We start from the raw sequence: 57,671 nt of genomic DNA, 5'->3' as shown, positions 1-57,671 counted from the left end.
TCTCGTTGAGGTGCTGCGTGGTGAGGTAGCCACGCTTCATGCGGGCGATGAGGTTACTGCGCAGGTAAACGGCCAGGAGCCACTCCAAGCCGAAGATGATGAAGATGGCGGCTACGGCCCAGTGGACCATAAAGCCCAAGATGACGCACAGCAGCTGCACCCACACGATGACGGTTAGCGCCCACTTCTTATTCATGAACGCGATCATCACTAGGTGAAAGACAATGGCGGCAAGGACAAAGCAATAGTTAAAAGGCGTCCACAGGGTGCCGTCATACAGCTTGTACAGCATCGGCAGTGCGAAGGATAGGGCGAGCGCCTCCATGGTCAGGGAGCTGGCAATGACCATCCCGTTGAAGCTTTTAAGTGGGTCCTTGACTGGGGCTTGGCCCATGCCTAGGGGTCCGATCTCGCTTTCAGGGATATGTTCCTCGCGGCCGCGGGCACGGCTGCTGCGGGGCGGGCGGGGTTGGCGCTCTCCGCCTGGGTGGTGATTGTCGCGGCTCATGCAGGTTCCTTTCCAAACATCGCGCGGGCGTCACCGGCAGTGACGACCGAGCCGGTGATGATAATGCCGGAGCCGGATTGCACCTCCGCGTCTTCAGCAAGTTCAACGGCTTGGGCATAAGCGCCGGGAAGATCCTCGGCAACGTGGACGCGTTCCTCGCCGTAAATATCGCGAGCAGTCTCGGCCAATTCATAAGCGTCGAGAGCCCGCGGCGAGGAGTTTTGGGTAATGACTACCTCGGTCAGATACGGCTCCAACGCGGTGAGAATGCCAGTTGCGTCCTTATCCGCAAAGATGGACAACACACCGATGAGGCGGGCGAAGTCGAAATCGCGGTCCAACGCTGCGCCTAAAGCCTTGGCACCGTGGGGGTTATGCGCGGCATCAATAAACGTCGTGGGGGAGGTACGTACGCGCTCGAGGCGGCCGGGCGAAATCGCCTGGGCGAAGCCATTGCGCACGGTAGCAACGTCCAATGGGTGGCCGGCCGAAGCCCCAAAGAAGGCCTCCACCGCTGCAAGGGCCACGGCAGCATTCTTGGCTTGGTGCTCGCCATGGAGGGGAAGGAAAATGTCCTCATACAGGCCGCCGAGGCCTTGGATATTCACCTGCTGGCCGCCAACGGCAATGCGGGATTCGAGGGCCGCAAATTCGGAACCGGAGCGGGCCACGCCCGCCTCGACATCGACGGCCTGCTGCAAGATGACGCGCATGGCTTCTGGGTCCTGCTCCGCGATAACCACAATATTTTCATTCGGGGTCAACGGATCATCGGCATCCTCGCGCGGCTTAATAATGCCAGCTTTTTCACCTGCGATTTCGGTGATCGTATCGCCCAAATAATCCGTATGGTCCATGCCCACTGGGGTGATGACGGAGACGTCTGCAGTGACCACATTGGTGGCGTCCCAACGTCCGCCGAGTCCGACTTCGACGACAGCGACATCTACGGGGGCGTCGGCAAACGCAGCATAGGACAGGCCGACAAGGACCTCGAACTTAGACATAGGCACGTCCGATTGGGCATCGACCATTTCCACAAACGGCTTGATCTCGTGCCAAATACGCACATAATCGCGCGGGTGAATGGGCTGGCCATCGATGCCGATGCGCTCAGTAACGCGCTGCAGGTGTGGGCTAGTTACCAAGCCCACTCGGCGGTGGAAGGCACGCAGGAGCGAATCAACCATGCGTGCGGTAGAGGACTTACCATTGGTGCCAGCGATGTGGATGACATCAAAAGAACGCTCCGGGTGACCGAGCAGATCCATAAGCAGCTCGATGCGATCGAGGGAAGGCTCAATCTTGGTTTCGGGCCACCGCTCATTGAGTTCTTCTTCAACCTCCGCGAGGGCGCGTAGCTCCGCGGCGGAAACCTCCTGTGGGGCGGCCTCGTTGTACTCATCCTCGCCGCCCATGCCCAGATTGAGCGTCAGGCCGGACTCGGTGATTTCCACCGGACCGCCGTCGGTTCCTTCTTTGAGGGCATCGACGATCTCAAAATCCTCTGTGCCCTTGTCCTTTTCCGCCACTACTTCAGGCCTTCCAAACGGCTGGTAATGCGTTCAACCTCTTCGCGAGCGATCTGCTGGCGCTGCTTAATTTTATTAACCACTTCTTCCGGCGCCTTGGACAGGAAGTTCTCATTGCCAAGCTTCTTGCCGGTTTGCTCCAATTCCTTATTGGCTTTGGCCAAGTCCTTCTCTAAGCGCTTGCGCTCAGCCTCCACGTCTACAGCGCCGTGGGTATCTAGGGTGACCTCCACGGTGGCCTGGGAAAGGCGTACCTCAATGGAGGCGGAAGGATCGAAGTCTTCGGCTGGAGCGGTGGTATTAGCCAGGTTGCGCACCAGCTCTTCCTGGTTCGACAAGTCAGCAGCGGCAAAGTCGAGGCGGCCCGGGACCTTCTGAGAAGGCTTGACACCCTGGTCAGAGCGGAAGCGGCGCAGCTCGGTAATGAGCTTATCCGCGTCTGCAATGCGACGGGCGGCCACCTCATCCTTGGTAGCGCCACCATTGGTATCGGCAACGGTGGGCCACGGTGCCACGACGATAGACTCGCCGCCGGTCAAAGCCTTCCAAAGCACCTCGGTCACGAAAGGCATGGTTGGGTGCAGCAGGCGCAGGACAACGTCTAGGACGCGTCCCAGGACAATCTGGGTATTGCGGCCCTGTTCACTGACACCATCCCGCGGGATCTGGGTCTTTGCAATCTCCAGGTACCAGTCACACAGCTCGTCCCAAGTGAAGTGGTAGAGCAGCTCGTTTGCTTTAGCGAACTGGTAATCATCCAGGTATGCATCCACCTTGGCGCGGACCTCTTCGGCGCGGTCGAGGATCCACCGGTCGGCGTCGCTAAGCTCGTCGCGGTTGGGCAACGTTGCTACGCCGGCGCCATTCATGAGGGCAAACTTGGTGGCGTTGAAAAGCTTGGTGGCGAAGTTACGGGCGGCCGCTGCAGCATCAGAGCCCAAAGGCAGGTCCACACCCGGGTTGGCACCGCGAGCAAGGGTAAAGCGCAGGGCGTCTGCGCCGTAGTCACGCACCCAATCCATCGGGTCAATGCCGTTGCCCAAAGACTTAGACATCTTGCGGCCCTGCTCATCGCGAACCAAGCCGTGCAGGTAAAGATCCTTAAATGGAACCTGCGGTCGACCATCGGTGCCCTCCCCCAAAAGCTCTGGGGTATGAGCGCCAGCGAAAGTACCGAACATCATCATGCGGGCTACCCAGAAGAACAAAATGTCATAGGCGGTGACCAGCACGTTGGTAGGATAGAACTTCTCCAGATCCGGGGTCTTTTCCGGCCAGCCGAGGGTGGAAAATGGCCACAGCGCGGAGGAGAACCACGTATCCAGCACATCAGGATCCTGCTCGTAGCCTGCTGGGGGCTCTTCATCGGGGCCGACGCAGACGATGTCTCGCTGGCCATCTTCGCCTTCCGGCCCGTACCAAATAGGAATGCGGTGACCCCACCACAGCTGCCGAGAGATGCACCAATCGTGCATATCATCGACCCACTCAAAGTAGCGCGGCTCCAGCGACTGCGGATGTAAGGTGGTATCTCCCTCGCGCACAGCAGCACCAGAGTCCTTGGCCATCTTTGATACGTCTACGAACCACTGCAGGGACAGGCGCGGCTCGATGGGTTCCCCAGAGCGCTCGGAGTGTCCCACGGAGTGAACATAAGGACGGATTTCCTTGACAATACGGCCCTGCTCACGCAGCGCCTCGCGGATTTCCACACGGGCTTCTTCGCGGGTCAGGCCGTCGAAGCGGGTGCCAGTATTGGCAATGTGGCCAGTGGTATCCATGACGGTAGGCATGTCCAAGTTGTGGCGGGTGCCCATCGCGTAGTCATTCGGGTCGTGTGCCGGGGTGATCTTCACCGCACCGGTACCAAACTCCATGTCTACGTAGTCATCGGCGATGATCTTGAGCGTCAGGTCATCGCGGAACGGGTGCGGCAGCTCCTTGCCCACCAAGTCGGCGTAGCGCTCATCGTCTGGGTGGACGGCAATGGCAACGTCACCCAGCATCGTCTCCACGCGGGTGGTGGCCACGATAAGGTGCGGTTCATCGTCATTGAGCGAGCCATAGCGGATAGACACCAGCTCGCCCTCGACGTCCTTGTACACCACCTCGATATCGGACACTGCGGTCTCTAGCACCGGCGACCAATTGACCAGACGGTTAGCCTGGTAAATCATGCCCTCATCATAAAGGTTCTTAAAAATGGTCTGCACAGCGCGCGAGAGACCATCGTCCAAGGTGAAACGCTCGCGAGACCAATCTACGGAGTCACCAATGGCACGCATCTGGTTCTGGATGGTGCCACCGTACTGTTCTTTCCACTCCCAGACCTTGTCAATGAACTCTTCGCGCTCGTAGTCCCAGCGCTTCTTGCCCTCGGTCTCCTTGAGCTTGGCCTCGACCTTGGTCTGGGTAGCAATGCCGGCGTGATCGGCACCCGGCAGCCACAGGGTGGCATAGCCCTGCATACGCTTGCGGCGGATAATGGAATCAATCAGCGTGTGGTCCAAAGCGTGGCCCATATGCAGCTGACCGGTCACATTCGGCGGCGGCAGCACGATGGAATAAGGCTCGGCCTCCGAATGTGCATCCGGGGTGAAGTAGCCCTTTTCTACCCAGCCCTCATAGAGGTCCTTTTCTACGGCCTGCGGCTCCCAAGACTTAGGCAGCGCATCAGCGCGGTTGGTACCAACTAATTGCTCATTATTTTGCTCAGTCACCTGGCCGATTCTACCTTGCACGTCAACCGGCTCATCTAGGCAGGGTGCACACCGAGTATGTGGTGCGCACCTAGTGGGTTTTAGAGCAGGTCTGCTACGGCTTCGCGCTCCTCACGCAGCTCGGCCACAGATGCTGCAATGCGCTCCTTTTGGAACTCGCTAAGCTCCAGTCCTTGCACGATTTCCCACTTTCCATCACGGCAGATGGTGGGGAATCCACAGATAAGGCCCTTGTCGACGCCGTAGGAACCATCCGAGGGCACCGCCGCGGTGCGCCAATCCTCGGTGCCATGAATCCAGTCATGCATGTGGTCCACGGCTGCCGACGCTGCCGATGCGGCCGAGGAGCTGCCACGCACCTCAATAATCTCGGCACCGCGTTTCGCTACCTTGGGGATCATCTCTTCGCGGTACCAATCCTGGTCCACCTCGGCATTGGAAAAGGTGATGTCCGGGAACTGGCTTGCGGAGTGATTGCCCCAGACTGCCACCTTGGTGAAATCATTGGTGGACTTGCTGCTTTTCAGCGCTAGCTGGCTCAAGGTGCGGTTGTGGTCCAAGCGCATCAGAGCATTGAACTGAGAATCGTCCACATCCGGGGCATTTTTCGCAGCGATGAGAGCATTGGTATTTGCTGGGTTGCCCACCACAAGCACGCGGACATCGCGCGCGGCATAGTCATTGATGGCCTTGCCTTGCTTGGTGAAGATGGCACCATTGGCTTCCAGCAGATCCGCACGCTCCATACCCTTGCTGCGCGGGCGCGCGCCTACGAGGAAGGCAGCAGAGGTGTTTTCAAAGGCCTCCTTTAGGTCATCAGTTACCGTAATCGAGTTGACCAACGGCAGGGCGGAGTCATTGAGCTCCATGGCCACGCCCTGGGCCTTGCCCACCGCGGCGGGGATTTCCAGCAGCGCCAGATCTACCGGGGTGTCCTTGCCATAAACATCGCCGGCAGCGATGCGCCACAGCAGCGAATAAGCGATATTGCCAGCGGCACCGGTGACAGTGATTTTGACGGGCTGAGTCATGGTTAAAAGCCTCCTCAATGGCTGCGTCAAGGGCGGCACACGCGAGCCAGGCTGCTCGCACCGCCACGGAATGTACCCATCCCCGAGCTTAGCCCCACCGCCGCCTCTCGCGCTGTGAATCTGGCCCCCTCTTTTGGAGGGGATATTCGCTGAGGTTGCGCTAAATTACCCCCATTTACCTCCAAATTAACGCCCCCAATGGGTAAGAAGCTCCCGCAACGGGTGTCTAATCGGGCATGATGGGAAAAGGAAAAGCGGGGCTCTCCCCCACGCCACGCACACAGATTGCATGGGGCCTATCTACTCCCGCACTATTAGATATCAGTTGACCGCGCCACCGCTGCGCCGCAAGGATTAAGGACTTACGCCATGAGCACTGAGAATACTGATGCACTGCCGGATGCAGGCCAGGCGGATTCTCCTCACGCTGCCCACGCGGAATCCGTCAGCATTGACTCCGTGGTGGACGTAGCGATCAAGCACTTTTCCCGCAGTGGTTTCGCAGAAACCAAGCTGGAGACCATCGCCCAAGAATCGGGCATGTCCAAGCGCATGATTCACTACCACTTTGGCGATAAAAAGGGCTTGTACCTACGTGCACTCAGCACGGCCGCGCAGCGCCTTAATCCGCCGCAGGACGCTCTGGAAATCGATACCGCGGTTCCGGTCGAGGGCGTGCGCAAGTTGGTGGATTGGCTCTTCCGCGAACGCGTGGCCAACCCGGATGCTATTCGCATGCTGGTATGGGAGAGCAATCAGCAGATTGTGGATCCAGCTCAGCAAGCTATTGCCGACGTCGCCGGAGTCGCCCTCCACCTCGACCGCCTGCTGCTCTTGGGCCAAGACGCCGGTGCTTTCCGCCCAGGTATTTCCGCCAATGACATTTTCACCCTGATTTCCTCGTTGACCGTCTACCGCGTAACCAACCAGGTGATGGTGGAAAACATGCTGGGCGTGAACTTCAATACCCAAGAAAATATCGATGGTATGCATAGGCTTACCGTCGATGCTGTGCTGGCGTTTTTGACCGCCAATATTCCGGACTCGGGCCACGAGTCCTACCTCACCTCATCCTCGTTCGATACGAAAGAGGGAGACGAGGCCTCACCACAGGATATCTACAGCGAGGAGTAGTCGCGCCGGCAGGCGCTTAGGCAGATTCCTTCGCCTCGTCCTTATAGCTAAACTGCGGCTCCGCGCCCTCTGTCACGCACTCTGGGGTGATATGTACCGCGGCGATATCCTCGCGGTCCGGCAGATCATACATAACTGGCACCAGCAGCTCTTCCATGATGGCGCGCAGGCCACGTGCACCTGTCTTACGCTCCAAGGCAAGCTCTGCGATGGCATCCAACGCCGCCGGCTCGAATTCCAATTCGCAGTCATCCATCTCAAATAGGCGACTGTACTGCTTGACCAAGGAGTTCTTTGGCTCGGTAAGCACTTTGACCAAGGATTCACGGTCCAAGTTATCCACCGTGGCCACGACGGGCAGGCGCCCGATGAATTCTGGAATCAGGCCAAACTTCACAAGGTCCTCAGGGCGTACCTGGGAAAAGAGGTCGACCTTTTCGCGCTCATCCTTGGTATCCAAGTTGGCGCCAAAGCCCACGCCCTTTTTGCCCACTCGATCCGCAATAACCTGGTCGAGCCCAGCGAATGCGCCGGCAACGATGAACAAGATATTCGAGGTGTCTAGCTGGATGAACTCCTGATTCGGGTGCTTGCGCCCACCCTGCGGTGGAATGGCCGCCACGGTACCTTCCAGGATCTTCAGCAAGGCCTGCTGAACACCCTCACCGGAGACATCGCGGGTGATGGACGGATTCTCGGACTTGCGGGAAATCTTGTCCACTTCGTCGACGTAAATGATGCCGCGCTGGGCACGCTCCACATCAAAGTCTGCGGCTTGCAGCAGCTTTAACAGGATATTTTCCACGTCTTCACCCACGTAGCCGGCCTCGGTGAGGCTAGTGGCATCGGCGATGGCAAAGGGGACGTCGAGAAGCCGGGCCAAGGTCTGTGCCAAGTAGGTCTTTCCGGAACCAGTAGGTCCCAACATCAAGATATTGGACTTAGAGATCTCCACCTCATCGCCCTCGGCCTTTTTGCGCCGTGCTTCCAACGCGGCAGACTCTTCCGCCTTGATGCGCTTGTAGTGGTTGTAGACCGCCACAGATAGCACGCGCTTGGCTTTGTCTTGGCCAATGACGTATTTATCCAGGAAGGCAGAAATCTGCGAGGGCCGAGGCAGGCGCACCTCCGCGTCGGAGGATTCCTGCGCCTGTTCTTGGCCCAGTTCCTCTTCGATGATTTCATTGCATAGCTCGATGCACTCGTCACAGATGTAGACACCGCCGCCGGCGATGAGTTTTTTCACCTGTTTCTGACTCTTGCCACAAAAGGAGCACTTGAGCAGGTCAGCGCTTTCTTGCATACGTGCCATTAAGTTCTTTCACACTCGCTTTTCGTACCGCTATCCACAAATGGAAGGATGATTCTACCCTTCCGAGCGGCTTAATCTTCATCTATTTCTACCTTAGTAAATCAACCCGACAGGCCCTTCATTCATTCCCTTCCGCGTGGCGAATTTCCCCGACTTTCCTTGCTCCTGCGACCTAAGCTAAAAGGTGAAACGACCTTCATTCCGCCCCGTTAGGAACAGGAGAATTATGTTCGATCTCACAGACCACGTAGCCATTGTCACCGGCGGTGCTTCCGGCATTGGCCGCGGCATTGCCGCTTCACTTAGCGAGGCCGGCGCCTCTGTCATCATTGCTGATGTCAACCTTGAGCACGCCACCGCTACCACAAAAGAGCTAGGTGCCAGTGCGATTCATGTGGATGTCACCGACCGTACTTCCGTACAGGAAATGTACCGTCACGTTGTTGCCACGCATGGCGGGTTCGACATCGTCTGTTCCAATGCCGGCGTATTTCCCAATTGCCCATTAGCAGAAATGACCGATGAGCAGTGGGAGGCCATGTTTGCCATCAATACCCACGGCACCTTTAAGGTGATCCAGGAAGCACTCCCCTACCTCCAGGAACGCCGCTATGGACGCATCGTAATTACCACGTCCATCACCGGCTCGCACACGGGCTTTCCTGGCTGGGCCCACTACGGCGCCTCCAAATCCGCCCAACAAGGATTTATGCGCTCAGCTGCGCTCGAAGTCGCTCGCGATGGCATCACCATCAACAGTGTTCTTCCCGGCAATATCCTCACTGAGGGCCTCAAGGCCCAAGGCCAAGAGTATCTCGATCAGATGACGCGATCGGTGCCACTGCATCGTCTCGGCACTCCACGCGATATCGGCAATGCGGCGGCTTTCCTTGCCTCAGAAGAGGCAGGCTTTATTACCGGCCAGACCCTAATTATTGATGGCGGCCAACTCCTGCCCGAAACCCCGGAGGCCATCTTGCCGCCGCGCGATTAGCCGCGCTTACCGAAGTCCAACGAGTCCGGCAAAGCACGAGGCCCCTTGCTGCACAGTATGCGGCAAGGGGCCTCGTGGGGATTTCATTCAGTAGCTGCTTACTGCAGCCAGTCGAAGTCGAGCAGGAAGAGTTCTGCGTCGAGCATCTCAACTTCATCCGGTGCATGACCGGTGACGGCTTCTAGCGCTTCTGCTACGTCTTTAGTCGTAGCAGGAGTCTTATCAGCGTCAAGCAGGGTTTCTGCCACCAAAGCACGGACCGGAGCTTCCGAAATGGTGTCCAGGCCGGTACCAGTGGTGGAGCCCTTGAACGCATCAGCGATGCCGTCCATCAAAGAACGCATCTTGTTCATTTCTCACACCTCCATGTGGCTTTCTCTCTGTCTGATACAGAAGAATATACGTGACACAGCCCCGTTAGGCAACCCATAGGTCGATTAAAGTTAACCTTTTGTTAACTTTCGGAGAATGTGCCACGCATCACTTGGAAGGTTGACTTCCCCCTCAGGAAGGGAGAGATAACTTAGAGGTCGCCGAACGGCGCGAAGCCGAAGTAATGGTCCAGCGTATCGCGAGCAATCCACATGATGGCCACGAGGATAACTACGGCTAGCACTGCGTAAACGGTCCAACCAAGCACCTTCATCTGAGTGCTTGCCGGAGTATCCCCTACGACAACACCGTTGCCATCACGAATGGGGTCACCGGTCATACAACGCATACCCAGGGAGAAAAGGAGCGGAATGCCAGCGCCAAATACCAATGCCAGGCCGGCAACATGGAGAAGAGACTGGAAGATTTCTGCAGCAGTCATGGTTTAGCGCTCCTCTTGAGCAGTAGACGGCGCGGAGGTGTCCTCCGCCTGGGTTGCAGCAACTGGGGCGGCGCCGGCAGCAACCGGCTCCTGACGGCTGGACTCAGCTCCCATGGAGGAATCCACGGACTCGGAGTTTGGATCCCAATCGTTGTTCACGTTGGAGGCATCCACTGGGTTCATGCGGGAGCGAATGACGATAAGTCCGGCCATGGCCAGCAGCAAGACAAAGTCAACGATGGCGCCAGTTGCCACGTTAGTAAAGGAGGAGACACCGTGTGCCAACCACCACGTAGCAAAGCCAACAAACGCAGCGCAGGGCAGGGTGATAAGCCATGCGGAAACCATACGCATCGCAACACCCCAGCGAACCTCGGCACCGCGACGGCCCAGGCCGGTACCCAAGATGGAACCGGTGGACACGTGAGTGGTGGACAGCGCCATACCACCGGTAGCGGAGGTCAAAATGATTGCCGCGGAGGTAGCTTCAGCGGCCATACCTTGCGGGGACTCAATCTCCACCAGTCCCTTACCCAGAGTGCGGATAACTCGCCAGCCACCGGACATGGTGCCGGCTGCGATTGCTACGGCACAGCAGACGATGACCCAGGTGGGGATGCGGGAGTCAGCAACCGCATGCCCGGAGGCAACCAGCGCTAGGAAGATAACGCCCATGGTCTTCTGCGCATCGCCAGCACCGTGTGCCAGCGACACCAAGCAAGCGGTGACAATCTGGCCATGGCGGAAGTGCTCATTCTTAGCCTTATTCGGAATGGTGTTGGTAACCCAGTAGACAAGGAAAGTGGCACACGCGGAAACTAGCGCCGCAATAATCGGCGAGGCAACGGCCGGGATAACGATCTTGCCAGCGATAGAGGACCACTCAACGCCGGACGTACCCATCGCCGCGAAAGCAGCGCCGATAAGGCCACCGAACAGCGCGTGGGAGGAACTCGACGGCATACCCAGCAACCAAGTGAAAAGATTCCAAATAATGCCGCCGATAAGACCGGTAAAAACCACCATCAGCAGTGCTTGGCTGTCAGTGTCTGCTGCGGCGCCGGACAAATCATATGAATCGAGGTTAACAATGCCTTTCGCTACGGTCGCAGCAACATTGACCGAAAGGAAGGCACCAACCAGGTTAAGGACTGCGGAGATTGCCACCGCAGTAAATGGCTTCAAAGCACCGGTGGCAATGGACGTAGCCATCGCGTTGGCAGTGTCATGAAATCCGTTCGTAAAGTCAAAGGCAAGGGCGGTAACCACCACAATGCCGAGGATGATCAGAGTCGCTGTCACAGCGTTGGCCCCTTGGAAAGAAAAAGATGAACACGGTACGTATCTACGGCGCCTTCACGCGTCGCGGACGAAATGCAGAATACTCCAGCCCCGAACCATAGACAATTGCTTTTCTTTAACGTTTTCTTTGGTTAACCTTTAGTTAACCTACCGCAGCATAGAACCGTGCCTTTTGGGGTTTGCACCGGCTTAGAAATGCCCTGCTTAGAATACTTATATTCTTTTACCCCCACCGCTTAGCTTGAGTGATAAAAACCACTAAGGGAGGTATGTCGCATTTGAATCGACACACCTCCCATTTCGGGCTCTTTTAACACCCTTTAGCGGAAGCTAGAAAACTTCCTTACTACCCAGCGGCTAAGGACAAGCAATATACCGCCCAACACGATAGATACAACGCCAAGGGAGATAAAGAAGGTATTCTCCGCGCCTGCATCATCTGGGTTGTAGAAGCTAGCCAAAGAGCCAGCCAGGGACGTGCCCATTGCCACGGCCATCATCCATACCGCCATCATGCGGGATGGGAATGCCTCTGGCGCCACCTTGGTAGCTAGAGAATTGCCCACCGGCGAAAGGAGGAGTTCCGCCATGGTGAAAAGGAAGAGAATGAAAATGATGACATACATCGGGGTGGAGTTCGCTTCCGCCCCCGAGAAAGGAAGGAAGAAAAACAAGGAGATGCCGATGACGATATTGGCAGCGCCAAACTTTACTGGGGTGGACCACTGCCTATCCCCTAGCTTTGTCCACATCGTTGCAAAGACCGCGGAGAAAATAACAATGAAGACTGGATTAATGGACTGGACGAGTGATGGAGGAATTTCCCAACCAAATACGTGGCGGTCCAAGCGCACATCCGAGTAAATCGTCATAACGGTGAACTGCTGCTGGAAGATACCAAAGAACAAAACACCGGAAATGAACATCGGAATAAAGCCCAGCAGGCGGTTCTTTTCTTCGCGGGTTACCAACTTCGAGGTATACATCTGAACCCACAGATAAACTGCAGCCAGAAGTGCCACCGCGGTAACAATATTGGAAAGCCAATCAACCTGAATAGCGCCGGTTGCCAGTGCCACAACCATAACCACAATGATGGCCGCTACTGCCAACACACCCATAAGCAATTGCTTGAAGCTCGCTGGGTTTGGAACCTCATGCCCCGCGTCTTTGATAGTGGTCTTGCGCATGAGCGAATATTGAATCAGGCCGAGCGCCATGCCGATTGCTGCGATACCAAAGCCCCAGTGGAAACCCTGCCAGCCCCACAGGGCAGTGGTGAGCAGTGGACCAACGAGAGCGCCGATATTAACGCCCATATAGAAGATGGAGAAGCCACCATCGCGGCGCGGATCATCGCGACTGTACATGGCACCAAGCACAACCTGCGCGGTGGTCTTAACACCGCCGGAGCCGATGGCGATAAGAACGAGGCCAATGGCCAAACCAGTTATTGCGGGAATAAACGCCAAAGCAATGTGGCCAAGCATCACCATGCTAGCCGAGTAAAACAGTGTGCGTTCTGCGCCTAAGACACGGTCAGCAACAAGAGAAGCCAACAAGCAGGCCATGTAGACCAAGCCGCCGTAGGCACCCACGATAGACGTCGCGTCCGCTCGGTCCAGGCCAAGGCCACCATCGGTAGTGGCGTAATACATGTACAGCAAGACAAGGGCTTGCATGCCATAGAAGCTAAAGCGCTCCCACATTTCCACGCCGAAGAGGTTGGCCAATCCCCAAGGGTGCCCAAAGAATGTGCGTTCGCCGCTCTGCGGCGTGGGCGCAGCGGCCTGAGCTGCCGCGTCGGATGTGTGTTTCTCCATAAAAAATATATGACCACTTAGAGGTCTAAATCACAAATCGACCATTATAGGTTTAGTGTCGCACGATAGAAATTCACCTAACGACCTGCAGATATTGCGCAGAGAGACTTACCCCATTCGGGTGCAGCAAGAATTACCGGGCATTGCCCCTTCCCTGCCCCACAATGCTGAAAGCCCCTGCCTCACAACCGGAACTCGGTTGAGCGGCAGGGGCTACCTAGAATGAGTTATTCCAAATTAAGCGTTGAGCTTGCGGTAATCAAAGACCGTATCGATGATGCCGTATTCAACGGCTTCCTGAGCGGTCAGAATCTTATCGCGATCCGTATCAATGCGGATCTGCTCAGCGGTACGACCGGTGTGCTCAGACAGGGTGGTTTCCATCAGCTTGCGCATGCGCTCAATCTCGGCGGCCTGGATCTCTAGATCAGAAACCTGACCCTGAGTACCCTGAGTTGCCGGCTGGTGAATGAGCACGCGGGAGTTCGGCAAAGCTGCACGCTTGCCCGGCGCACCGGCGGCAAGCAGCACAGCTGCCGCCGAAGCGGCCTGGCCCAAGCACACGGTCTGCACGTCCGGGCGGACGTAGCGCATGGTGTCATAGATGGCCATCAGCGCGGTAAAGGAGCCGCCCGGGGAGTTGATGTACATCGTGATATCGCGGTCTGGGTCCTGGGACTCCAGGACCAGCAGCTGCGCCATGATGTCGTTAGCGGAGGTGTCATCGACCTGGGTGCCCAGGAAGATGATGCGCTCCTCAAACAGCTTGGAGTACGGGTTGGTTTCCTTAGTGCCCTGTGCGGACTGCTCAATGAAGGACGGCAGAACGTAGCGGGAACTTGGCATCTGGGACTGATTCATAGTGATTTTCTCCTTATTCCCTAGTTGCTCAGCGGGCCGTTAACGGACTCAATGACGTGGTCAACAATGCCGTAGTCCTTGGCCTGTTGGGCGGTCATCCAACGGTCACGGTCGGAGTCCTTGGTGATCTGCTCAAAGGTCTGGCCGGTGTGCTCGGCAATGAGCTCCGCCATCTCCCGCTTGGTCTGAGCAAATTGCTCAGCCTGGATGGCGATGTCCGCAGCGGTACCACCGACACCAGCGGAAGGCTGGTGCATCATAATGCGCGCGTGCGGCAGAGCGTAGCGCTTGCCCTTGGTGCCGCCGGAAAGCAGGAACTGACCCATGGAGGCAGCCAGGCCCATGCCGTACGTGGCAATATCGCACGGCGAGTACTTCATGGTGTCATAAATAGCCATGCCCGCAGTGACAGAGCCACCCGGGGAGTTGATGTAGAGCGAAATGTCGCGAGTGGGGTCCTCGGCGGACAGCAGGAGGATCTGGGCGCACAGCTTGTTCGCAATCTCATCATCGACCTGGGTTCCCAGGAAGATAATGCGCTCGCGCAACAGGCGCTCGTACACGCTATCGCTCAGATTCATACCCGTAGACGACGAGTTCATTGAAATCTTCTCAGACATTAGTGGTTCTCCTTCAAGTGAAGAATGCTTTAACTGGCCCCACCTTACCGGCATTCCTCTCAAACTTGGCCTCTGTTCGCTATGAGCGTTGGGCCACAGCGCCAAAGGCGCACACGGAAGCTGGATTAACATTTACTCATGTCTGTTTCCGAGCTGTCCACCAGTACCCAGAACTATTTGAAAGCTATCTGGGGGCTAAAGGAATGGTCATCCGAGCCCGTTACCGCCACGCTTATAGCGAAACAGCTGGGACTCAAGCTCTCCTCGGTTTCCGATGCAGTGCGCAAAATGGCGAAGCAAGGGCTCGTGTCACACACGCCCTATGGCTCTGTGGAGTTAACCGAACTTGGCAGGCAGTACGCATTGGTCATGGTGCGCCGTCACCGATTGCTTGAGTCTTTTTTGGTTCAAGCATTGGGCTACACCTGGGACGAAGTCCATAATGAAGCCGAAAATCTCGAACACGCGGTGTCTGACATGCTCATAGAACGTGTGGATAAGTTCCTTGATTACCCCACTAGGGATCCGCACGGCGATCCTATCCCTACGGTTGATGGACAGATCACCATCCCCAGTGCGCATCGCCTCACCGACAGCGGTGCACAATCGCAGGTGACCGTGGAACGCATTTCTGATTCCGACCCACAACTGCTGAAGTTCCTTGAAGAGCGCGGCATTGTCACTGGGGCTGTTCTTAGCACGCGCGAGGGAGCGCCCTTTTCAGATTCTCTCGAAATACAGGTGGCCGGCGGCACTCAGTGGGTAGTACTTGGACGCCCAGCTACCGACGCAGTGTTTGTAGCACACCACAACCTTTAGACATTCCCCTTTGCATTAATCCTGCTCTCACCTGCCCTTTTCAAAACTACGTTAGACCGTAGTTGCAACTACGGCATTGCGTAGTTAGTCTTTTCGAATATCACCTACCCCACTTATGGCTAAGGCCAGGATGAGCAGGATTGCCATGTCAGACTCACCAGATTTGGTGTACTTTTCCAGCGTTTCAGAGAACACGAAAAGATTCGTCGAACGCTTAGATAGACCCGCGGTGCGCATTCCACTGCGCCCCAAGAAAACCGGGATGATCCAGGTTTCACACCCGTACGTACTCATCGTTCCCACCTACGGCGGCGGCTCGCTCAAACGCGCAGTCCCCAAACAGGTCATCGACTTCCTCAATGACCCAATCAACCGCTCCTTTATCCGGGGCGTTATTACCTCAGGGAATACCAACTTCGGAAGTGCTTACTGCGTCGCCGGACGCATCATTTCCGCCAAGTGCCACGTACCGGAGCTGTATCACTTCGAGCTTCTCGGCACCCAGAAGGACATCGCCGCCGTAAAGCAGGGCCTTCAGAAGTTTTGGGAGCAGCAAAAGCAGCTAACGATGACACCCCATTAATCCCCCACAAGATGAAGAACACATCCGCATCACACAGATTGGAAAACACAATGTGGCCTCTTGATGCCACCCCCACACAGACTATTGGCGCTACGCCCCGCACCGCTTCAGCAGACAATGCCGGCGGTGTCGGCAAGCGCAAGAGCTACCACGCACTCAACGCGCAGCTGAACTTGTTCGACGCTTCTGGAAAAATCCAGTTTGACAAGGATATTCAGGCAGCACAAGACTATGTCACGCACCATGTCGCTCCCCGCATGCATCAGTTCGATTCCACCAAGCAACGCTTGGAATGGTTGGTTGATAACGAGTACTACGAGCGGGATTTCCTTGAGCTTTATGATGACGCCTTTCTGTGCGCCATGTACGACAGAGCACATCGAGTTAAGCATCAGTTCCGCACCTTCCTCGGCGCATTTAAGTTCTTCACTTCATATGCACTGAAAACCTTTGATGGCTCCCGATTCCTAGAAGGCTACGAAGAACGCGTCGCCACCACAGCTTTATACCTTGCACAGGGCGACGAAGAGCTCGCAGAAAAGCTGGTGGATGACATCATGACCGGACGCTTCCAGCCCGCCACCCCTACTTTTCTCAACGCAGGCAAAGCCCAGCGCGGCGAAATGGTCTCCTGCTTCCTCTTGCGAATCGAAGACAATTTGGAGAGCATTGGCCGCTGCGTGAACTCTGCACTGCAACTATCAAAGCGCGGTGGTGGAGTGGCCCTGTTGCTGAGCAATCTGCGCGAATCCGGAGCCCCGATCAAAAAGATTGAGAACCAGGCTTCCGGCGTAGTCCCAGTCATGAAGATTCTCGAAGATAGCTTCAGCTATGCCAACCAATTGGGCTCCCGGCAGGGCGCTGGAGCCGTCTACCTGCATGCGCACCATCCAGATATTCTTCGCTTCCTGGATACCAAGCGGGAAAATGCCGATGAGAAAGTCCGTATCAAGACTCTTTCGCTGGGGGTTGTTATTCCAGATATAACCTTCCGTCTGGCCAAAGAGAACAAGGATATGCATCTTTTTAGCCCGTATGACATCGCTCGCGAGTACGGCGTAGCCATGTCTGACATGTCCATCACCGAGTACTACGACGAGCTGGTTGCCAATCCGCGAATCTCTCACACGACCATTAAGGCCCGCGAGTTTTTCACCACGCTGGCTGAGCTTCAGTTTGAATCCGGATACCCCTACATCCTCTTTGAGGATACGGTCAACCGCGCTAATCCCCTCAAAGGACATATCAATATGTCCAACCTGTGTAGCGAAATCCTCCAGGTCAACACGCCATCGACCTACGGAGCTTCGGGTGACTACACCACCGTTGGCCAGGATATTTCCTGCAATCTAGGTTCGCTCAACATTGCGAAGGCTTTTGAATCGCCGGACTTCGGGGAGACCGTCGAAACCGCAGTGCGTGCCCTCACGAAGGTTTCAGACCTGACGAATATCGAAGCTGTTCCCTCCATCGCTCACGGAAATGCTTCCATGCATGCCATTGGTCTGGGCCAAATGAATCTCCACGGCTTCCTTGCTTCACAGCGTATTCCTTATGGCTGCGCCGAGGCACTGGACTTTACAAATATCTATTTCCTCACGGTGACCTACCATGCGCTCCGCGCATCCCATGCACTCGCGGTTGAAAAAGGTCAACGATTCACAGGCTTCGAAGAATCCACCTATGCCACTGGCGCCTACTTTGACAAATACATCGACCAAGACTGGGCGCCAGCCACTGAACACGTAAAACAGCTCTTCCACGAAGCAGGCGTGCAGATCCCTCAACGCGAGGATTGGCTACGGCTCAAGAATCAAGTGATGCAAGACGGCATCTACAACGCCTACTTGCAGGCAGTTCCACCCACTGGATCAATTTCCTACATCAATGACTCCACCGCGTCCATCCACCCAATTGCCTCCAAAATTGAAATACGCAAGGAAGGCCGCTTGGGGCGCGTGTACTACCCCGCGCCGGAAATGACCAACGACAACCTGGAGTATTTCGATGACTCCTACGCCGTGGGATACGAAAAAATCATCGACACCTACGCCATGGCCACCCAACACGTGGACCAAGGGCTTTCCCTGACCTTGTTCTTTACCGCTGATACCACCACGCGGGACATCAACAAGGCACAAATCTATGCCTGGAAAGCCGGAATCAAGACCCTCTACTACATCCGTTTACGCCAATCCGCGCTCCAAGGAACCGAGGTCGAAGGCTGCGTCTCCTGTGCTTTGTAGGAGCACGGTCCTCCCCCTTGTCCACAACCATTCACTCAGAAAGAAAGAAGCTATGTCGTCAACATCGAATAGTGCTGAACTAACCAGCATTTCAGTTACTCCGCCGAGCTACCGGCATGATCCTTCAGCCCGCATCCGCGCCATCAATTGGAACAGGGTGAGCGATGACAAGGATCTTGAAGTGTGGAACCGTCTAACCGCCAACTTTTGGTTGCCAGAGAAGGTCCCGCTTTCTAATGATCTCCCGGCGTGGCAGAAGATGACACCCGAGGAACGCAACCTCACCATGCGGGTGTTCACGGGACTCACCACCCTGGATACTGTCCAGGCCACCGTGGGTGAAATCTGTCAGATTCAAGATGCCCGCACCGAACACGAGGAGGCCGTGTATACCAACATCGCCTTCATGCAGTCAGTCCATGCCCGTTCATACTCTTCAGTGTTTTCTACCCTGAGCAGTACAAAGGAAATTGATGAAGCATACCGCTGGGCGGTGAATAACGACCTTCTCCAGGCACGCGCCAAGAAAGTTCTCGCGCACTATTTTGGGCCGGATCCACTCAAACGCAAGGTGTCATCGACGTTGCTTTCCTCGCTGCTTCTCTACGCGGGTTTCTATCTTCCCTTGCACTTTTCTGTCCACGCCACCCTGACAAATACGGCAGACATGATCCGCCTCATTCTGCGTGACAAGGCAGTGCACGGCTACTACTCGGGTTACAAATATCAGCGCGGTCTGGAATCCACGACCCCGCTACGGCAGAAGGAGATGCATGATTTCACCATTTCTTTGCTCGAAGAGCTTTATGCACTAGAGCTGGACTATTCCGGCGAGCTATATGAGCCTTTGGGACTCATGGATGATGTAGCCGTGTTCGTTCGCTATAACGCCAATAAGGCACTCATGAATTTGGGCTACCCGGATTATTTCCCGCCCGAAGAAACGGAAGTGAACCCAGAAATCCTCGCGGCCCTAGCCCCCGGAGCAGATGAGAACCATGACTTCTTCTCCGGATCTGGTTCCTCCTATGTCATTGGTACTGCTGAAGAAACGAGTGATGATGACTGGGATTTCTAAACCTTTTCCGCGACCGGACCAAGGAAGCTGGCTTGAGACCATCGCGCTGTTTGAAGCCATCCGCGAAGGAAACCAACCCGCAGCCATGCGGCTGTTGAATACATCCGCCGCACGAGAGGCCGTCCTCGGGGGGCTTCTAGGACTCATCGAACTGTACTTCCGCCATGAAGAAGGAGACAAAGTAGATGGCTTCCTCACCGCCGCCCACGCTGCCGGCCCACCACCGGCCTTTGGCTGCAAGCCTTTTCTCCCTTGACCACGTCTCCCTACACCCAACTAAGAAAGAAGGTTTACCATGACCACCCCACGTATCAGCGTTATCGTCGGCAGCCTGCGCCGAGAGTCATTTGCACGCAAGATTGCACACGAGGTGCTCACGATGATCCCTGAAGGCTACGAGGCAAACATCGTGGAAATCCGTGACTTGCCGCTCTATGACTTCGACTACGATGACCCCGCCGTCACGGACAAGCCCACTCCGGCTGAGTACACCACCTTTCGCGAGACCATCAAGAACTCGAGCGGGATCCTCTTCATTACGCCAGAGAACAACCGCACTATCCCTGCCTGCCTCAAAAACGCAGTGGACATCGGCTCTAAACCCAACTCAGATGTGGCGTGGAAGAACCTTCCCGTAGGTATCATTAGCCACTCTGTAGGCCGCATGGGCGGCTACAGTTCACAGAAGAACCTTCGCCTCGCTCTGTCCTACTTCGACATGCCGCTCCCTGGTCAGCCCGAAGTATTTCTGGGCCAATCCCCCACCCTTTTCGAAGAGTCCGGACATCTCAATCAACGTACCGCAGACTTTGTCAAGGATTACGTTATGCGCTTCCTGCAGTTGACCGACGAGGCCTTTAGAGCCAAGAACGGCTAGCGGTATCCCCAGCCAACACACATCACGCCCTCTTCGAAGTACTCAAAGACTCCTAGAGGGCGTTCACAATGACACAAACCCCGGATTCAGGCTCATCCTTGAGTTACCTGAATCCGGGGTTTCATGCGCGCTCGCCACCACACATGTGGCAGCAGCGCGTTACAAGCGGGAGATTACTTCTCCTCGGAAGCTTCTGCAGCGTCCTCTTCTTCGATTTCACCGAAGTACTGGTCAACGTCAACCTTATTGCCCTCTTCATCCTTGACGGTGGTGCGGCAGATAGCGGCAGCCAGTGCCTTGCCACGACGCACGTCAGAGAAGAGGTTAGCAATCTGACCATTGGACTGCAGCTGCTGGATGAACTGGTTCGGGTCCATACCGTAAGACTGAGCGGTGAACAGGATGTGGTCGGTAAGCTCCTGCTGGGAAACTTCCGGCTCTTCCTTTTCTGCTACGGCATCAAGGAACAGCTGAGTGCGGACAGACTCTTCCGCCTGCTCACGAGTCTGCTTATCAAACTCCTCGCGGGAAGTGCCCTGTGCCTCAAGCAACTGAGCCAGTGCCTTCTCATCGTGAGCCAGCTGGCCCAGAATCTGGTGCAGTTGGGAGTGAGCCTGCTCGTCCACTACGGACTGCGGCAGTTCGAATTCGACCTCGGAGAGCGCGGCCTTCAGGACCTCATCGCGAATCTGGGCAGCCTGCTCAGCCTTCTTGGTCTCCTCCACCTGGGTCTTGGTGGATTCGCGCAGTTCATCCATGGTGTCGAACTCGGAAGCCATCTGAGCGAACTCATCGTCCATAGCCGGCAGCTTGCGCTCCTTGGACTGCTGGACGTGAACCTTGATGGTGGCCTCTTCGTCCTTGTGCTCGCCAGACTGGATGGTGGAAGTGAACTCGTTATCCTCACCGGTCTTCATACCACGCAGGGCGGTGTCCAAGCCCTTGATGAGGTCATCGTCACCGATGCGGTAGGACAGGCCCTCGGTGGAAGCGTCCTCGATCTTCTCGCCGTCAATCTCAGCGGTGATGTCGATGATTGCGTAGTCGCCGGTCTTCATCTTGCGCTTGGTGTCCTTGAGCTCACCGAAGCGCTCTGCCAGCTCCTCCAGCGCCTTGTCGACGTCCTCTTCGTCAGCCTTCAGGGCCGGGACGGTAACGGAGATCTTGGAGAAGTCTGGAACCTCAAACTCAGGGCGGATATCAACCTCGGCGGTGAATTCCACGAAGTCTTTATCCTCAATCTTGGAAATATCAACGTCCGGCTGGCCGATAACCTTCAGATCGTTTTCCTTGACTGCCTGCTCGTAACGGGAAGGCAGCATGTCATTGACAACCTGCTCCAGGATGGGGCCGCGGCCGAAGCGAGCATCAATAAGCTGGCGCGGTGCCTTGCCCTTACGGAAACCTGGAATAGAAACCTGCTGCGCGATTGCCGCGTAAGCTTGATCGATTTCCTGGTCCAGCTCCGCAAACGGAACGTTGACGGTGAGCTTAACGCGGGTATCGCTCAGCTTGTCTACGGTGGTCTTCACGAGTGAATCTCCCTGGCTTCATTGTTTTACGTACATAAACTTAAAGGGGGTCCGGAAATCCTTATTAGGGCATTTCCAGACCCCCATACGTCGGGGCGACAGGATTTGAACCTGCGACCCCCTGCTCCCAAAGCAGGTGCGCTACCAAACTGCGCCACGCCCCGTATGTAGGCCACCAAGTAACCTTGGCTGCGTTGCATACCTGAGACAGTGTACCGTGTCCGTTTTAAATCTCCTAAACGGACCCCCACTTAAAGATATAAACGCAGCCCAGCGGCCAATTTTGACAGTGCTTCAGCTAGAAATCGAAATCAAACATTCCATCAAAGAAGCCTTCACCGTCGCCGTCAGTTAGACCATCGAAGAAACCGCCGCCATCATCGCCGCCACCAACGTCGCCAGCATCACCGGCGTCACCACCCACGTCGCCAGCATCACCCATGCCATCGGGACCGCCCCAATCGCCGCTTTCTGCAGCAGCCGCAGAGTAGCCAATGCCCGACATGCCGGAGAAGAGGGCATTAAACATCATGGAGTAGCCCACCATCCACACGCCGGTGTGCAGCGCATCGGCCCACCATGGACGGGAGTACCAACCTGCCGGAACCGGACGCCCTGCCACGATTCCACCCGGGTAGTAGTTGGGAGTATTCGCAGAAGCATATGGTGAGGCCGTAATCTCTTGGCCATTCGCTTCGACCGTACGCTCTTCCGTCACCTTGCCAGCCGCACGCTGCCCCTCCAGCGGCGGGAGTTCTGGGCCTGGGTTCATGCCCATAATTTCGCGCGCGGCATTCACATAATGCATGCCTTCCAGGGCCGACTCACGCGCCAAATTCGCCTGCTTGGCGGTAGTAGCACGCGAAATCGCCGCGTTAGCTGCAGTGAACCGTTCAGAAGCATCAGCCATCGCTTGCTGGGAGGCAGAATCCGTGCCAGAAATCTGCATTACTTGGCCACCCAGGCGTTCAATCCACCGACGTGCATCAGCCTGTGCATCGGCCAATTGCTGTGCCTCGCGTTCTTCCCGACGTTTGTGAGAGCTACGGGAGGAAAGAAACCAGGCGCCTCCACCAATTGCCAGCGCAACGAGCAAAATTCCCACTATGATCATCGCTTTCTATAGATAGATCCGTTCCTCTTATAACAACGGCTCAGGCGCCAGCCTAGTTCCCTATTTTCTTTTTTGGCCGCGGTTGCGCTAAAGTATGGCCCAGCGTTGATATAGCGCGTTGTGGGAATGTCGTATAGTGGCTAATACCTCAGCCTTCCAAGCTGAAGACGCGGGTTCGATTCCCGTCATTCCCTCCAGTTTTCGCCCACCTCTAGGTGGGCGATTTTTCGTTTTCCACCCATCATCATCGGATGTTCACGGTATACGGCGAAAACATGCGACGAAGTGTAAGGTGGCGCGCATGACTTCAACCAATAAGTATTCCGAGTTTATTCGCAGCCGCCATTCGCCCCGCGCGTTCCTGCCAGAACCCATGCCGGTAGAAGACATCAAGCAGGTTTTGCTGGATGCTCAATCCGCACCGTCCAACTCCAATACCCAACCGTAGGACGTGCATTTGGTGGGCGGAGAAAAGCTCAAGGAACTAAGCGCCGCGCTTATTAAGGAATTCGACACCAACGGGCTCAGCCCAGACTTCACCACCGATTATGGTGAGGGTATCCATCCCAAGCGCTCCCAAGAGCTAGCCGCCAAAATGTACGGCCTCCTGGGCATTGAGCGCGAGGACAAAGCAGGTCGCGTGGAATTCATCCGCGAAAACTTGCGCTTCTTTGGCGCATCCCATGCGGTACTTCTCTTTATCCCGCCGATGGGTGACCGCATTCGCGCCGCCTTTGACCAAGGAACCTATACCGAAAACTTCCTGCTTTCTTTGGAAGCACACGGCTACCACGGCATCCCACAGGGGATGATTTCCTTGATTGCGCCAACCGCGCGTGAATTCCTCGGCGTAGACGAGGACTACAAGCTGGTCACCGCTATTACCTTTGGTAAAGCTGATGAATCGAGCCCGGTCTTTAAAACGAATCCAGGCCGCGCGCCACTTTCGGAAACCGTGACAGTTCACGGCATCGATGGCCTCGACCTCGATTAGCCCCCGCCCCATCAGGAAGCTACTTTCAACGATTTCGTCCATCTAAACCACCGCAACCGTCGACGAGACAGGCGATCTGTGGGGACGAAATCGTTGAATCGCCTCGGCAAGCCTAGAATTATGGCTATGGATATCACTCTTGCGACCTTTGACCATGCGCCTGAGACTGCACTGCGGGGCGTACGCTTCAATAACACGTGGGTGCCGTCGGAGACGTACGCTGATTCCCGCCGCGGCACGCTGACTGGGCAGTATCCGCAACGCCAAGCCACCACGCGCATTAGCGAGATTTTTGCGGGCGTCGGTTATGAGGTGCGCGAGGATACGCAGCCGGCCGGTAGCGATGTCTTTCGCTTGCTAGAGCAGCCCAGCCTAGAAGAACTCAACGACGTCAATGGCGTCATCGCCGTCTGCTCGCTACTAGGTGGAAATTCACCTATGTCGGTGTTGTGGCCGGGTGTAGCCGAAAGCGGGGAGAATAATGAGTTGGTCTCCCCTATTGACTTAGCGCCTACGCTCGCTGCCATTGCCGGCCTCGACGTGCGCCCTAATGCGCAACTGTCCTTTGATGGATTGAACTTGGTGCCGGTGCTGCGGCACGGCGCCTCGGGGCACGCAGCGTTGTTCTTTGACAATGGAGTGCGCATGATTGATGCCTCGCTTATCGACGACACCGCTACCCCGCCCCATGAGCGTGCCCGCCTGCAGGATGAGTGGGAGACGTGGAATAAATTCATCACTCTCGGCCCGCTGCAATAGATAGGTAGTCTGGGGCGCATGAGCGTACCTAAAATCACCCTTAATGACGGCAATACCATCCCGCAGCTGGGCTTTGGCGTGTTCCAGATGGATCCGGAGCAGACCGAAGATCTGGTAGCTGAAGCCCTGCGCGTGGGTTATCGCCATATTGATACCGCCGCTATCTACGGCAATGAGGAAGGCGTAGGACGGGCTATTGCCAAGTCTGGCATTCCCCGCGAGGAGCTTTTTATCACCACCAAGCTGTGGAATGACCGCCAGACCGATGCTGCTGCAGCGCTCGATGAGTCCTTGGAAAAGCTCGGCTTGGAGTATGTGGATCTTTACCTCATCCACTGGCCTACACCGGCAAAGGGCACCTATGTTGAGGCTTGGCAGCAACTCATTGATCTGCAGAAGCAGGGCAAAACAAAGTCCATCGGCGTCTCCAATTTCGAGCTGGAGCACCTGGAACAGCTGGAGCTCAAGACCGATATAAAGCCTGCGGTCAACCAAGTCGAGCTTCATCCTTATCTGCAGCGCTGGAGGGAGCTGGACGCCTTCCGCGCCCACACCGTGGCTATCGAGGCATGGGGCCCGCTGGGGCAGGGAAAGAGCGATATCTTGGATGCCCCCGAGGTCACCGACGCCGCTGCAGCGCACGATGTCAGCCCAGCGCAAGTCATCATTCGTTGGCACCTACAAAATGGCGTCATCCTCTTCCCCAAGTCTGCGACGCCCTCACGCATTGCGGAAAACTTTGATGTCTTCGGCTTTGAACTAACCGAGGAGGAGATGGCTGCCATCACCGCCTTGGACGAAGGCGAAGAGGGACGCGGCGGCCCGCACCCGAATGACATGAATGATGCCTAAGTCTTAGCGCCCTAGCTATGCCTGGCCGAAACACAAAGAAACGCCGCGGAACCAACTTTGTTCCGCGGCGTTTATTTTCTCAAGGCTTAGGCCTCGGGCAGCTCTGGGGCGATACCGGTGCGCTCGTACTGCGCCAAGATGTCGATGCGGCGCTGGTGGCGTTCCGCGCGGGACCATTCTTGGTCCAGGAAAGCATCTACGATTTCCAAGGCTTGCTCCTCGGTATGCATGCGGCCACCGATGCCGATGAGCTGGGCGTTGTTGTGCTCGCGGGCAAGGCGGGCGGTCTCTGCGGACCAAGCAAGTGCACAGCGGGCTCCCTTGACTTTATTGGCGGCAATCTGCTCGCCATTGCCGGAACCGCCAAGCACAATGCCCAAGGAACCCGGATCATTGACGGTGCGTTGTGCCGCTTCGATGCAAAATGCCGGGTAATCGTCCTCGGCATCGTAGGTGTGGGCGCCGCAATCAATGACTTCGTGGCCCTGTTTAGTGAGGTATTCAGCAATCAGGTTCTTGGTATCGAAACCTGCGTGGTCTGCTCCTAGATATACGCGCATGGCCCTTATCCTACCGGCCCGGCGCGCCTCGAGGAGGCTTAGCGCCCGCCCTGTTTCGCATTACAAATTCCTGATAGGCTCGCGGTCGGTTGCTACCACTATAAAAGGAGGAAAGCCATGCCCATAACCAAACCGGTCCTCACGCTATACGGCGGGGCCCTTCTAGCCTGCCTCATTATGCTAGGCGTTATGGTATCCGGCAGCGGAGGCTTCCTCTTGCCGCTTATCGCCAGCATCCTAGCAACGTTGGCGCACGTGGGCTTGGGCATATGGTGGATTGCGCAGAAGGTGCGCGGGAATCCGCGGGCAAATGGGGGCGCTATTGCGGCCGGCATTATCGCGCTTCTCGCCGGCGCCTCATGGGCTTCCTGGGTACTTGTTGCGTGGGAGGACTTTCGAGCCGGCATGGCGCTGCCCGCTATCAATATCGCGGGTCTGCCGGCATTTATTTTGACCCCGCTGACCATCGCGCTATGCGTCGGCGCCGCAGTTGAGCTGCGCCGCCGACAGAAAAGCGCTTAGTTCTCCTCTACCTGCGGCATCTCGGTGCGGGAGCGCTTGAGTTCGAAGAAGTAAGGGAACTGGGCAAGGCGCAAGGAGGCGTCGAAAAGCTCGCCTGCTTCTTCCCCGGTAGGGACGCGGGTAATGACCGGGCCGAAGAACGCGGTCTCCCCCAGCTTGATAACCGGGGTGCCCACCTCATCACCCACGGAAGAGATGCCATTGTGGTGGTATTCGCGCAGCTTCTCGTCATAGTCTTCGGTATTGGCTACCTCGGCGAACTCGGCCGGAAGCTCCACTTCTGCAAGCGCCTGAGCGATGATGTCATCATAAGCACCAAAGCCAGTTCGTCCGCCGTTGCCCTTGGCGTGGACCAGAGTGCCCATAGCGGTATAAAGCTCATCTACCTTTTCTGGACGCTCGGCCTTAACCTTGGCAAAGACGCGGGCTGGGCCCCAGTTAGCCTTCATCATGTCCATGTAAGTGGGGTCTAGATCACGGCCATCGTTCAGCACGGACAGGGACATCGGCTCGAACTCGACCTCAATATCGCGTACCTTTTCTACTTCCTTGATCCACCGCGAGGTGGCCCAAGCGAAGGGACAAGATACGTCGAACCAGAACTTTACTGCGTCAGCCATGATTGCTCCTTTGATTGATAAAAGTTTGCCCCACCAGCCTAGGCGCGCGACTACTGTGGATGCAGAACTATTTTCGGCACAGAAGGAGAATATAGGCTATGAACTCCGTAAACCTGACTCGCACGGAAGCGGTTGAGCGCTCCCGAATGATTGAGGTGGGCCACTATGATGTCACTTTAGACCTCAAGTATTCAGATACCCATTTCCTTTCCACTACGAAGGTGAGCTTCACCTCGCGCGAGATTGGCTCCACCTTCATCGATCTGCGCGCCGAGGAAATCCAAGAGGTGCGCCTCAACGGCAATCCGCTGCCCACGAATTCTTATAACCCCACCTACGGCATTCCGCTTTCCGGCCTCCAAGTGGCCGACTACACGCTAGAAGTCACCGCGAAGATCCCGTATTCGCGCACCGGCGAGGGCCTGCACCGTTTTGTCGATCCCGCCGATGACAAGGTCTACCTCTATACCCAATTTGAAACCGCCGATGCCAAGCGGGTCTTTGCTTGCTTTGACCAGCCGGATATGAAGGCCACCTACGCGCTGCATTTCAAGGCGCCGGAGGATTGGACCGTCATTAGCAATGGGCCAGTGAGCTGGGAAGGAGACGTGGCCAGCACGGCTATCGACTACCCACTATCGACCTACCTGGTAGCCCTGTGCGCCGGTCCCTACCACGAGGTCACCGATACCTGGCGCGGCGAGCTGACCGCACACCCAGAGGGCAAGCCGGCCCAAAAGCTCGAGGTACCGCTGGGCATCTACTGCCGTGCTTCGCTCGCCCACGCTTTAGATGCTGAGCGCTTATTTACGGAGACCAAGCAGGGCTTTGATTTCTATCACCGCAATTTCGGTTTCCCCTACCCCTTTGGCAAGTATGACCAGATTTTCGTGCCGGAGTTCAACGCCGGCGCGATGGAAAATGCCGGCTGCGTTACCATCCGCGATGAATACGTCTTTACCTCCCAAGCCACGCACTATAAATATGAGCGCCGTGCCGATACCATTCTGCACGAATTGGCCCATATGTGGTTTGGTGATCTGGTCACCATGCAGTGGTGGGACGATCTGTGGCTCAATGAGTCCTTCGCCACTTGGTCGGCGGCCATTTCCCAAGCGGAAGAGACCGAATACGATACCGCGTGGGTAACCTTTGCCAACGTAGAAAAGTCTTGGGCCTACCAGCAGGATCAGCTGCCTACCACGCACCCGATTTCTACCGATGCAAGCGATATCGAAACCGTCGAGCAAAACTTCGATGGCATCACCTACGCCAAGGGCGCTTCGGTGCTGAAGCAGCTCCAAGCTTATGTTGGCCGCGAAAACTTCCTGGCCGGGGTCCGCCGTCACTTCGCCGCCCATGCCTGGGGCAATGCCACCTTTGATGATCTGCTTGGCCACCTGGAACAGGCCTCCGGCCGCGATCTTTCCTTCTGGGCGCAGCAGTGGCTTAAGACTTCCGGCATCAACACTCTGAGCATAGCGCTCAATGCAGATGAGTCCGGCACGATTACCCATGCCTACCTCTCCCAGCGCGGCGATACGCTGCGCACCCACCGCGTGGCGGTGGGCCTGTATAACCTGCAGGACGGTCAGGTGGTGCGCACCGATCGCATCGAGATGGATGTTGATGGCTCCTCCACCGAGATTCCAGAGCTCATCGGCCGCCAGCTAGCAGACATTGACTTCCTGCTGCCCAATGACGATGACCTGACCTACTGCCTCATCGAATTGGACGCGGGTTCCCTGCAATTCCTGCTGGATAATATCGATAAGTTTGCTGATCCTATAGCCCGCACCCTGTGCTGGTCCACCGCCTGGGAGATGACCCGCGCCGGCACTATGCGGGCCCGCGATTTCATCCAGCTAGTTGCCCGCGGTATGCAGGCCGAGACCGAGCTTGCCGTCCTCGAGCGCATTGTTTTGCAGGCCTCGAACGCGCTGAAGAACTATGCCGATCCACGGTGGGCCGCGCAGAGCACCCTGCTTGCCGACGCCCTCCTCGACGGCGCCCGCAGTTCCGATGCCCAGCGCTCCATCATCTGCACCCAGGCGCTGGCGAAAATTCGCCTGCACGATAGCGCGCGTGACTACCTGCGCGGCGTGCTCGAATCATCCGCGGATGCAGGGCAGCGTTGGTCCGCGCTCGCGGCACTTGCCGCCGATGGCGCGATAGAGGACGTCCCCGCTGCCGCGGATGCGCAACTGAAGCGGGATAATTCCGCCACCGGCTACTACTCTTCGCTGCGCGCTCGCGCCGCGGTGGCAACTGCGGAAAACAAGCGCGCGGTATGGGAAGAAATCGTGGCGGGTAACCTCACCAACCGCGAGCTGACCTCCAAACTTGAAGGATTGCTCTATCCGCATGGCGATACGTTCCTTCCCACCGCGGAGTTCTTCGATATCGCGGAAAAGGTGTGGGCTTCCCAATCCTCAGAGGTGGCTCTGACCACAGTTACCGGCCTCTTCCCTTCCTGGGATATCACCCGCAAGGGCTTGGACCGCGCCGATGCCTTCTTGCAGAAGGACCTGCCCGGTGGTCTGCGTCGTACAGTCACCGAGCAGCGCGACCGCGTGGCCCGCGCGCTACGCAACCGCCAGGTGGACGCTGGCTAGGCCGGCTTTCCTGCGCCGCCGTCCCGGGGTTGTACGGGTTGTGGCGCAGGATCCTCGCCCAAGACCACTTCTACATTGGCGATATCAGAGCGCAGCGACTCTTCGACATAGGCAAAGACCACGCCGGTCTCATTCTTCAGCAGCCGTACGAACCGCAAAAGCGGGTGCGATCGGCTCACGCCCAAGAGTTTCTGTTCTTCTGTGCGAGCGGTAGCGGCGCTCATACTCTCGCGTTTGAAGACCGGCTGGAGGTCATAGCCTGCCAGTATGTTTAGGATGGGCTCGCGCAGGTCGTGCTGATTGAGCTCGGGAGCCATGTCCACTGGGATGGTGTAGCGCGAGACGATGACGGGCTTACCATCGACGATAAAAAGGCGTTTAATATCCCACGCATAGGTGGCATCGTTCACGCCCAGGGCCGCTGCCACATGTTTGGGCACATGGGTTTTATTCACGGAGACCACCCGCACGGTGATTTCGTGCCCACGCTCGCGCAGTTGAGTGGCGATGCTGTCCTTTTTGGTCAGGCTCAGTGTAGGGGGAACCGTGCGCACGTAGGTGCCGCCGCTGCGCCCACGGCGGCGATCAATAAGGCCTTCATCTTCCAAAATGTCTAATGCATGGCGCACGGTCATGCGCGCAACATGAAATTCTCGGACCAATTCGCGTTCGGTAGGAAAACGCTGACCAGGCTCTAATTCATTGCGCTCGATCTTGTCACGTAGGGCATCTGAGATAAGGAGATAGGCGGGCCGTTTTCGGCTTTGGGAAGTCACAGCCCTCGAGTGTAACGGGCGGGCCGAAACCAACCCCCATCACTGCATGGTGAACCTTAATAACACTTGATTTATTACTTGCGCAGAGATAGTTCGATTCGCGGCCTGACCTGGATTTCCGTCAACTGAGTGGTCGGCCCCGCCTCTACTACGGTACGAATGGCACGCGCCACCTCGACCGGTGCAATGACCTGGGAGGGATCATAGTCCTGCAGGCCCTGCAGCATCGGAGTATCGGTAGGCCCGGGCGCTACGGTGGAAACGCGGATTCCCGGCTCGGAGATACGCAACCCGTCGGCCAGCGCATACAACGCGTGCTTCGTGGCCGCGTAGACGACGTTATCGCCATAGCTGTGGCGGCCAGCACCAGAGTTAATAAAGACCACTGTGCCTTCGGCTTTACGCAGCTGCGGCAGCAAAACACGGGTCACCTCTGCGGGGGCGTGCACGTTGAGGTCCATGTGCGCGCGCCAATTTTCTGGAGTGGCTTCCTCCACGGAGTACTTGGTAGCCCGTGCGGCGGCGTGCACGAGCACATCTACGCGATCCAGCTCCGGCAGCGCCATGCCTTCATCGAGGCCGGCTACTAGGTCGATGGCGATCGGCGTGATGGATTCCGATTTAGGCAGGTCCGCCGCGCTCCGTCCCAGTGCGTACACGTGGTAGTCACCAGCCAAGTCGGCGATGATTTCGCGGCCCATGCCACCGGTGGCGCCGGTGACGACGGCCACCTTGCGCGGGGCTGCGGCCTCTGAGTGTGCTGGTGCGGTGAGATTCTTAGTATCAGTCATGCCGCCCCATCATAGGGATCCTCCGCTGAGGTTGCCGCACCAACCCAATCACCACCTATTGTCGAAAGCGCTTGGGCACATCCGGCTGCCCCAAGGTAAGCATCAAGCGATTGGCCCAGTTAAAGAAGGACGATGCGTAGATGAGGTCCAGAATGGACTGATCATCGAAACCGGCGTTGCGAAGGTCGGTGCATAGCTGCGCATCGAAGGCGAAGGGAGTTTCGGTCAACGCCACAGCTGCGCGACGGATAAGGTCCCACTCTTTAGAACCCAGGTCGGCGTCGATGCCTGTGTCCAAAAGGCGGTCTACGATGTCACGGTCGCCGCCTTCCTGGACGCACCGTGCCTGGTGCACGGAAGCGCAGTACTCGCAACCGTTGTACCGCGAGGCCACAGTGGCAGCGAGCTCGCGGTCTGCACGGGAGAGGCCGCCTTCGGTGTTATAGAAGATGTCCAAGTCAGTTAGCGTACGCGCCTTCAAAGCCGCGGGATCGCGGGCGAGCAACCGGAAGTACTCGGAATCAATGCGCTCTGGTTTGATGAGGGCGTCGGTATGCGCTGCGGTGAAATCCTCTTTCGCCAGTGCCTCTACCCAAGGCTTCCAGCCCAGGGAGTGGTTGACAAAGTGGTCCGGCAGCACGGTATCGGGTTGCAGGGTATTCGCGGTAGCCTGCCAGCCTGGGTCAGCTACCCCGGTTGCACGCTCGGCCGCGGGACGTGGGGCGCCACCCTCGCCAGAGAGCACACGCAAACCATGAACCACGCGCAGCTGGAAAGCCAAAAATGCCACAAGCTGAGACAGGCTGACAATATCGGTAGCCGACCACCCGGCGGCATCGAGGTGTCCGATGGCCTGCGGGGAGGCATCCTTGGGGTGGAAGGCCAAAACGTGCGCCCAGTCGAAGGCGGCGGCCAGGCGCTCGCCGAGGGCGGCTTCCGCGGCGGTATCGCCGAAGATAAGGAATTCACCCTGGTAGTAGGGGCCGGTAGACACACCACGCTGGCTTGCGGCGCGCACGGCGGCAACAAGGTCCGCATCGGCCTCATCACCCAGCAGGTCGAAGTAGAAATCTGCTGCCTCGCCCGCCTGGTAGACCGCAGCGCTAAAAGCCGCGACGGCATAGCGCTCTGCATAGGTGAATTCACCTGGCTCTGCAGGCTCAAGCAAAGCGCTAAAGCTCAGCTGCGCATTGTCCTGCGCCTCTTGGCGCGCGCGGCGCAGTTGCTGCACCTCGGCAGAAGCGTGGGAGAGCTCGTTAATTATGTCGGTCATATTCTCAGTCCAACCTTTCTAGGGCTCGATTTATAGCCCCAAGTTTAGGTCTCCGGCACGGTAGCGGGAGCCTGGGATGGCGTCAATTAGCTGACGGGTGTATTCGGTTTCTGGGTGTGCAAAAACCTGCGCCGTGGGCCCGGATTCCACTTGTGTGCCGTGGGAGAGCACGGAGACGGTATCGGAAATCTGGTTGACTACCGCGAGGTCGTGAGAGATGAAGATATAGGTAAGCTCCAACTCGCGCTGCAGCTCATCGAGCAGGCGCAGGATCTGTGCCTGTACGGTGACGTCGAGCGCAGAAACGGCCTCATCGAGCACCACAAGATCGGGTTCAATGATCATGGCACGGGCGATAGCCACGCGCTGGCGCTGGCCGCCGGAGAGCTCACGGGGACGGCGGGCTGCCATGGAAGAGTCCAAGGCCACCAAATCAAGAAACTTTTGTGCTTTCGCGCGGGCATCGCGTTTCGAGGCCCCGGTAAAGTTGCGCACCGGCTCAGCGATGGTATCGCCGATACTCAATCGTGGATCGAGCGAGCCAAAGGGATTTTGGTAGACCATCTGGATAGAGCGGCGCAGCTCCCGGCGGCGCTTACCGCGGGCGGTGCTGATATCTTCCCCCGCCAAGCGAATACTTCCCGAGGTAGGCGTGCTCAACAGAGATATGGCACGGCCGGTAGTTGTCTTTCCGGAACCGGACTCCCCCACCAAGGCATGGGTAGTGCCACGGGCTACGGAAAAGTTGATGTCATCTACCGCGGTGAAATCCCCGAAGCGCTGGGTGAGCCCCTCGACTTCGAGCAACGTCTCCTGCTGGGCGGGCGTACTATTCCGCACCGGAGATGCGGTCTGGGAGGAAGTAGGGGCGGTGAGCGAGGGGGCGTCGGCAAGCAGGCGCTTGGAGTAGGCATGCTGGGGATCGGTGAGGACACGGGCGGCTACGCCCGACTCGCGGACGGCGCCCTTTTCCATCACCACAATATTATTGGCGCGATCACCCGCCACGGCCAGATCATGGGTAATAAAAAGGATGCCCATGGTGAGCTCTTCGCGCATTTCATCAAGGAGATCCAGGATGATTTTCTGCACGGTGACATCCAGCGCGGAAGTAGGCTCATCGGCGATGATGAGCTCTGGCTCCAGTGCCACAGCGGCAGCGATGAGCACGCGTTGCTTCATGCCGCCGGAAAGCTCATGCGGGTACTGATGATAACGGCGCTGTGGATCATCAATGCCCACGCGCTCCAGCAACTCCAGAGCACGCTTCTTCCGGGACTCCTTATCGTCCTGCCGGTGGATGGCCATGCCCTCTTCCACCGAGGCTCCGATGGTCTTGAGCGGATTGAGCGAGTTATTGGGATCCTGCGGAATCAACCCGATGCGTCGGCCACGCAGGGTGCGCCACTGCTTTTGGGAGAAATGGGTGACATCGTGGCCGTCGAAAGTAATGGTGCCGGAGACAATCGAGGCATTGTCTGGCAGCAGGCCAATGGCGGCCATGGCGGAGGTGGACTTGCCGGAGCCGGACTCGCCCACGATGGCGGTCATTTCCCCGGGGTTCACTTCGAGCTCAATGCCGCTGACCGCTTCCATCTCGCCGTGGGCGGTGCGGTACGTAATGGATAAATCACTAATACTAAGCAGAGACATTAGGCCGCCTTTCGCAGTGTCTGGCTGAGGTGGTTGGCCGCAAGAACCACGGCGACGATAACGATGCCGGGGGCGATGGTCAGCCAGCCGGCGGTGGCAATATAGTCGCGTGATTCAGAAATGAGCAGGCCCCATTCCGGTGTTGGGGGCGGAGCGCCGTAACCAAGGAAGCCAAGGGTGGCTAGCTGCAAAATGGCCAGGCCGAATTGCAAGGCGGCTACGGCGAAGACTGCGGTGAGTGAATTGGGAAGAATATGGCGCACGAGCACCTGGAAGGCAGAGCCGCCGGAGCCGTAGGCGGCCTCGACGAAATCGGAGCCTGCCACGCTGAGAACCTGGGAGCGCGCGAGGCGCGCAAAGGTTGCCACGGAGGTAATGCCCACGGCGATGGCAGCATTAAAGATGCCGTGTCCGAGCACGATAATGACGGACAGGGAAAGCAAGAGGCCAGGAATAGACAACAGCACATCCACGATGCGCATGATGATGGCATCTACCCAGCCGCGGCGCACTCCGGCGATAATGCCCAAGACGGTGCCAACGATCAGGCCGAAAAGTACCGCCAATAGCGCGCCGAGTAGGGATTGGCGCGCGCCATAGACCACGCGGGTATAGAGATCACGGCCCACGGCATCGGTGCCGAACCAGTGTTGGAAACTGGGCTGCAGCAGCGCTGTGGTGTCACCGCCCTGGTTAGGATCCTGGGAGGTAAATAGTTGGGGGAACAGTGCGCAGAGCACCGCCAGGCCCAGCACAATAAGCGAGATGATGGTGCCCGGGGTGAGCTTCAGGCGTGTGGATTTAAGCTTCATGCTTGGACCTTCTTCTCGTTCTTTGCGGGAGTATCAGCGGTGGCGGTGGTGGTGGCATTGCTGTGCGCGCTATCGTGGTTGCCCTCGCGCAGGCGCACGTCAAGCACTGGGTAGAGCAGGTCCACGATGAGATTGATAAGAACAAAGACGGCCGCGGCCAGCACCACGATGGCGAGCAATACGGAGGTATCGCGGTTGGCCACCGCATCCACGGTCAGCGCGCCAATGCCGTGGCGGGCAAAGACCGCTTCCGTCACCACGGAGCCGCCAACGAGCTCACCAAAGGTAAGGCCGGCCATGGTCAGCGCCGGCAGCAACGCATTGCGCAAAACATTGCGCCACAGCAACCAGGCACCGCTAGCACCCTTGGCACGCACTACCTGCACGAAGGACATATCCATTACCTCATCGATGGAGCGCAGGAGCACCTGTGCCAGCGGTGCGGCCACGAAGATGGCCAAGGTAATCACCGGCAGGATAAGGCTTTGGGCATCGCTCGCGCCGATAACCGGCACCCATCCCAAACCAAAGGAAAATATCTGGATCAAAATGATGCCGATCCAGAAGGTGGGCAGGGAAACCATCACGGAAGGCAGGCTACGGAAGAAGCTACGCAGCCAAGAAAATGGACCAAAGGTGGAGGCGATGGCCACCGCGAAGGCCAAGACTACGCCTACGAGAAAGGCGAGGACGGCCAGCGCCAGCGTGGAAGGAAGGGCGTCCGCCAACATCTCCGATACGGCGGTGCCAGTAGCGACGGAAAAGCCGAAATCACCGGTGAGGAATCCACCAAGCGCACTGACGTAGCGGCTTAAGAGCGGTTCATCGGCACCATAAACCTCGCGAATAGCGGCCAACTGCTCAGCGTTGAGCCCTAGGGTCGGGTTGTCATAGCGGGTCGCGACGGCGTCACCGGGCAGCGCCGCCAAGAGGATGAATGAGAGGGTGAAGGTTGCCCAGATAACCAGCACGGCTTGGCCGATGCGTAGGGCGATAGATTTCAGGCTCATGGATTAGTCCTCCCCTTCTGCGGTGTTGATGTCTACCGCATAAAACGATGGACGGCCGATAGCCTCGGTGCTAAAGCCCTCGATATAAGGCTGGAAACCATATACCTGCGGCTCTTCGAACATGGGCAGGATATAGGCCTGTTCAGAGAGGTAGTCCTGCATGCGGCCAGTCATGGCCAGGCGGTCCTTTTCGCTGCTGAGGTCGAAGTACTCGTCCACCAATTTCTGCAGCTTCTTATCGCCGAAGCTATCGGTCTTTTCGTCATAGTTGAGGAAAGAATTGCGGCCCGTGCCATCTAGCCACGTGGCCAAGGTATCCACATTGGCGCGGCCGGTCATGGTGTGGCGTACCTGCACGGTGTCTTGGTCCTTCATGGCCTTCTGCTGCGCGGAGCGGTCGCCTGGGTTGAGGTTGGCCTCGATGCCGACGTTCTTGAGCATCTCTTGGGCCTTGGTGAACATCTCTTTAGAGCGCGGCTGCGGGACTGCCTCATTAAAGGTCACGGACAGGCGCTTGCCGTCTTTCTCGCGGATGCCATCTTCTCCTTCGCACCAACCGGCTGCATCGAGCAAGCGCTTAGATTCCTCTGGATCGAAGGCATAATTCGCTGCTTGATCCTTATAGCCAATAGCCGTCTTGGCCAGGATCGATGTGCCTTTGGGATAGGAGTCAGAAAAGAGGGTGTTCAGAATATTATCGCGGTCGATGGCGTGAATGATGGCCTGACGCACGCGTTTATCCGCCAAGAGTGGGTGGCGGAAGTGGAAGTGGAAGCTATTGTTTACGCCACGGGTGGGCGCGGCGAAAATCTCCAGGTTTTGATCCTTGAGGTGCTTCTCATCGGGGGCTTCGATCTGGCGAGCAATATCGGACTGTCCGGCCACGAGCGATCCCACGCGCACGGAATCCTCGGCCGCGAGAACAATATTGATGCCCTCAATATCGGCCGGCCCCTGGTGGTCCTTGCGGGCCGGCGGTGCCCAGTCATAGTCTTCCCGCTTTTTGAGCACCAGCTTGGTTCCCAGCTCTTCTTCCTCGATGACGAAGGGGCCCGAACCAGAAATCGCAGTAGCGTTGCCCGGCGCGAAGCCGGTGTCATCCAGATCCAGAGTGGCATTAGAAAGCAGCCCTTGGTTCATCACGGAGGTGGACTGCGGGAAGCCTGGGGAGGGCTCACTGAAGTAGAACTTCACCGTGTAGTCATCGATGACCTCGGATTTTTCATAGTTGGGCAACTGCTCCGAAGGGGTGAGCATGCGGTCCTCATCGCCTAGGGCGTAGAGGTCATAGTTCTTCTTTACGTTCGCGGCATCTAGGCGAGAGCCATCAGAGTAGGTCACGCCCTTGCGAATCTTGAAGGTGAACTCGGTATTGTCCTTGTTCGACTTAGGCATCTCCTCCGCAATCCACGGGTGCAGCTCGAGGGTATCCGGGTCCTGCCACAGCAGGCGGTCCGTGATGTTATTGAGCACGCCACCGTTGGGGTAATAGCCGCCGGAGGGGGGATAGAGGTTATTGAACATATTGGGCTCGACGTAGGTGACCATGCCATCTTCCGCGGCGTGGGAAGTAGAGGCGCAGGAGGTTAGCGAGAGAGCTAGCGCACCGCTGGCCAAGACCGCGGCCACTGGTCTCAGGAGCCGAGAAAGTTGCTTCATAAAAGCTCGAGTTCCTTTAATTCTTAAGTAGTACTCGCCCATTAGAGCATATCCATACCCACAAATACAAGACTGGACGGTCTACCCTATTACCTGCCATAACAAGGGAAAAGAAAGTTTTGTATAGACTGATTAGTCTATTTAAATACCACCGCCGGGTTCGATGCTCCTGGAAGGGTCTGGATGTGGCACGATAGGTAGTATGTCTACTCCAGCAATCGCAATCGTCGGCATGGGCCCACGCGGCATTTCCATCTTGGAACGCCTCTCCGCCCGCATGGACGATTCCAGCGACCCCATAACCGTCCACCTCATCGATGATGCCCAACATGGTGCCGGCCGCATCTGGGAAACGGACCAAACCAAGACCCTGTGCATGAATACTCGCGCCGGCGCTGTCACCCTTTTCACCGAGCCCGGCTCCACTGTGGACGCCCCCGTGCTCGAGGGCCCCATCCAATACGAGTGGATTCAGCTGCTGCGCGGCGATGGCGACAATGTCTCCGCCGCCAAGCGCGAGCTTTTTGAGAAGTATCCTCCGGCCGCACATATTGCGCAGGACTACCGCGAAGAACTTGCCGCTACCCGCCCCGAATCCAACCCCTCGCGCGCGCTGTATGGCGAGTACCTGCGGTGGGTCTATGACGTGGTCATTGCTCGCCTGCCTAAGAGCATTTCCACCGTGAACCACTTCAGCCGATTGGAAACCATCAGCGAAGATGGCCACGTAGACGTGCTCCGCTTGGCCGATGGCTCCGAGGTGCGCGCCGATGCCACCGTGCTGGCCTATGGCTGGATGGTTCCGGAGTACAACGAGCAGGAAAAGCAGCTGGCGGCTTCGGGCCTGAACTGGATCGCTCCCGATAACCCAGTGGAGCAGGACTATGCCGCCATCCCCGGCGGTGAAGACGTGCTGGTACGCGGGCTGGGCATGGGCTTTTATGACATCATGGCGCTGACCACCATCGAGCGCGGCGGCACCTTCGTGGTGGATTCTTCCACACGTTCCGGCCTGCGCTATGAGCCCTGCGGCGACGAGCCCAACTTCATCATTTCCTCCGGCCGCGGCTATCCCTACCACCCCAAGTCCGAATACGGTGAGCTGCCGCCTACCATGCCACGCCGCCGTCTGAAGAATGTCATTGCGGAGCTCAGCGGCACCCAAAACATCGACTTTGACGCCCAGGTTTGGCCCGCTATCGCCCGCGATAGCTACGAGGCCTATATCACCACTTTGGAGCGCGTGCGCCCGGATTCCTTGCTGCGCCCGCGCGCAGACATTCTCGAGGTCATCGATGCCACCGCCCCGGATGAGCTAGGCGCGGCTATTGCGCCCATGGTTACCGAGCCGTGGGACATGAACGATCTCATGTACCAAATTGCCGGGTTTACCGGGGACATAGATGAGCTCACCGAGCATATTGCCCAGTCCATGGAAAGCAATATCCGGGAGGCCTCCGCCGGCCACGACTCCCCCATCAAGGCCGCGCTATGGTCGCTATCGCAATCGCGCAAGCCCGCCTCCATCCTTGGCGCGGAGGGCCGCTATACCCGCGAGTCCCGCACCGGCCGCTATGCCCAAGTAATGTCCTTTGGCCAGATGATAGGTTCCGGCCCGCCGCTCTTCCGCGTGCGCCAGCTGCTCGCGCTTGTTGACGCCGGCTTGGCCCACTTCCTAGGCGATCACCCCACCCTGGCCATCGAGGCAGATCACTTCACCCTAACCTCCGGCCCACGCTCGGCTTCTGCACCCACGCTTGTCGACGCCTTTATGCACCGCCCCGATATCCGCACCGCCGGCGATTCCATGACCCGCTGCCTGGTAGATTCCGGCCGCGTTCGCCCCTTCCCCGATCACGGACAACCCACCGGTTCGCCGGAAACCGATGGGACGACCCGCCGCACCGTTCACCCGAACGGCGAGCTGGATGCGCGCCTGCACATTGTGGGCATCCCCACCTATTCCCAGTGGCCAGATACCACTATTTCTCCGATGCCGGGAACCAACCCACTCATGTTGCAGGAAACCGATAAAACCGCCGGTTCCCTCCTCGCCGTGGTGCGCTCCTAAGCCACCACCGCGCTAAGGGCTCGGTCCCGGTCCTGGCCCCGGTCCCGCGGCCTATAGCGCGTCGAGGGCCTGCTTCAAGTCCGCGAGCAGGTCATCGATATCTTCGATTCCGATTGAGATGCGCACCATATCATCTGGCGGCACCAGCTCGGATCCTTCCGCGGATACGTGCGTCATATTCTTCGGGTGCTCGATGAGCGATTCCACCCCACCCAGCGATTCCGCTAGACAGATAAGCCGCGTATTGAGGCAGATCTGCTTGGCATGCTCCGCGCTATGAAAGCGCACGGACATCATGCCGCCAAATCCGCGCATCTGCTGTGCTGCCAACTTATGCCCTGGGTGATCTTTCAGCCCTGGGTACAGCACCTGCTTTACCTCGGGGCGGCCCTGCAGGAACTCTGCCACCTTTTGCGCATTGGCGCAGTGGCGATCCATCCGCACCGAAAGAGTCTTGATTCCGCGAGCCGTAAGGTAGGCGTCGAAAGGCGAGCTCACCGCACCCACATTGCCTTGGAAGTAGAGCAGGCGCTCGTCCACGTGGGCATCATTAGTAACCACCGCACCGCCCAGTACATCGGAATGCCCACCCAGGTACTTGGTGGTCGAGTGCAACACATGGTCCGCGCCGAGCTCCAATGGGTTCTGCAGGTAAGGCGTAGCAAAAGTATTGTCCACTAGGACCTGCGCGTTGCCCTTAATCTTGGCCACCGCGGCGATATCGGTGATATTCAACGCCGGATTGGTGGGCGTTTCCAACCAGATGAGCCTGGTATTGTCCTGGACCGCCGCGGCTACTGCGGCGGTATCGCTGGTATTAACGATGGACATCTCCACGCCCCACTCAGTGAAATCATTCAGTAGCCGGTAGGAACCACCATAGGCATCATTACCCAAAATGACGTGATCCCCTGGGCGCACCAAGATCCGAATCAGCGTATCGGCGGCGGCCATGCCGGAAGAGAACACGCGGGCATACTCAGCGCCCTCTAGCGCCGCTAGAGTGCGTTCGAGCGAGCGCACGGTGGGGTTTGCCACGCGTCCGTATTCGAACCCGCCGCGCAGCTGCGCTAAGCCATCTTGCGCAAACGTGGTTGACGCATAGATCGGCACATTGATAGAGCCCATGTGCGGGTCTGGGTGGTAGCCGCCATGGATGGAACGGGACGTAAAGCCTTGAGCGAGGTTCTGCGTGCTGCGTTCTGTCATAGCAACACAGTCTAGACCAAGCTGTTCACTTGCTAAGGAAAGATAGGTATTTATTTTCACCCACCTAGCCACCCACCACTCATCGCGTTTTCAGGCTCGGCCTTTACAATGGGCGCGGTTCCCATTGTCCACGACTAAGAAAGAATGATGAATACGCAATTCTTAGCCTCAGCCGCTTCCACCAAGGACTCGGCCGTCGAGTCCGTCTCTAGTTTTTGGAATGACGAGAAGGTGCAAAGCTGGCTTATCGAGCGCCCGATTCGCATCGCCGTTATCCTTATCCTGGCCGTCATTGCCCACTGGCTCCTCCACCGCATTATCAACAAGGTGGCCGAAAACAGCATCAAATCTTCCGGGCTGGATAAGCAGCGTTTCCGCGGAAAATTCAAGGGTCGAGCCAACCGCCCCGAACCGACCCAGCAAGAAGAGGCCATGCGCCATACCCGCGAAACCCGGCGCGCCTCCCGCATTAAGACGCTAGCCGGAGTGGCCCGTTCCGCCGCCGCTATCTTCGTGTGGGTATGGGCCGTTATTGCCATCTTGGATGAGCTAGACGTTAACGTGGCACCGCTTATCGCCTCCGCCGGTGTTATTGGCGTCGCCCTTGGTTTTGGCGCCCAGGCACTGGTGAAGGATTTCCTTTCCGGCATCTTCATGCTCATTGAGGATCAATACGGCATTGGCGACGTGGTTGACCTTGGCAACGGCGTCTTTGGCGATGTCGAGTCCATCTCCTTACGCATCACCACGGTCCGCGATATCGACGGTGCTCTGTGGTACGTGCGCAATGGCGAAATCCTCCAGGTAGCTAACCACTCCGATGAGTACTCCGTTGCCCGCATCCAGATTCCTGTGGGCCTTTCTAATGACCCAGAGCTCGCCGGCGAGGTCATCGAGGACGCAGTGAAGGAAGCCGCGCAGGACGATAAGGTACGCAAGCTCATCCTCAGCACGCCTCGTGTGGATGGCATGTCCGGTTTCGAACCGGATTATGTTTCCTTCCGCGTGTCTACAAAGACCCTGCCGGGCAAGCAGTGGGACGTCCAGCGTTTCTTGCAATCCCGCGTGCTCAATGTCATGCACACTAAAGGCATTACTACCCCCTACCCGCACGGCATCGGCATTCCCGATCCCCGCAAGGAAGAAGAAGAGTAAATGGATTCTGTTTATGAGGCTATTGGCGGCATGGAGACCTTTCAGCGCCTCGTCCACGGCTTTTATTCCCAGGTCAAAGAGGACAATGTCATCGGTCCGATGTACCCCGATAATGACTGGGAAGGTGCCGAGCAGCGCCTCACTTGGTTCTTGGCGCAGTATTGGGGTGGCCCGCAGCTCTTCTCTGAAAACCGCGGCCATCCGCGCCTTCGCATGCGCCACGCCCCCTACCCCATCGATATAACCGCGCATGACCGGTGGCTAGAGCTAATGGGTAACTCCCTCGCGGAAATCGACGAGGAAACCATCCCACCGGCCTACCGCGAAATGATCTGGGATCATATGCAGCGCGTGGCCGCCATGATGATCAACAAGGCACCATAATCGCACCGTCTTGCCCCACCCAAGAGACAAAGCCCGGCTCCCGCTATTTAGCGAGGAACCGGGCTTGTGGTTTATCTAGCCCACACTATGGGGACCTGATGCTTAGTCTTCCCAGTCAAAGGCCTTACGTACAGGCTCGGAGACCAAACGGCCACCACGAGTCATTACGCCACCCTCTAGGCCCGGGAAGCGCTTGATGGCGGCATCCAGGCTGTCATTGGCCACCGCGCGAATGTAGGGCAGAGTTGCGGAGGACAAGGCACGGGTGGAGGTATTGGCCACCGCACCCGGCATATTCGCCACGCAGTAGAACAAGGTGTCATGGACCTGGAAGGTTGGGTCATCGTGGGAGGTCTTCTTGGAGTTCTCGAAGCAACCACCCTGGTCGATGGCGACGTCCACGAGGACGGCACCCTTCTTCATCTTCTTTACGGTCTCCTCACGCACCAGCTTTGGTGCAGCGGCGCCTGGGATGAGTACCGCGCCAATGACGAGGTCAGCTTCCTGCAGTTCCTTATCGATGGTGGCCGGATCCGAAATCAAGGTGCGCACGCTGCCGGCGTACTGGTCATCGAAGCGCTGCAAAACGTGCGGATCAAGGTCCAGTACGGTGACCTCGGCACGCAGACCGTGGGCCATGGCAACGGCGGACGCACCAACCTGGCCACCGCCGATCACGACGACGCGTGCTGGCTGGGTACCTGGAACACCAGAAACCAGCAGACCGCGGCCGCCCTGCGTGGACAGCAGGTGGTGGGTGCCCTCGATTGCGGCAAGGCGGCCTGCCACCTGGGACATCGGGGTAAGAAGTGGCAAGGTACCGTGGCGGTCAGTAACCGTCTCATATGCAATGGCCGTGGTATTGGCGTCAACAAGCGCCTCAGTCAAAGGGCGGTCCGCGGCAAGGTGCAGGTAGGTAAAGACGGTAAGGTCCGGACGCAGGTACTGGTACTCAGACTCGAGCGGCTCCTTGACCTTCAGCAGCAGTTCCGCCTGTGCCCAAGTATCCTCCGCGGTGCCAACGATGCTGGCACCGGCGGCCTCGTACTCGGAATCCGGGAAGGATGCGCCTTCACCAGCACCGGTCTCAATGAGGACCTCATGGCCGTCGTGAACGAGGGTCTGCGCGCCGCCCGGGGTAAGAGCCACGCGATTCTCGTTATTCATGATTTCTTTAGGCACGACAATACGCATTACACAATCTCCTTGCGGGTGGAGTAAATTACATCGACCACGTAAGGGTAACGCAGGACACGTTTGCGTGCGGCACTATGTTCATGAATTCACAAAGCGGGGGGTAGCAACGCAGCAAGCCATCTTGTAAATGTGCAGTTCAAAAGAGTAATGACCCCACTTGGCCAGAGTCCCCCTCCCCCTAAGACGGACCGCTTTTCGGACAAAATCTCCAAAGCAGGGCGCGTGCGCGCCGATTCTGTTGAACAGAACCGCTACGTGGCAGGCCGGTTTTTCGCGAGCGAAGTTAGAACAGCGACAAGCGGGTGGAACGGTAGATGCTGCCAAAGGGGGCGTCGAGGCGCACCCACCTGCCTAGCTGAGCCACCCGCAGGTGCCTCGGCACATCCATCGGTGCGGAAAAACCAGGGATCAAACCCAAATTGGTGCAGGCAAAAATCATGCGCATAGGGATTTCCACCGTGGCACCTTCCCCCTCGACCGTGACAACGGTCTGATTCAGCAAGCTGGATGGCGGGCCCATGGGGCCAGAAAATTGCCGGGTCAGTTGTTGACCCTTATCGGAGAGCTCGCGCACCACGGTAACCGGCAAGGTATCGACCACGCTGTAGCCAGTGGCCGGCGGAAGCGCTCCCGGCCACGACGCATCGCGGGCAGGTCCCAAATCTAGCGTTCCGCTCGATTCTTGCTCCTTGAGCAGCTCGGCCAGGGTAGCCGCAGAAACCACTGCCCCGTCGCGGGAAACGACGCCCTGCACGCGGCGGGAGGCAACCACCTCGAAAGGTGTGGTGACAAAGACATCGACGACGTCGTCAGTCAGCTGGCGTAGCCGCACCGAAGCACCCGAATCCAAGCCAACCGCGCGCGTGACAAGGGCCCGAAGGCCAGGTCCACCGCTTCCAATTTCTAGAGTCTCGGTGACCATGCCTTCGGGCCCTGCCTTTCTCATCTTCGCTCCGTTCCGCGGTTAATTGGCCGCGGTATTTTGCAGAATATCCTTTTCCTGTTCCGTCAGCGGACGAGGAGTCTGCTGCTGACGATCAATGACTACCTGCACGCACTCCACGGTTGCCGCGACTTCACCCTGGTCATCCTTGACCTGCTGGGTAGTGGTAAACGAGGTGGTACCAATCTGCGAAATGGTAGTTTCTACCTCCACCGTAGTGGTGTCCTTAAACTCCATCGGGCGAAGGAAGTCCACATCGAGGTGGCGCACGAACGCAATGAAGTCAAGGCCTTTGGAATAGATATGTTCCTTCGCAAAGGCCAAGCGCGCTTCCTGGGCGAGCTCGATGTAGTTTGCATTCATCATGTGGCCGTACATATCAAAATCCGACCAGCGGGTTTGAATACGATACGTGTGCACACTTGGGGTTGCCATCATTCTCCTCAGTAAAGGCTTCAGCTACTTAGCGGGTCAGCTTGCGGTGGGTCACGCGAGAAGGACGGGCTGCCTCTTCACCAAGGCGGTCGACCTTATTCTTCTCATAATCGCCGAAGTTACCCTCAAACCAGAACCACTGACCTTCTTCCACATTGCCTTCCCAGGCCAAGATGTGGGTACAGGTGCGGTCTAAGAACCAGCGGTCGTGGGAAATGACCACGGCACAGCCCGGGAACTTCTCGAGCGCGTTTTCCAGCGAGCCGAGGGTTTCCACATCCAAGTCGTTGGTCGGCTCGTCAAGGAGGATCAGGTTACCGCCCTCTTTCAGGGTCAGCGCCAAGTTCAAACGGTTGCGCTCACCACCGGAGAGCACCTTGGACGGCTTTTGCTGATCCGGGCCCTTGAAGCCGAAGGCCGATAGGTAGGCACGCGAAGGCATCTCGTTTTGGCCCACGTGGATGTAGTCTAGGCCACCGGAGACGACCTCCCAGACGGTTGCCTCGGGGTCGATATTCTCACGGTTTTGGTCCACGTAGGACAGCTTGACGGTATCGCCCACCTCGACGGAACCGGCGTCCGGCTGCTCCAGGCCAACGATGGTCTTAAACAGGGTGGTCTTACCCACGCCGTTCGGGCCGATAACGCCCACGATGCCGTTGCGCGGCAAGGTGAAAGAGAGGTCCTTAATCAAGGTGCGGCCATCAAAGCCCTTCTGCAGGTCCTTGACCTCCACGACCTTATTACCCAAGCGCGGCGGGGTAGGAATCTGGATCTCTTCGAAGTCGAGCTTCTTGTACTTCTCGGCTTCTGCAGCCATCTCCTCGTAGCGCTCCAGACGGGCCTTGTTCTTGGCCTGGCGAGCCTTCGCACCGGAGCGTACCCACTCCAGCTCGTCCTTCAAGCGCTTGCGCAGCTTCGCGTCCTTCTTGCCAGCAACCTCCAAGCGCTCCTGCTTCTTATCCAGGTAGGTGGAGTAGTTGCCCTCATACGGGTAGAGCTTGCCTCGGTCAACCTCACAAATCCAACCCGCGACGTGGTCGAGGAAGTAGCGGTCGTGGGTCACGGCCAAGACAGCGCCCGGATAATCAGCCAAGTGCTTTTCCAGCCACTGCACAGACTCGGCGTCCAAGTGGTTCGTAGGCTCATCGAGCAACAACAAGTCCGGCTCGGTAAGCAGGAGCTTAGCCAGCGCTACGCGACGGCGCTCACCACCAGAAAGGTTGGTCACCGGGGCATCGGAAGGCGGGCAGCGCAAAGCTTCCATTGCCTGCTCAATCTTGGAGTCGACCTCCCATGCATCAGCAGCATCGAGCTCTTCTTGCAGCTTGCCCATTTCTTCCATGAGCTCATCGCTGTAGTTGGTGGCCATTTCTTCGGCGATCTGCTCGAAGCGCTGCTTCTTTTCAAAGATTTCGCCCAAGCCCTCTTCGACGTTGCCGCGCACGGTCTTCTCGTCGTTGAGCGGCGGCTCCTGCTGCAGGATACCCACGGTGGCGCCCGGATCTAGGAAGGCCTCGCCATTGGAAGGCTGGTCCAAGCCGGCCATAATCTTCAAAATGGAGGACTTACCGGCACCATTGGGGCCGACCACACCAATCTTGGCACCTGGGTAGAACGCCATTGTTACATCGTCAAGGATGACCTTATCGCCAATTGCCTTGCGCACGTTTTTCATCGTGTAGATGAATTCGCCCACTTTTACCCCTTTGCAAAAATTTGGGAGACGTATTTATCTACACAAACACTACATCAGAACCACCGCTCGAGTGCCTCGGGTCAGGTACGCCCGAGGCGATCAAGCCGGGGAGGAAACGCTTAAGCGTTCACTGGGGCGGATTCTGCCTCGGCAGCCTCCTCTTCCACTTCGGCGTCGAAGGCATCTTCTTCCCCACCGCGTGCAGCTGCGGCTCGTTCGGCAAGGTAGCGGTCCGCTGCGGTATCGGCAGCGGTGTCTCCCTGCCCCGCCTGCTGCGACGGCAGGCTGTGGTCCACGTCCGGTTCGATGGCGTGGTCCCCTAGCTCCGGGACCACAATATTTTCCTGGTTGTACTGCGGGACGAGGCGCTTTGTACCGATAACGTGACGGTTCAAGTCCAGGCCCACGTACTGCGCCTTAATATACGTGCGGAAATGATCGGCCCCCTGGTCATCGCGCCATTGTTCGGTAACGAGAGACCCCACGATGACTAGAGGCATGCCTTTTGCCAGGGATTTGCGCACATTGATGGCGAATTGATTCCACATCTCGACGTCGATATAAAGATGATCCACGTCACGCCACTGCGGCGCCTTGGTGTTGTGTCCTTCCGTATTGTCCACACCGGCGTCGGCATGGCGGTCCGGGATCCGGCGCGAGGAGGCGACGCGCAGCTTGGCTTTATAGGCCCCAGTGGAGGTTTTGGTCAAGATTGGGTCGCGAGTAAGGCGACCGGTCAAGGTAATTGGGTATTGGGACATGGTGCTAGAAAATCCTTTGCTGGATAGTTGAGTTGGCGAGTGTGGTTTTCCTCGCTCGTTTCCACATCCTGATACCGGCGCACAAGCCACACCATGCCGGCGACCCCAACCCTGTGAATAACTTGTTGTATCCGTCAACGAAGGACAGAGTTTGGGGAGATTTTTAAACGGTTATCCACAGGCTAGCGCCCGCGGAAGCTCGATTCATCGCCGTGTCCCATATCCTGCAGCATCGCGTTATAGCGTTCCAATTCGGCATCATCGTCCGCATCCGCCTGCATATCATGGCGGCGGGCGGTAGCACGGTCATCGCCCAGCCAATCTAGGAAGAGCTTGCCAAAGACGATGACCAGCGGGAATTGGCCAAAGCCCCACGCAATGCCGCCGCCCACGCGCTGATCTTGGAGCAGATCCTGATCCCACGGCAGGTCCAAATACTGATAGAAGTCGGCACCCAGCACGCTTTGCAGCTGCATGAGATATACACCAGCAAAAAGGTGGAACGGCATGGAAAGGAATAGCACGGCCAAGCGGAATGGGGTAGATCGACGATTGGGAAGCGGGTCCGGCCCGATGATTTCCCAAAAGTAGAAGCAGCCAGAAACGATGAACGCAAAGTTCATAATAAGGTGGCCTGCGTGTTCCGAGATGGCAAATTGATACAGGCTCGGGAACAAATACAACACGTACAGGAAAAATAGGTACTGCACGAGATTGACAAACGGATTGGTAATAAACGCGACGACCTTAGATTGGGTGGCCGCCAGCGCATAGTCATGCAGGCTCGGCTGACCCTTCGGCCCAGGCTCAAAGGCCTCCATAAGCAGGGTCAGTGGCGCACCAAGGACGAGCAGAAGCGGTACCGCCATCGACAAAATCATATGTACCAACATGTGCATCGAGTACATCGCTGGCATATAAAGTCCCAGGCCGGTAGACATCACGAGGGTCATACCCAACGCGCCGCTCATAAACCATGCAGTACGTCCCTTGTTCCACGTCAGGCCACGCTTATGCACGCGGTAGACGCAGTAGCCATACGCCGCGGCCAAGAGCAGGCCAATGGTGCCGAACATGATGTCAAAGCGGAACATAGTCCACACGTTGAGCACCGTGGGCTTTTCAAAGAGCTCATAGCCCATCAAAATCTGCATCGAGTTGAGGTTCGGATCGCGCGGCGCTGGGGGCACGGTGCGCCCCAGCGTAATGGCCACGCCAATGGTGCCGGCCATAACCGCTACTTCCACAATGGCGATACGGATAAAAAGGCGCGAATCCTTGCCCAGCTGCGGGATGGTGAGCTCGCGGTGAGCAAGGCCGAAGATTCCCAGCAAAATCGTGAGTACGAACTTAGTGATCAAGATGATGCCGTAGGCAGAATCCACCAAATCGGAGATATTCATGCGGATGAGGGTGTTGATCAAGCCCGATACTGCCAGCACCACAATGGCCATGAAGGCAATGCCGGAGTAACGCTTTACCGCAAAGGCGAGATTGGGGCCAAGGCGCCGACCATGGGCGATTAGCGCCATGAGCCCGCCTACCCACAGCATGACAAAGACCAAGTGCCACAGGAGCGAATTGGTGCCATAGTCGTGGTCACCACCAGCCGCGGAATGGCCTTCCATGCCGATGGGCACAACCTGCAAGATGGACAAGAAAAGCAGCACCGGCTGCATCGACCAGCCGCGACCGCACAGGCCAAGAACGCCCACGACAAGGGCGATGAGTACGGAGATTCCCCACACAATGGTGGTAGAAATTTCCGTCAACGCCATCTTCATAGTGGAAGGTTCAAATACCTGAAAAAATGGCGCTCCGGTGAGATCGGACATAATGAGCGGAATTTCCACTAGCCCCACGGCCGCCACACCAAAGGAAGCCCAGGTACCTGTGCGCGCGGCGATGTGGCCGTCGACGGACAAGGGGGCGTCGATAAGCGCAGCGTGGTCTCCACGCGGAGCAATGAGGAACGACGAGGCGAGGAACGAGCCGATGGACAAAGCCATGAGTATCCAAGCCAAGCCGCGAAAGAGCGGCAGGCCAAAGGTGGTAATGCGGCCGGGGTCTGGAATTCCCAGGGCCGCTAGGGAATCGGCGAGGAGGAACAGGGAAATGAAACCAGCGATCAAGCCAGCAATAAGCATCGCTGCGACATAAATTCCCCAGGAAGAACGAGGTTTCTTCCCCGCCTTATTTACACTGTTAACCTGCTCATTTGCCATAGTGCGCATTGTATAGCGCAACCTAGTTCCCCACCTAACACACATTTTGTCTTTACATGTGCCATGATGGAGCTTATGGACACCCGTCAACTTCTTTATTTTCGCGCCGTTGTAGACAATGGCTCTTTCACGCACGCTGCCGAGTCCCTCGACATGACCCAGCCGTCCCTGAGCCTTTCCATACGAAAGCTAGAAAAGGAACTTAATGCCCAGCTCCTTTCGCGCGGGCGCTCCGGCGTCTCCACCACGGAGGCCGGCGATTATGTCTATGAAACGGCCGTCAAGGTTGACGCTTTACTGAACGAAACCCAGCGCCATATCAGCGAAATCACCGGCGACAAGGCCAGCACCGTTTCCCTCGCCTCCGCCCCCATTTTGAACTGGGAATTTACCCCTTCCGCCCTGGCCGAACTGAAGCGGATTTACCCCACTGCCACTATCTCGCTGGACGACGCCGCGCCGGCCACCGCCATCAAACGCCTGCTGGATGGCCAGGTAGACCTAGCGCTTTTGCCGACATCCGACCCAAAAGCCTTCCTCCGCCGCTACGCCCACGAGCTCACCATCCACCAGGTGGCCACGTTTGATTACTCCGTCGCCCTACCCCAACGCCTTGCAGGGCTAGACTCTCCCGTCTCGCTCGCGGACCTGCGCGGCGAAACCTGGCTCATTCCGCCGCGCAGCCGCGAGCTTCCTGAGCTAGCAGAGTTCTATAGCGACCTGTGGAATAGCCGCCCTGGCCTCAAGCCAGAAAGGACCCAGGAGGTAGCCAGCCTCAATAGCGCCATTCCCATGGTCTCCAGTGGCCTAGGCGTAAGTATCGTGCCCAATTGCGCGCCTGCTGTGCAGCCACAGGGCATTATCAACCGCCCAATTTCCGATGAGCTGCCGCACTACTACGCCATCGTGGCCTACCGCACGGATCGCGAGCTGACCGCTGCCGCCCAAGACTTGGTGGACATCCTGCGCGCCCCGCAGCGCACCCTGGCTTAGGTTTCCCCGCCGTCGTGGGCTACTATAAGTGGGTCATAAGCCCCCATAGCTCAGTGGATTAGAGCAGTGGGTTTCTACCCCATGTGTCGCGGGTTCGAATCCTGCTGGGGGCACCGTGTGAAGCCTTGAGGCGCCGAGTTTCTCGCCGCTTCAAGGCTTTTTGTTTACGCTAGGTCTCACCATGCCCCACCCCGGAAAGGATTAACCATGTCACTTCCCGCCCCCTCCCGCACCTCCTATGCCCTCGTCACGGGAGCCAGCCAAGGCATCGGCAAAGCCATGGCACAGGATTTCGCTGCCCTGGGTTATAACGTCATCCTCGTGGCCCGCCGCCGCGAGTTACTGGAGTCCATCGCTACGGAGCTCAAGCAGCGCCACAATATTGACGCCATCGCCCTACCGGCGGATCTCGCCGTGGCTGACGACGTCGCCCGCGTAACCGACACCATCGCCACCCACGAGGTGTCGATCCTGGTTAATTCCGCCGGCATCGCCAGCTTCGGCCCCTTCATGGACCAGGACTGGTCCTATGAGACAACCCAGTTTGAGCTGAACGGCACTGCCGTCCACCGTCTTACGCGGGCTGCCTTGGAGCGGATGCTGCCGCGCCGCAGCGGCGCCATTTGCAATGTCGGCTCTGCCGCGGGCAATATCCCCATCCCCAATAACGCCACTTATGTCTTCACCAAGGCCGGCGTTAATGCGTTTACAGAGGCCCTGCACTACGAGCTGAAGGGCACCGGGGTCTCTTGCACCCTGCTTGCCCCCGGCCCCGTGCGCGAGGCCACCATCGCCGAAGAAGACCAATCAATCGTGGACAAGGTAGTTCCAGATTTTTTGTGGACCACCTATGAGTCTTGCTCCCAAGAAACAATTGCAGCGATGCGCCGCAACCAGCGCCGCGTGGTGCCAGGGCCCTTGTCGAAGGCTATGAATACCCTCAGCCAAGTGCTGCCCACCCCGGTAATTGCACCGCTGGTGGGCAGCTTCTACGCCAAGATGGGCTAAGCCCCGGCGTCTTCTAGATCCTTGTTTTTGAGCACGCTGTCCTCGCCGCGTGCTCGCTTGCGCTCTACCCAGAAGTCTGCATTCTTGATTCCCAAGGCCTCCGGGTCGAACTGCGGATCTTTGCCAGCCTTCTTCTGCTTCTCATAGTCTTTGAGTGCCTTGATGGCAGGAACCTGGAGGAAGAGGATGGCAATGATATTAAGCCATGCCGTCGTGCCAACGCCGATATCACCGAGCGCCCACGCCGCCCCCGGGCTGGTGGTAGCACCGACGATGACGGAGACAATAATCAGCGCGCGCAGCACCCAAATCAGGCCACGGCGAGCAGCGCGGGAGCGTACCCACCGGTTGAAATAGGTCAGGTTAACCTCGGACATGTAGTAGTACGCTAGGACCGTCGTAAAGGCGAAAAAGGCAATGGAGACCGCGATGAAGGTGGGTCCCCATCCTGCAAAGACGCTATCGAGACCGGACTGCACGTAGCCAGGCCCAACCTCAACACCTTCTGGCAGCGAACCGTGGTAGACCATTTCACCATCCTCGGAGCTACCGCGGAAGACGGTGTACATATCCGTAGAAATGATCATGAACGCGGTAGCCGAACAGACAAAGAGCGTATCGACGTAGACCGCAAAGGACTGCACGAAGCCCTGCTTAGCTGGGTGGGAAACCTCAGCGGCTGCAGCGGACTGCGGACCGGTGCCTTGACCGGCCTCATTGGAGTAGATGCCGCGCTTTACGCCCCACATGATGGCCGCGCCGAGCATGCCGGAGAAGCCGGCTTCCATATTGAAAGCAGATTTGAAGATAAGCCCGAAGACCTCTGGAATCTGCGAGAAGTTCATGCACATGACCACCACAGAAATCACAATGTAGATAACCGCCATAAAGGGCACGACGATGGTGGCGAAGTTCGCAATACGCTTCACGCCACCGATAATGATGATGGCCAAAATGCCCGCCAGGACAACGGCCGCCCAGGTAGAGTTCACGCCCCACGCGGTATCGGCCGCGGCAGCTACCGCGTTTGCCTGAATTGCGGGAAGGAAGTAGCTGGTTGCCAGGATCATGGCGACGGCAAAGACGATTCCGTAGACCACCATGAAGGGTGCGGCTTTAGTGTGCTTGTAGGCCTTCTCGATGTAGTACGCAGGCCCTCCGCGGTATTCGCCGGTGTCTTGGTCCTTTTCCTTGTAGATCTGGGCCAACGTACATTCGATAAACGAGGTGGACGAGCCGAGTAGCGCTACGGCCCACATCCAGAACACGGCACCAGGTCCACCGAAGGCAATGGCCGTGGCCACGCCGGCGATATTACCCACACCCACGCGGCCAGATAACGAAACCATCAAGGACTGGAAGGAAGAAACGCCGTCTGCGGATTTTTCTCCGTTGACGATCTGCTTGAGCATGTCCGGAATGCAGCGCACCTGCAAAACGCGTGTCACCACGGTGAAATAAATACCCGCGCCGAGGCATAAAAACACCAAGACGGGGGACCAAATTACGGTATTGAGGGCATCGAGGAAGTTTGCCATCTGGTCTCTCCTAAGTCTGTCGCACCTCCCGAATGAAGAGCGATAACCCAGAGTATGCCCTAACTCACACTAGTATATGAGGCAAATCACCAATTGTTTTTATGCAGGATGGAAACACACTCGCGGGAAGGCCGCCCTCCCCAGTGGCAATCACCCCTCCAGAACAACCCCGCCCGTACCCCATCTAGGGGTAAAAGGAGGCGGGAGTAGAATGGGCTGCATGCCACATTCCGACATTGCCGCAAAGCACGACCGCCTCGTTTGGATCGATTTGGAAATGACCGGCCTGGACCCCGAGCGCCATGTCATCGTCGAGGTCGCCGCCGTCATCACCGATGGCAATCTCAACATCCTGGGAGAGGGCATCGATCTGGTCGTCCACGCCACCGAGGAGGAGCTGGCACAGATGGATTCCTTCGTCACCGAGATGCATGCCAATTCCGGGTTGGATAAAGAAATCCGCGAGTCCACCACCTCCATCGGCGAGGCCGAAGATGCCGTACTTGCGCTCATCAACGAGTACTGCGATCCGGAGCACCCCGCTCCCCTGGCCGGCAATTCCATTGCGACCGATCGCACGTTCATCCGCACCTATATGCCACGGCTTGATAGTGCCCTGCCCTACCGCATGATCGACGTGTCCACCATCAAGGAGCTTGCCCGCCGCTGGCACCCGCGCGCCTATTTCAACCAGCCCGATAAAGGCATGGCCCACCGCGCACTGCAGGACATCATCGAATCCATCCGCGAGCTAGACTTCTACCGCCGCAGCGTCTTCCGCACCGATGAGGGCCCCACCTCCCCCGAGGCGGAGCAGATTAAGGCCGAAACTACCGCAGATTACCAGGCGTTTTTGTAATTTAGGCGGCGTGAGTTAACCTATATCTCGTTGCTTTCACGCAGCGATGGTGGCTGTAGTTCAGCTGGTAGAGCACCAGGTTGTGATCCTGGGTGTCGCGGGTTCGAGTCCCGTCAGCCACCCCAAGTGCCCGAGCCTCGCGCTCGGGCTTTTTCAGTTTTCTACCTGCATGCTCGCCAGCAGCTCCTCCGAACGAGCCCGGCCAGCAACATCTGGCATATCTCCGGTGACCACAAACTCACTAACGCCTAGCCGCTTGCCGACGCCCCTTAGTTCCTCCCTCACTTCCTCCACCGTTCCCCAAACGTCATGGGCCAACGCCTCCTCAATGCGCCGTCGCTGCTGCCCCGTGAGGGCATCCATGTCCAGCTCGCCCGCCGGCCGCAAGGTCGCGAACTCGCCGGTCGATTGCGCTCGCACCTTCGCATAGGCTTCCGGCAACAAGAGATCACGGGCGGCCGCGGACGTCTCGGCAACGGCGATATTGAGCGAAGAGATAATAGGCGGGGCGTCGGCAAGCGCATGTTCGCGATACACTCGCGCAGCGGCCTCCTGCGTGGCTACAGGACCGCCCAGAATGACACCAAGTCCCAACTTTGCCGCCACCATTGCCGAGCGAAAGCCCGCCAAAACATAGAGCGGGGTGCCCCTATACTCAGGCCTGACCGTCACCGCCTCTTCGCCGCGCAGGTAGCGCAAGAGCGTGGCTAGCTCCGTCTCGAAGCGCTGCTTCACCTCGGCCGGCTCCCCCTGGCGCAGCGCCTTTCGCACCGGCGCGGTAAACCCGACGGAGGAGCCAATCCCTATATCAATGCGCCCGGGATACAGCGCCTCGAGGAGATTAATCTGCTCGGCCACCAGAAACGGCGGGTGATTGAGCAACATAATGCCGGCCGTGCCCACCCGAATGCGCTGCGTCTGTGCCGCAACGTGCGCCGCGAGCATCCCCGGCTGCCCCGCTGGTATTCCCGGCACACCGTGATGTTCGGCCACTAGAAAGCGCTGAAACCCTAACTTCTCTACGTGCCGGGCGTGTTCGGCCACCTGATCCAGTGGGCCGGCTGCCCCGCGGTCCAAAACAGAAAAGCGCATGGCCACCACTGTAGCCATGCGCTTGTGCCTTGCGCGGCCCCTAGCCGCTACTGATTAGCGTCCGTGTTACCTTTAGACCACTCGTCCCAGGACATATTCCAGTCACCGAGACCGTCCAACGCATTAAGCGTCTCGCCGTAGGTGTTGAATACCCGCACCACGTCGCCACGCTTCATCGTCTCCTGGAACCACTGCGCAGCCTCCGGCGTCACGTTGACGCAACCGTGGGACGTATTGGTATTGCCCTGCGCCCACACGGACCACGGAGCGGAGTGGACATAGATGCCGGAATAAGACATTTGCGTAGCCCAGTCCACGGTCGTGCGGTAGCCGCCCGCGTCATGGGCTAGGCCAAAGGTCTCCGAGTCCATGACTAGCTGCGGGTGCTCATCGCCGATAACGTAGCGGCCATTGGGCGTATCGTACTGATAATCGCGGCCAAGCGAGACCGGGATGGCACGCAAGAACTTCTTATTCTTAAAGACCTTCATCGTCTTGGTGGCGTTATCAATAATGGCCACCGTGCGGTCACCGATGGTGAAATTCGTCTTGGCGTTTTCACCGCCATAGATTCCCCCACCTAGGTCCTTGCCATACTGGTCCACCTTTACTTCAACCTTAGTGCCCGGCTCCCAGTAATCCTTCGGACGCCAGCGCACCTCCTGGTTATTGACCCAGTGGAAAGCGCCTTCCACCTTGGGGTTAGTGCTCACAGTAATGGTCTTTTCAGCCGCCTTCCGGTCCGTAATTGGCACACCGAAATTCACCCCAATAACCTGACCGACGCCGACTTCAGAATCCGGGATAGGGGAAAGCGAGACTTCGGCAACACCCGCTGCTTGCGGGGTGGAAAAACTGAGGCTCTTCTTGTTGCCATCTACATCGGAGGCCACGATGGAATAAGTGTGGTTATAGCCCAAGTCCTCCGCAGTAGACCACGTCTTGGCGTCTTTAGAGAGCTTTTCTTTAACTTCCACGCCCATTTCATTGGTCATGGTGACGCTCTTGAGCTTGCCCGTGGTCTCCACGGTGACTGGCTTGGACGGATCTACATCCGTCGCCCCGTCCTTTACGGAGGCTACAAGGCCGTCTTTCTTTTTGTCGGACTCTTTGCCGCCGTCCTTGTCTCCATCCGCATGTGCGGCGGCGGTGGATTCTTGGTCGGCAGCCTGATTCTCGGCTGAGGAATCAGAGGAGCAGGAGGCGGCGGCTAGGGAAATGCACGCAACGCCCACGGCCGCTACGAGACGGCGCGCGATAGGGAGGGAATTTTTCACTGAGTTGCCCTTAGACACGTAATTGCTGCTTTCAAAGACCAACATAGATTAGCGTCTCCCTCCGCCAATTACCAGAAGCCACTTCAGGCATTAACCAATTTGTTATACACCCTTCAAAAACCGCTTTGACCAGGCGATTTTACACTTTTAAAGAATGGCTGCTAGAGTATCTACTCGTTGCACAGAGAGCCACACGGCAGGAAGTCAACAATGCGCCATTAGCTCAATTGGCAGAGCAACTGACTCTTAATCAGTGGGTTCGGGGTTCGATTCCCTGATGGCGCACAATACGAATCTCGAGGCGTTGTTCTTAGAACGGCACCTCGAGATTTTTCTTTTTATGAGCCAGTCCTTGTCACCGCGCCGCACATGACTTATGTGCTCACGGCGCCAAGAAACCAGATGCCTGATGGCTCACCACTAAAACTAATAAAAATAGGCCGGGCGATTACCCGGCCTTGTGCTATCTCACCCGCAACGGGGCAATGAGTGGAGCGCCGCCATGCTGGACGACGTCCGCCTCTACCCCATACACGCCTTCCACGAGCTCCCCCGTGAGAACGTCCGCAGGGCTACCTTGAGCACGAATATGACCCTTTTTAAGCACCACCAGCTGGTCACACATGCGCGCGGCCAGGTTGATGTCATGGATGGCCACAAGTCCCAGGCTGCCATCGCGCTGCGCTTTGGCACGGACCTCATCCAAGACAAAGATCTGGTGATGGAGGTCGAGGGCGGACGTGGGTTCGTCGAGAAGTATGAGGCCTGGATTGCCCACCAGCATCTGTGCCACCGCCACAAGCTGACGCTGGCCACCAGAGAGCTCATTGAGGTAGCGCGAAGCAATCGCGTCCAGCCCCAAGGAGTGCAGCACCTCACCCGTGCGTGTAATCGGGTCTTCGCAGGCCTCTCGGCGCGCGGAAATCAGCACGGCTTCAAAGGCCCGCAGCGCGGCCGTGCTCGTAAGGTCCTGTGGCACGTAGCCGATAAGCTGGCGGCGTCGCTTGCCGCGCGGGGCCGTGCCATCGA

Annotated in this window: 53 protein-coding genes and 5 tRNA genes (2 of these 58 cut by a window edge); 24 read left to right on the top strand and 34 right to left on the bottom strand. The window is 57.7% G+C overall.

The features are described from left to right. From WMP97_RS02390 to WMP97_RS02375, 4 genes are all read right to left on the bottom strand, one after another. On the bottom strand, positions 1-508 hold the 5' portion of the coding sequence (locus tag WMP97_RS02390; protein WP_023020930.1) for a DUF4233 domain-containing protein. 5 nt of this gene lie to the left of the window's left edge; only the first 508 of its 513 coding nucleotides appear in the window; it begins with the start codon at positions 506-508; its stop codon lies off the left edge, out of view. Next, positions 505-2,040: a bifunctional tetrahydrofolate synthase/dihydrofolate synthase gene (gene folC / locus WMP97_RS02385; protein ID WP_239205001.1), complete on the bottom strand. Its 1,536-nt coding sequence runs from the start codon at positions 2,038-2,040 to the stop codon at positions 505-507. Before folC ends, WMP97_RS02390 begins: the two co-directional genes overlap by 4 nt. Then, entirely contained in the window at positions 2,040-4,760 is a 2,721-nt protein-coding gene (locus WMP97_RS02380; RefSeq protein WP_301732138.1) for a valine--tRNA ligase, read from the bottom strand. Before WMP97_RS02380 ends, folC begins: the two co-directional genes overlap by 1 nt. 80 nt (positions 4,761-4,840) lie before the next feature. Continuing rightward, positions 4,841-5,791 (bottom strand): malate dehydrogenase, encoded by a 951-nt coding sequence (locus WMP97_RS02375; protein ID WP_239207920.1) that lies wholly within the window; start codon positions 5,789-5,791, stop codon positions 4,841-4,843. 369 nt (positions 5,792-6,160) lie between these two features. Between WMP97_RS02375 and WMP97_RS02370 the strand changes: the two genes are divergently transcribed. Further along, positions 6,161-6,925, top strand: a complete 765-nt coding sequence (locus tag WMP97_RS02370) for a TetR/AcrR family transcriptional regulator (protein ID WP_340439704.1) — start codon at positions 6,161-6,163, stop codon at positions 6,923-6,925. A 16-nt stretch (positions 6,926-6,941) separates the two neighbouring features. On the opposite strand, the gene clpX is transcribed toward WMP97_RS02370, so the two are convergent. Further along, the gene (gene clpX, locus WMP97_RS02365; RefSeq protein ID WP_023020925.1) at positions 6,942-8,237 is read right to left on the bottom strand and encodes an ATP-dependent Clp protease ATP-binding subunit ClpX; all 1,296 of its coding nucleotides are present in this window, start codon (positions 8,235-8,237) and stop codon (positions 6,942-6,944) included. A 226-nt stretch (positions 8,238-8,463) separates the two neighbouring features. Between clpX and fabG the strand changes: the two genes are divergently transcribed. Further along, positions 8,464-9,231 (top strand): 3-oxoacyl-ACP reductase FabG, encoded by a 768-nt coding sequence (fabG, locus tag WMP97_RS02360; RefSeq protein ID WP_340439703.1) that lies wholly within the window; start codon positions 8,464-8,466, stop codon positions 9,229-9,231. Between the two features lie 98 nt (positions 9,232-9,329). Here the strand turns inward: fabG and WMP97_RS02355 are convergent, their stop codons facing one another. The 6 genes from WMP97_RS02355 to WMP97_RS02330 form a co-directional block, all read right to left on the bottom strand. Beyond that, on the bottom strand, positions 9,330-9,584 hold the full coding sequence (locus WMP97_RS02355) for a hypothetical protein (protein WP_023020923.1): 255 nt from the start codon (positions 9,582-9,584) through the stop codon (positions 9,330-9,332). Positions 9,585-9,754: 170 nt separating this feature from the next. After that, entirely contained in the window at positions 9,755-10,045 is a 291-nt protein-coding gene (locus WMP97_RS02350) for a hypothetical protein (protein WP_340439702.1), read from the bottom strand. 3 nt (positions 10,046-10,048) lie between these two features. Next, the gene (locus WMP97_RS02345) at positions 10,049-11,347 is read right to left on the bottom strand and encodes an inorganic phosphate transporter (RefSeq protein ID WP_340439701.1); all 1,299 of its coding nucleotides are present in this window, start codon (positions 11,345-11,347) and stop codon (positions 10,049-10,051) included. A 320-nt stretch (positions 11,348-11,667) separates the two neighbouring features. After that, positions 11,668-13,170: a peptide MFS transporter gene (locus WMP97_RS02340; protein ID WP_239207922.1), complete on the bottom strand. Its 1,503-nt coding sequence runs from the start codon at positions 13,168-13,170 to the stop codon at positions 11,668-11,670. 237 nt (positions 13,171-13,407) lie between these two features. Continuing rightward, entirely contained in the window at positions 13,408-14,031 is a 624-nt protein-coding gene (locus WMP97_RS02335; protein WP_005324052.1) for an ATP-dependent Clp protease proteolytic subunit, read from the bottom strand. 20 nt (positions 14,032-14,051) lie between these two features. Then, positions 14,052-14,651: an ATP-dependent Clp protease proteolytic subunit gene (locus WMP97_RS02330; protein ID WP_005324051.1), complete on the bottom strand. Its 600-nt coding sequence runs from the start codon at positions 14,649-14,651 to the stop codon at positions 14,052-14,054. A gap of 138 nt (positions 14,652-14,789) precedes the next feature. Between WMP97_RS02330 and WMP97_RS02325 the strand changes: the two genes are divergently transcribed. From WMP97_RS02325 to WMP97_RS02300, 6 genes are all read left to right on the top strand, one after another. After that, complete coding sequence (locus WMP97_RS02325) at positions 14,790-15,470, top strand: metal-dependent transcriptional regulator (protein WP_005324050.1); 681 nt, start codon at positions 14,790-14,792, stop codon at positions 15,468-15,470. Positions 15,471-15,585: 115 nt separating this feature from the next. Continuing rightward, on the top strand, positions 15,586-16,053 hold the full coding sequence (nrdI, locus tag WMP97_RS02320; protein ID WP_005324049.1) for a class Ib ribonucleoside-diphosphate reductase assembly flavoprotein NrdI: 468 nt from the start codon (positions 15,586-15,588) through the stop codon (positions 16,051-16,053). Between the two features lie 50 nt (positions 16,054-16,103). Next, positions 16,104-18,299, top strand: coding sequence for a class 1b ribonucleoside-diphosphate reductase subunit alpha (gene nrdE, locus WMP97_RS02315; protein ID WP_005324048.1), 2,196 nt, complete (start codon positions 16,104-16,106; stop codon positions 18,297-18,299). Between the two features lie 52 nt (positions 18,300-18,351). Beyond that, positions 18,352-19,377 carry a class 1b ribonucleoside-diphosphate reductase subunit beta gene (gene nrdF / locus WMP97_RS02310; RefSeq protein WP_023020918.1) on the top strand — a complete coding sequence of 342 codons (1,026 nt, stop codon included), beginning with the start codon at positions 18,352-18,354 and terminating at the stop codon, positions 19,375-19,377. A gap of 85 nt (positions 19,378-19,462) precedes the next feature. Further along, entirely contained in the window at positions 19,463-19,633 is a 171-nt protein-coding gene (locus tag WMP97_RS02305) for a hypothetical protein (protein ID WP_005329175.1), read from the top strand. A 39-nt stretch (positions 19,634-19,672) separates the two neighbouring features. Then, on the top strand, positions 19,673-20,254 hold the full coding sequence (locus WMP97_RS02300) for an NADPH-dependent FMN reductase (protein WP_239204981.1): 582 nt from the start codon (positions 19,673-19,675) through the stop codon (positions 20,252-20,254). A 173-nt stretch (positions 20,255-20,427) separates the two neighbouring features. Here WMP97_RS02300 and tig read toward each other — a convergent pair whose 3' ends face one another. From tig to WMP97_RS02285, 3 genes are all read right to left on the bottom strand, one after another. Next, positions 20,428-21,786 carry a trigger factor gene (gene tig, locus WMP97_RS02295; RefSeq protein ID WP_239204979.1) on the bottom strand — a complete coding sequence of 453 codons (1,359 nt, stop codon included), beginning with the start codon at positions 21,784-21,786 and terminating at the stop codon, positions 20,428-20,430. A gap of 90 nt (positions 21,787-21,876) precedes the next feature. Beyond that, a tRNA-Pro gene (locus WMP97_RS02290) sits at positions 21,877-21,950 on the bottom strand. A 134-nt stretch (positions 21,951-22,084) separates the two neighbouring features. Continuing rightward, on the bottom strand, positions 22,085-22,900 hold the full coding sequence (locus WMP97_RS02285) for a DUF1542 domain-containing protein (protein ID WP_239204977.1): 816 nt from the start codon (positions 22,898-22,900) through the stop codon (positions 22,085-22,087). A gap of 122 nt (positions 22,901-23,022) precedes the next feature. Between WMP97_RS02285 and WMP97_RS02280 the strand changes: the two genes are divergently transcribed. The 5 genes from WMP97_RS02280 (at position 23,023) to WMP97_RS02260 (ending at position 25,505) form a co-directional block, all read left to right on the top strand. Beyond that, positions 23,023-23,097 (top strand) — tRNA-Gly (locus tag WMP97_RS02280). A 104-nt stretch (positions 23,098-23,201) separates the two neighbouring features. Next, entirely contained in the window at positions 23,202-23,348 is a 147-nt protein-coding gene (locus WMP97_RS02275) for a nitroreductase family protein (protein ID WP_340439700.1), read from the top strand. 3 nt (positions 23,349-23,351) lie between these two features. Beyond that, the gene (locus tag WMP97_RS02270) at positions 23,352-23,894 is read left to right on the top strand and encodes a nitroreductase family protein (RefSeq protein WP_340439699.1); all 543 of its coding nucleotides are present in this window, start codon (positions 23,352-23,354) and stop codon (positions 23,892-23,894) included. Positions 23,895-24,020: 126 nt separating this feature from the next. After that, positions 24,021-24,653 (top strand): hypothetical protein, encoded by a 633-nt coding sequence (locus WMP97_RS02265; RefSeq protein ID WP_034655494.1) that lies wholly within the window; start codon positions 24,021-24,023, stop codon positions 24,651-24,653. Positions 24,654-24,671: 18 nt separating this feature from the next. Further along, the gene (locus WMP97_RS02260; RefSeq protein WP_023020912.1) at positions 24,672-25,505 is read left to right on the top strand and encodes an aldo/keto reductase; all 834 of its coding nucleotides are present in this window, start codon (positions 24,672-24,674) and stop codon (positions 25,503-25,505) included. An 86-nt stretch (positions 25,506-25,591) separates the two neighbouring features. Here WMP97_RS02260 and WMP97_RS02255 read toward each other — a convergent pair whose 3' ends face one another. Further along, positions 25,592-26,065, bottom strand: a complete 474-nt coding sequence (locus WMP97_RS02255; protein WP_340439698.1) for a ribose-5-phosphate isomerase — start codon at positions 26,063-26,065, stop codon at positions 25,592-25,594. 117 nt (positions 26,066-26,182) lie between these two features. Between WMP97_RS02255 and WMP97_RS02250 the strand changes: the two genes are divergently transcribed. Then, positions 26,183-26,587, top strand: a complete 405-nt coding sequence (locus WMP97_RS02250) for an MFS transporter (protein ID WP_340439697.1) — start codon at positions 26,183-26,185, stop codon at positions 26,585-26,587. Here WMP97_RS02250 and WMP97_RS02245 read toward each other — a convergent pair. Then, positions 26,584-27,207, bottom strand: coding sequence for a mycothiol-dependent nitroreductase Rv2466c family protein (locus tag WMP97_RS02245; protein WP_049361657.1), 624 nt, complete (start codon positions 27,205-27,207; stop codon positions 26,584-26,586). The genes WMP97_RS02250 and WMP97_RS02245 overlap by 4 nt on opposite strands. A gap of 98 nt (positions 27,208-27,305) precedes the next feature. On the opposite strand from WMP97_RS02245, the gene pepN reads away from it, so the two are divergent. Beyond that, a complete protein-coding gene (gene pepN, locus WMP97_RS02240) occupies positions 27,306-29,822 on the top strand; it encodes an aminopeptidase N (RefSeq protein WP_340439696.1) in 2,517 nt (838 codons plus the stop codon). Here pepN and WMP97_RS02235 read toward each other — a convergent pair. The 7 genes from WMP97_RS02235 to WMP97_RS02205 all read right to left on the bottom strand — a co-directional run bounded on the left by WMP97_RS02235 (position 29,819) and on the right by WMP97_RS02205 (position 37,796). After that, the gene (locus tag WMP97_RS02235; protein WP_023020907.1) at positions 29,819-30,598 is read right to left on the bottom strand and encodes a GntR family transcriptional regulator; all 780 of its coding nucleotides are present in this window, start codon (positions 30,596-30,598) and stop codon (positions 29,819-29,821) included. The genes pepN and WMP97_RS02235 overlap by 4 nt on opposite strands. A 74-nt stretch (positions 30,599-30,672) precedes the next feature. Next, positions 30,673-31,389: an SDR family oxidoreductase gene (locus WMP97_RS02230; protein ID WP_239204959.1), complete on the bottom strand. Its 717-nt coding sequence runs from the start codon at positions 31,387-31,389 to the stop codon at positions 30,673-30,675. Positions 31,390-31,444: 55 nt separating this feature from the next. Further along, a complete protein-coding gene (locus WMP97_RS02225) occupies positions 31,445-32,662 on the bottom strand; it encodes an alkylhydroperoxidase domain protein (RefSeq protein ID WP_340439695.1) in 1,218 nt (405 codons plus the stop codon). Between the two features lie 30 nt (positions 32,663-32,692). Further along, positions 32,693-34,315, bottom strand: a complete 1,623-nt coding sequence (locus tag WMP97_RS02220; RefSeq protein WP_023020904.1) for a dipeptide ABC transporter ATP-binding protein — start codon at positions 34,313-34,315, stop codon at positions 32,693-32,695. Beyond that, positions 34,315-35,127 (bottom strand): ABC transporter permease, encoded by an 813-nt coding sequence (locus tag WMP97_RS02215; protein WP_023020903.1) that lies wholly within the window; start codon positions 35,125-35,127, stop codon positions 34,315-34,317. Before WMP97_RS02215 ends, WMP97_RS02220 begins: the two co-directional genes overlap by 1 nt. Further along, the gene (locus WMP97_RS02210) at positions 35,124-36,137 is read right to left on the bottom strand and encodes an ABC transporter permease (protein ID WP_023020902.1); all 1,014 of its coding nucleotides are present in this window, start codon (positions 36,135-36,137) and stop codon (positions 35,124-35,126) included. The genes WMP97_RS02215 and WMP97_RS02210 overlap by 4 nt, the downstream gene beginning before the upstream one ends. A gap of 3 nt (positions 36,138-36,140) precedes the next feature. Beyond that, complete coding sequence (locus tag WMP97_RS02205; RefSeq protein ID WP_340439694.1) at positions 36,141-37,796, bottom strand: TIGR04028 family ABC transporter substrate-binding protein; 1,656 nt, start codon at positions 37,794-37,796, stop codon at positions 36,141-36,143. A 202-nt stretch (positions 37,797-37,998) separates the two neighbouring features. Between WMP97_RS02205 and WMP97_RS02200 the strand changes: the two genes are divergently transcribed. Further along, positions 37,999-39,867 carry an FAD/NAD(P)-binding protein gene (locus WMP97_RS02200; RefSeq protein ID WP_340439693.1) on the top strand — a complete coding sequence of 623 codons (1,869 nt, stop codon included), beginning with the start codon at positions 37,999-38,001 and terminating at the stop codon, positions 39,865-39,867. Between the two features lie 51 nt (positions 39,868-39,918). Here the strand turns inward: WMP97_RS02200 and WMP97_RS02195 are convergent, their stop codons facing one another. Next, positions 39,919-41,076, bottom strand: coding sequence for a cystathionine gamma-synthase (locus tag WMP97_RS02195; protein WP_200288714.1), 1,158 nt, complete (start codon positions 41,074-41,076; stop codon positions 39,919-39,921). A gap of 144 nt (positions 41,077-41,220) precedes the next feature. Between WMP97_RS02195 and WMP97_RS02190 the strand changes: the two genes are divergently transcribed. After that, positions 41,221-42,231, top strand: coding sequence for a mechanosensitive ion channel family protein (locus WMP97_RS02190; protein WP_200288713.1), 1,011 nt, complete (start codon positions 41,221-41,223; stop codon positions 42,229-42,231). Next, complete coding sequence (locus WMP97_RS02185) at positions 42,232-42,615, top strand: globin (RefSeq protein ID WP_248099439.1); 384 nt, start codon at positions 42,232-42,234, stop codon at positions 42,613-42,615. A gap of 102 nt (positions 42,616-42,717) precedes the next feature. On the opposite strand, the gene ald is transcribed toward WMP97_RS02185, so the two are convergent. From ald to WMP97_RS02155, 6 genes are all read right to left on the bottom strand, one after another. Continuing rightward, complete coding sequence (ald, locus tag WMP97_RS02180) at positions 42,718-43,809, bottom strand: alanine dehydrogenase (RefSeq protein WP_200288711.1); 1,092 nt, start codon at positions 43,807-43,809, stop codon at positions 42,718-42,720. A gap of 286 nt (positions 43,810-44,095) precedes the next feature. Continuing rightward, a complete protein-coding gene (locus WMP97_RS02175) occupies positions 44,096-44,734 on the bottom strand; it encodes a hypothetical protein (protein WP_200289015.1) in 639 nt (212 codons plus the stop codon). A gap of 42 nt (positions 44,735-44,776) precedes the next feature. After that, on the bottom strand, positions 44,777-45,193 hold the full coding sequence (locus WMP97_RS02170) for an acyl-CoA thioesterase (RefSeq protein WP_034660154.1): 417 nt from the start codon (positions 45,191-45,193) through the stop codon (positions 44,777-44,779). 25 nt (positions 45,194-45,218) lie between these two features. After that, positions 45,219-46,889 (bottom strand): energy-dependent translational throttle protein EttA, encoded by a 1,671-nt coding sequence (gene ettA / locus WMP97_RS02165; protein ID WP_023020893.1) that lies wholly within the window; start codon positions 46,887-46,889, stop codon positions 45,219-45,221. A gap of 119 nt (positions 46,890-47,008) precedes the next feature. Further along, positions 47,009-47,650, bottom strand: coding sequence for a single-stranded DNA-binding protein (locus WMP97_RS02160; protein WP_248099437.1), 642 nt, complete (start codon positions 47,648-47,650; stop codon positions 47,009-47,011). 182 nt (positions 47,651-47,832) lie between these two features. Then, the gene (locus WMP97_RS02155) at positions 47,833-49,884 is read right to left on the bottom strand and encodes a cytochrome c oxidase assembly protein (RefSeq protein WP_248099435.1); all 2,052 of its coding nucleotides are present in this window, start codon (positions 49,882-49,884) and stop codon (positions 47,833-47,835) included. Positions 49,885-49,950: 66 nt separating this feature from the next. Here WMP97_RS02155 and WMP97_RS02150 point away from each other — a divergent pair, with 66 nt between their 5' ends. The 3 genes from WMP97_RS02150 to cmrA all read left to right on the top strand — a co-directional run bounded on the left by WMP97_RS02150 (position 49,951) and on the right by cmrA (position 51,876). Next, positions 49,951-50,868, top strand: coding sequence for a LysR family transcriptional regulator (locus WMP97_RS02150; protein ID WP_259825340.1), 918 nt, complete (start codon positions 49,951-49,953; stop codon positions 50,866-50,868). 39 nt (positions 50,869-50,907) lie between these two features. Then, positions 50,908-50,981 (top strand) — tRNA-Arg (locus WMP97_RS02145). Positions 50,982-51,075: 94 nt separating this feature from the next. Then, positions 51,076-51,876, top strand: coding sequence for a mycolate reductase (gene cmrA, locus WMP97_RS02140; RefSeq protein WP_248099431.1), 801 nt, complete (start codon positions 51,076-51,078; stop codon positions 51,874-51,876). On the opposite strand, the gene WMP97_RS02135 is transcribed toward cmrA, so the two are convergent. Continuing rightward, the gene (locus WMP97_RS02135; protein WP_248099430.1) at positions 51,873-53,414 is read right to left on the bottom strand and encodes an alanine/glycine:cation symporter family protein; all 1,542 of its coding nucleotides are present in this window, start codon (positions 53,412-53,414) and stop codon (positions 51,873-51,875) included. The genes cmrA and WMP97_RS02135 overlap by 4 nt on opposite strands. 211 nt (positions 53,415-53,625) lie before the next feature. Between WMP97_RS02135 and orn the strand changes: the two genes are divergently transcribed. Together orn and WMP97_RS02125 are read left to right on the top strand one after the other, a co-directional pair. Beyond that, positions 53,626-54,273: an oligoribonuclease gene (gene orn, locus WMP97_RS02130; protein ID WP_248099428.1), complete on the top strand. Its 648-nt coding sequence runs from the start codon at positions 53,626-53,628 to the stop codon at positions 54,271-54,273. A 49-nt stretch (positions 54,274-54,322) separates the two neighbouring features. Next, positions 54,323-54,398: transfer RNA gene (locus WMP97_RS02125), tRNA-His, on the top strand. Positions 54,399-54,426: 28 nt separating this feature from the next. Here WMP97_RS02125 and WMP97_RS02120 read toward each other — a convergent pair. Both WMP97_RS02120 and WMP97_RS02115 read right to left on the bottom strand, forming a co-directional pair. Then, positions 54,427-55,383 carry an MsnO8 family LLM class oxidoreductase gene (locus tag WMP97_RS02120; RefSeq protein WP_200288705.1) on the bottom strand — a complete coding sequence of 319 codons (957 nt, stop codon included), beginning with the start codon at positions 55,381-55,383 and terminating at the stop codon, positions 54,427-54,429. A gap of 29 nt (positions 55,384-55,412) precedes the next feature. Further along, positions 55,413-56,684, bottom strand: a complete 1,272-nt coding sequence (locus WMP97_RS02115; protein ID WP_396335057.1) for a L,D-transpeptidase — start codon at positions 56,682-56,684, stop codon at positions 55,413-55,415. A 170-nt stretch (positions 56,685-56,854) separates the two neighbouring features. Between WMP97_RS02115 and WMP97_RS02110 the strand changes: the two genes are divergently transcribed. After that, positions 56,855-56,927: transfer RNA gene (locus WMP97_RS02110), tRNA-Lys, on the top strand. A gap of 178 nt (positions 56,928-57,105) precedes the next feature. On the opposite strand, the gene WMP97_RS02105 is transcribed toward WMP97_RS02110, so the two are convergent. Beyond that, positions 57,106-57,671, bottom strand: the 3' portion of a protein-coding gene (locus WMP97_RS02105) for an ABC transporter ATP-binding protein (protein ID WP_340439692.1). Its footprint extends 196 nt past the window's final position; 566 of the gene's 762 nt are visible here — the last part of the coding sequence; the start codon falls outside the window, past its right edge — the gene reads right to left on this strand; it ends in the stop codon at positions 57,106-57,108.

This window comes from Corynebacterium sp. KPL4072 (genome assembly GCF_037908395.1).
GTDB lineage: Bacteria > Actinomycetota > Actinomycetes > Mycobacteriales > Mycobacteriaceae > Corynebacterium > Corynebacterium kefirresidentii.
The sequence above is the reverse complement of the archived record's forward strand: the minus strand, read 5'-3'. Positions and strand labels throughout refer to the sequence as shown.

Bases quoted from the DNA above. Each gene is read 5' to 3' on its own strand.
- WMP97_RS02375 (WP_239207920.1), bottom strand. From the start codon at position 5,791: ATGACTCAGCCCGTCAAAATCACTGTCACCGGTGCCGCTGGCAATATC.
- WMP97_RS02370 (WP_340439704.1), top strand. From the start codon at position 6,161: ATGAGCACTGAGAATACTGATGCACTGCCGGATGCAGGCCAGGCGGAT.
- clpX (WP_023020925.1), bottom strand. From the start codon at position 8,237: ATGGCACGTATGCAAGAAAGCGCTGACCTGCTCAAGTGCTCCTTTTGT.
- fabG (WP_340439703.1), top strand. From the start codon at position 8,464: ATGTTCGATCTCACAGACCACGTAGCCATTGTCACCGGCGGTGCTTCC.
- WMP97_RS02355 (WP_023020923.1), bottom strand. From the start codon at position 9,584: ATGAACAAGATGCGTTCTTTGATGGACGGCATCGCTGATGCGTTCAAG.
- WMP97_RS02350 (WP_340439702.1), bottom strand. From the start codon at position 10,045: ATGACTGCTGCAGAAATCTTCCAGTCTCTTCTCCATGTTGCCGGCCTG.
- WMP97_RS02340 (WP_239207922.1), bottom strand. From the start codon at position 13,170: ATGGAGAAACACACATCCGACGCGGCAGCTCAGGCCGCTGCGCCCACG.
- WMP97_RS02335 (WP_005324052.1), bottom strand. From the start codon at position 14,031: ATGAATCAGTCCCAGATGCCAAGTTCCCGCTACGTTCTGCCGTCCTTC.
- WMP97_RS02330 (WP_005324051.1), bottom strand. From the start codon at position 14,651: ATGTCTGAGAAGATTTCAATGAACTCGTCGTCTACGGGTATGAATCTG.
- WMP97_RS02325 (WP_005324050.1), top strand. From the start codon at position 14,790: ATGTCTGTTTCCGAGCTGTCCACCAGTACCCAGAACTATTTGAAAGCT.
- nrdI (WP_005324049.1), top strand. From the start codon at position 15,586: ATGGCTAAGGCCAGGATGAGCAGGATTGCCATGTCAGACTCACCAGAT.
- nrdE (WP_005324048.1), top strand. From the start codon at position 16,104: ATGTGGCCTCTTGATGCCACCCCCACACAGACTATTGGCGCTACGCCC.
- nrdF (WP_023020918.1), top strand. From the start codon at position 18,352: ATGTCGTCAACATCGAATAGTGCTGAACTAACCAGCATTTCAGTTACT.
- WMP97_RS02305 (WP_005329175.1), top strand. From the start codon at position 19,463: ATGCGGCTGTTGAATACATCCGCCGCACGAGAGGCCGTCCTCGGGGGG.
- WMP97_RS02300 (WP_239204981.1), top strand. From the start codon at position 19,673: ATGACCACCCCACGTATCAGCGTTATCGTCGGCAGCCTGCGCCGAGAG.
- WMP97_RS02285 (WP_239204977.1), bottom strand. From the start codon at position 22,900: ATGATCATAGTGGGAATTTTGCTCGTTGCGCTGGCAATTGGTGGAGGC.
- WMP97_RS02275 (WP_340439700.1), top strand. From the start codon at position 23,202: ATGACTTCAACCAATAAGTATTCCGAGTTTATTCGCAGCCGCCATTCG.
- WMP97_RS02265 (WP_034655494.1), top strand. From the start codon at position 24,021: ATGGATATCACTCTTGCGACCTTTGACCATGCGCCTGAGACTGCACTG.
- WMP97_RS02260 (WP_023020912.1), top strand. From the start codon at position 24,672: ATGAGCGTACCTAAAATCACCCTTAATGACGGCAATACCATCCCGCAG.
- WMP97_RS02255 (WP_340439698.1), bottom strand. From the start codon at position 26,065: ATGCGCGTATATCTAGGAGCAGACCACGCAGGTTTCGATACCAAGAAC.
- WMP97_RS02250 (WP_340439697.1), top strand. From the start codon at position 26,183: ATGCCCATAACCAAACCGGTCCTCACGCTATACGGCGGGGCCCTTCTA.
- WMP97_RS02245 (WP_049361657.1), bottom strand. From the start codon at position 27,207: ATGGCTGACGCAGTAAAGTTCTGGTTCGACGTATCTTGTCCCTTCGCT.
- pepN (WP_340439696.1), top strand. From the start codon at position 27,306: ATGAACTCCGTAAACCTGACTCGCACGGAAGCGGTTGAGCGCTCCCGA.
- WMP97_RS02230 (WP_239204959.1), bottom strand. From the start codon at position 31,389: ATGACTGATACTAAGAATCTCACCGCACCAGCACACTCAGAGGCCGCA.
- WMP97_RS02225 (WP_340439695.1), bottom strand. From the start codon at position 32,662: ATGACCGACATAATTAACGAGCTCTCCCACGCTTCTGCCGAGGTGCAG.
- WMP97_RS02220 (WP_023020904.1), bottom strand. From the start codon at position 34,315: ATGTCTCTGCTTAGTATTAGTGATTTATCCATTACGTACCGCACCGCC.
- WMP97_RS02215 (WP_023020903.1), bottom strand. From the start codon at position 35,127: ATGAAGCTTAAATCCACACGCCTGAAGCTCACCCCGGGCACCATCATC.
- WMP97_RS02210 (WP_023020902.1), bottom strand. From the start codon at position 36,137: ATGAGCCTGAAATCTATCGCCCTACGCATCGGCCAAGCCGTGCTGGTT.
- WMP97_RS02205 (WP_340439694.1), bottom strand. From the start codon at position 37,796: ATGAAGCAACTTTCTCGGCTCCTGAGACCAGTGGCCGCGGTCTTGGCC.
- WMP97_RS02200 (WP_340439693.1), top strand. From the start codon at position 37,999: ATGTCTACTCCAGCAATCGCAATCGTCGGCATGGGCCCACGCGGCATT.
- WMP97_RS02195 (WP_200288714.1), bottom strand. From the start codon at position 41,076: ATGACAGAACGCAGCACGCAGAACCTCGCTCAAGGCTTTACGTCCCGT.
- WMP97_RS02190 (WP_200288713.1), top strand. From the start codon at position 41,221: ATGATGAATACGCAATTCTTAGCCTCAGCCGCTTCCACCAAGGACTCG.
- WMP97_RS02185 (WP_248099439.1), top strand. From the start codon at position 42,232: ATGGATTCTGTTTATGAGGCTATTGGCGGCATGGAGACCTTTCAGCGC.
- ald (WP_200288711.1), bottom strand. From the start codon at position 43,809: ATGCGTATTGTCGTGCCTAAAGAAATCATGAATAACGAGAATCGCGTG.
- WMP97_RS02175 (WP_200289015.1), bottom strand. From the start codon at position 44,734: ATGGTCACCGAGACTCTAGAAATTGGAAGCGGTGGACCTGGCCTTCGG.
- WMP97_RS02170 (WP_034660154.1), bottom strand. From the start codon at position 45,193: ATGATGGCAACCCCAAGTGTGCACACGTATCGTATTCAAACCCGCTGG.
- WMP97_RS02160 (WP_248099437.1), bottom strand. From the start codon at position 47,650: ATGTCCCAATACCCAATTACCTTGACCGGTCGCCTTACTCGCGACCCA.
- WMP97_RS02155 (WP_248099435.1), bottom strand. From the start codon at position 49,884: ATGCGCACTATGGCAAATGAGCAGGTTAACAGTGTAAATAAGGCGGGG.
- WMP97_RS02150 (WP_259825340.1), top strand. From the start codon at position 49,951: ATGGACACCCGTCAACTTCTTTATTTTCGCGCCGTTGTAGACAATGGC.
- cmrA (WP_248099431.1), top strand. From the start codon at position 51,076: ATGTCACTTCCCGCCCCCTCCCGCACCTCCTATGCCCTCGTCACGGGA.
- WMP97_RS02135 (WP_248099430.1), bottom strand. From the start codon at position 53,414: ATGGCAAACTTCCTCGATGCCCTCAATACCGTAATTTGGTCCCCCGTC.
- orn (WP_248099428.1), top strand. From the start codon at position 53,626: ATGGGCTGCATGCCACATTCCGACATTGCCGCAAAGCACGACCGCCTC.
- WMP97_RS02120 (WP_200288705.1), bottom strand. From the start codon at position 55,383: ATGGCTACAGTGGTGGCCATGCGCTTTTCTGTTTTGGACCGCGGGGCA.